39 protein-coding genes and 1 other annotated feature (1 of these 40 only partly in view) are annotated in these 44,708 nt (G+C 52.7%); of the genes, 10 read left to right on the top strand and 29 right to left on the bottom strand.

What is annotated here, in order from left to right; translation table 11 throughout:
- The 6 genes from BLT01_RS08520 to zapA form a co-directional block, all read right to left on the bottom strand.
- On the bottom strand, positions 1–733 hold the 5' end (the start) of the coding sequence (locus BLT01_RS08520) for a long-chain-fatty-acid--CoA ligase (RefSeq protein WP_092097098.1). 965 nt of this gene lie to the left of the window's left edge; the window shows 733 of its 1,698 coding nt (coding positions 1–733); its start codon is at positions 731–733; its stop codon lies beyond the left edge, outside the window.
- A gap of 289 nt (positions 734–1,022) precedes the next feature.
- Positions 1,023–1,436 (bottom strand): DUF350 domain-containing protein, encoded by a 414-nt coding sequence (locus BLT01_RS08525; protein WP_092097101.1) that lies wholly within the window; start codon positions 1,434–1,436, stop codon positions 1,023–1,025.
- A gap of 120 nt (positions 1,437–1,556) precedes the next feature.
- Positions 1,557–3,917: an endonuclease MutS2 gene (locus tag BLT01_RS08530; protein WP_092097104.1), complete on the bottom strand. Its 2,361-nt coding sequence runs from the start codon at positions 3,915–3,917 to the stop codon at positions 1,557–1,559.
- Positions 3,918–3,955: 38 nt separating this feature from the next.
- Positions 3,956–5,674: a DNA polymerase/3'-5' exonuclease PolX gene (gene polX, locus BLT01_RS08535; RefSeq protein ID WP_245696900.1), complete on the bottom strand. Its 1,719-nt coding sequence runs from the start codon at positions 5,672–5,674 to the stop codon at positions 3,956–3,958.
- Between the two features lie 43 nt (positions 5,675–5,717).
- Positions 5,718–6,257, bottom strand: coding sequence for a CvpA family protein (locus BLT01_RS08540; protein ID WP_092097107.1), 540 nt, complete (start codon positions 6,255–6,257; stop codon positions 5,718–5,720).
- Between the two features lie 7 nt (positions 6,258–6,264).
- A complete protein-coding gene (zapA, locus tag BLT01_RS08545) occupies positions 6,265–6,525 on the bottom strand; it encodes a cell division protein ZapA (protein WP_092097109.1) in 261 nt (86 codons plus the stop codon).
- A gap of 90 nt (positions 6,526–6,615) precedes the next feature.
- Here zapA and rnhC point away from each other — a divergent pair, with 90 nt between their 5' ends.
- On the top strand, positions 6,616–7,557 hold the full coding sequence (gene rnhC / locus BLT01_RS08550; protein ID WP_092097111.1) for a ribonuclease HIII: 942 nt from the start codon (positions 6,616–6,618) through the stop codon (positions 7,555–7,557).
- A 396-nt stretch (positions 7,558–7,953) separates the two neighbouring features.
- Here the strand turns inward: rnhC and pheT are convergent, their stop codons facing one another.
- From pheT to BLT01_RS08565, 3 genes are all read right to left on the bottom strand, one after another.
- Entirely contained in the window at positions 7,954–10,365 is a 2,412-nt protein-coding gene (gene pheT / locus BLT01_RS08555; RefSeq protein ID WP_092097114.1) for a phenylalanine--tRNA ligase subunit beta, read from the bottom strand.
- Positions 10,366–10,377: 12 nt separating this feature from the next.
- Entirely contained in the window at positions 10,378–11,415 is a 1,038-nt protein-coding gene (pheS, locus tag BLT01_RS08560; RefSeq protein ID WP_092097117.1) for a phenylalanine--tRNA ligase subunit alpha, read from the bottom strand.
- A gap of 74 nt (positions 11,416–11,489) precedes the next feature.
- Positions 11,490–11,717: a binding site (T-box leader), on the bottom strand.
- A 50-nt stretch (positions 11,718–11,767) separates the two neighbouring features.
- Complete coding sequence (locus tag BLT01_RS08565) at positions 11,768–12,529, bottom strand: TrmH family RNA methyltransferase (protein ID WP_092097119.1); 762 nt, start codon at positions 12,527–12,529, stop codon at positions 11,768–11,770.
- Positions 12,530–12,630: 101 nt separating this feature from the next.
- Here BLT01_RS08565 and sspI point away from each other — a divergent pair, with 101 nt between their 5' ends.
- Positions 12,631–12,849: a small acid-soluble spore protein SspI gene (gene sspI, locus BLT01_RS08570; protein ID WP_092097122.1), complete on the top strand. Its 219-nt coding sequence runs from the start codon at positions 12,631–12,633 to the stop codon at positions 12,847–12,849.
- A gap of 46 nt (positions 12,850–12,895) precedes the next feature.
- Here the strand turns inward: sspI and argF are convergent, their stop codons facing one another.
- From argF to wrbA, 4 genes are all read right to left on the bottom strand, one after another.
- On the bottom strand, positions 12,896–13,852 hold the full coding sequence (gene argF, locus BLT01_RS08575) for an ornithine carbamoyltransferase (RefSeq protein WP_092097201.1): 957 nt from the start codon (positions 13,850–13,852) through the stop codon (positions 12,896–12,898).
- Positions 13,853–14,014: 162 nt separating this feature from the next.
- Positions 14,015–15,103, bottom strand: coding sequence for a M42 family metallopeptidase (locus BLT01_RS08580; protein ID WP_092097124.1), 1,089 nt, complete (start codon positions 15,101–15,103; stop codon positions 14,015–14,017).
- A gap of 86 nt (positions 15,104–15,189) precedes the next feature.
- Positions 15,190–16,239 carry a beta-carotene 15,15'-monooxygenase gene (locus BLT01_RS08585; RefSeq protein ID WP_092097127.1) on the bottom strand — a complete coding sequence of 350 codons (1,050 nt, stop codon included), beginning with the start codon at positions 16,237–16,239 and terminating at the stop codon, positions 15,190–15,192.
- Between the two features lie 118 nt (positions 16,240–16,357).
- Positions 16,358–16,981: an NAD(P)H:quinone oxidoreductase gene (gene wrbA / locus BLT01_RS08590; RefSeq protein WP_092097130.1), complete on the bottom strand. Its 624-nt coding sequence runs from the start codon at positions 16,979–16,981 to the stop codon at positions 16,358–16,360.
- Between the two features lie 151 nt (positions 16,982–17,132).
- On the opposite strand from wrbA, the gene BLT01_RS08595 reads away from it, so the two are divergent.
- The gene (locus BLT01_RS08595) at positions 17,133–18,311 is read left to right on the top strand and encodes an MFS transporter (protein ID WP_092097133.1); all 1,179 of its coding nucleotides are present in this window, start codon (positions 17,133–17,135) and stop codon (positions 18,309–18,311) included.
- A 65-nt stretch (positions 18,312–18,376) separates the two neighbouring features.
- Here BLT01_RS08595 and BLT01_RS08600 read toward each other — a convergent pair whose 3' ends face one another.
- From BLT01_RS08600 to BLT01_RS08630, 7 genes are all read right to left on the bottom strand, one after another.
- Positions 18,377–19,153 carry a LysM peptidoglycan-binding and 3D domain-containing protein gene (locus BLT01_RS08600; RefSeq protein ID WP_092097136.1) on the bottom strand — a complete coding sequence of 259 codons (777 nt, stop codon included), beginning with the start codon at positions 19,151–19,153 and terminating at the stop codon, positions 18,377–18,379.
- A 115-nt stretch (positions 19,154–19,268) separates the two neighbouring features.
- Entirely contained in the window at positions 19,269–21,065 is a 1,797-nt protein-coding gene (locus BLT01_RS08605) for a PAS domain-containing sensor histidine kinase (protein ID WP_092097138.1), read from the bottom strand.
- Positions 21,066–21,230: 165 nt separating this feature from the next.
- The gene (locus BLT01_RS08610; protein WP_092097141.1) at positions 21,231–21,905 is read right to left on the bottom strand and encodes an SOS response-associated peptidase; all 675 of its coding nucleotides are present in this window, start codon (positions 21,903–21,905) and stop codon (positions 21,231–21,233) included.
- Between the two features lie 88 nt (positions 21,906–21,993).
- The gene (locus BLT01_RS08615; RefSeq protein ID WP_092097144.1) at positions 21,994–22,818 is read right to left on the bottom strand and encodes a DUF368 domain-containing protein; all 825 of its coding nucleotides are present in this window, start codon (positions 22,816–22,818) and stop codon (positions 21,994–21,996) included.
- A 125-nt stretch (positions 22,819–22,943) separates the two neighbouring features.
- Positions 22,944–23,903 (bottom strand): oxygen-dependent tRNA uridine(34) hydroxylase TrhO, encoded by a 960-nt coding sequence (gene trhO / locus BLT01_RS08620; protein WP_092097147.1) that lies wholly within the window; start codon positions 23,901–23,903, stop codon positions 22,944–22,946.
- Positions 23,904–24,266: 363 nt separating this feature from the next.
- Positions 24,267–24,539 (bottom strand): hypothetical protein, encoded by a 273-nt coding sequence (locus tag BLT01_RS08625; RefSeq protein ID WP_092097150.1) that lies wholly within the window; start codon positions 24,537–24,539, stop codon positions 24,267–24,269.
- A 17-nt stretch (positions 24,540–24,556) separates the two neighbouring features.
- Entirely contained in the window at positions 24,557–25,549 is a 993-nt protein-coding gene (locus BLT01_RS08630; RefSeq protein ID WP_092097153.1) for an NAD(P)/FAD-dependent oxidoreductase, read from the bottom strand.
- A 178-nt stretch (positions 25,550–25,727) separates the two neighbouring features.
- Here BLT01_RS08630 and BLT01_RS15500 point away from each other — a divergent pair, with 178 nt between their 5' ends.
- The 4 genes from BLT01_RS15500 (at position 25,728) to BLT01_RS08650 (ending at position 30,261) form a co-directional block, all read left to right on the top strand.
- A complete protein-coding gene (locus BLT01_RS15500) occupies positions 25,728–26,552 on the top strand; it encodes an STAS domain-containing protein (RefSeq protein WP_092097155.1) in 825 nt (274 codons plus the stop codon).
- 143 nt (positions 26,553–26,695) lie between these two features.
- Positions 26,696–28,393 carry a M3 family oligoendopeptidase gene (locus BLT01_RS08640; protein ID WP_092097204.1) on the top strand — a complete coding sequence of 566 codons (1,698 nt, stop codon included), beginning with the start codon at positions 26,696–26,698 and terminating at the stop codon, positions 28,391–28,393.
- Between the two features lie 231 nt (positions 28,394–28,624).
- The gene (locus BLT01_RS08645; protein ID WP_092097158.1) at positions 28,625–29,245 is read left to right on the top strand and encodes a DUF47 domain-containing protein; all 621 of its coding nucleotides are present in this window, start codon (positions 28,625–28,627) and stop codon (positions 29,243–29,245) included.
- 17 nt (positions 29,246–29,262) lie between these two features.
- Positions 29,263–30,261 (top strand): inorganic phosphate transporter, encoded by a 999-nt coding sequence (locus tag BLT01_RS08650; RefSeq protein ID WP_092097160.1) that lies wholly within the window; start codon positions 29,263–29,265, stop codon positions 30,259–30,261.
- A gap of 356 nt (positions 30,262–30,617) precedes the next feature.
- Here BLT01_RS08650 and BLT01_RS08655 read toward each other — a convergent pair whose 3' ends face one another.
- The 5 genes from BLT01_RS08655 to BLT01_RS08675 all read right to left on the bottom strand — a co-directional run bounded on the left by BLT01_RS08655 (position 30,618) and on the right by BLT01_RS08675 (position 36,986).
- Positions 30,618–32,570 (bottom strand): TRAP transporter permease, encoded by a 1,953-nt coding sequence (locus BLT01_RS08655; protein WP_092097162.1) that lies wholly within the window; start codon positions 32,568–32,570, stop codon positions 30,618–30,620.
- 68 nt (positions 32,571–32,638) lie between these two features.
- Positions 32,639–33,652: a TAXI family TRAP transporter solute-binding subunit gene (locus BLT01_RS08660; protein WP_092097165.1), complete on the bottom strand. Its 1,014-nt coding sequence runs from the start codon at positions 33,650–33,652 to the stop codon at positions 32,639–32,641.
- 168 nt (positions 33,653–33,820) lie between these two features.
- Positions 33,821–34,261, bottom strand: a complete 441-nt coding sequence (locus tag BLT01_RS08665) for a DUF2269 family protein (protein WP_092097168.1) — start codon at positions 34,259–34,261, stop codon at positions 33,821–33,823.
- 107 nt (positions 34,262–34,368) lie between these two features.
- Positions 34,369–35,640: an acetyl-CoA hydrolase/transferase family protein gene (locus tag BLT01_RS08670; RefSeq protein WP_092097171.1), complete on the bottom strand. Its 1,272-nt coding sequence runs from the start codon at positions 35,638–35,640 to the stop codon at positions 34,369–34,371.
- A 401-nt stretch (positions 35,641–36,041) separates the two neighbouring features.
- On the bottom strand, positions 36,042–36,986 hold the full coding sequence (locus tag BLT01_RS08675; protein WP_092097174.1) for a threonine ammonia-lyase: 945 nt from the start codon (positions 36,984–36,986) through the stop codon (positions 36,042–36,044).
- A 162-nt stretch (positions 36,987–37,148) separates the two neighbouring features.
- Here BLT01_RS08675 and BLT01_RS08680 point away from each other — a divergent pair, with 162 nt between their 5' ends.
- From BLT01_RS08680 to BLT01_RS08690, 3 genes are all read left to right on the top strand, one after another.
- On the top strand, positions 37,149–38,210 hold the full coding sequence (locus BLT01_RS08680) for a fatty acid desaturase (RefSeq protein ID WP_092097177.1): 1,062 nt from the start codon (positions 37,149–37,151) through the stop codon (positions 38,208–38,210).
- A gap of 74 nt (positions 38,211–38,284) precedes the next feature.
- Positions 38,285–39,442 carry a histidine kinase gene (locus BLT01_RS08685; RefSeq protein WP_446652251.1) on the top strand — a complete coding sequence of 386 codons (1,158 nt, stop codon included), beginning with the start codon at positions 38,285–38,287 and terminating at the stop codon, positions 39,440–39,442.
- Positions 39,439–40,044: a response regulator transcription factor gene (locus BLT01_RS08690; protein ID WP_092097180.1), complete on the top strand. Its 606-nt coding sequence runs from the start codon at positions 39,439–39,441 to the stop codon at positions 40,042–40,044. The genes BLT01_RS08685 and BLT01_RS08690 overlap by 4 nt, the downstream gene beginning before the upstream one ends.
- Before the next feature lie 92 nt (positions 40,045–40,136).
- Here BLT01_RS08690 and BLT01_RS08695 read toward each other — a convergent pair whose 3' ends face one another.
- From BLT01_RS08695 to BLT01_RS08710, 4 genes are read right to left on the bottom strand one after another with little or no spacing between them, the layout of a single operon-like run.
- The gene (locus BLT01_RS08695; RefSeq protein WP_092097183.1) at positions 40,137–41,120 is read right to left on the bottom strand and encodes a zinc-binding dehydrogenase; all 984 of its coding nucleotides are present in this window, start codon (positions 41,118–41,120) and stop codon (positions 40,137–40,139) included.
- Positions 41,101–42,057 carry an ArsA family ATPase gene (locus BLT01_RS08700; protein ID WP_092097186.1) on the bottom strand — a complete coding sequence of 319 codons (957 nt, stop codon included), beginning with the start codon at positions 42,055–42,057 and terminating at the stop codon, positions 41,101–41,103. The genes BLT01_RS08695 and BLT01_RS08700 overlap by 20 nt, the downstream gene beginning before the upstream one ends.
- A gap of 13 nt (positions 42,058–42,070) precedes the next feature.
- A complete protein-coding gene (locus BLT01_RS08705) occupies positions 42,071–42,334 on the bottom strand; it encodes a cory-CC-star protein (RefSeq protein WP_092097189.1) in 264 nt (87 codons plus the stop codon).
- Between the two features lie 54 nt (positions 42,335–42,388).
- A complete protein-coding gene (locus tag BLT01_RS08710) occupies positions 42,389–44,125 on the bottom strand; it encodes a carbon starvation CstA family protein (RefSeq protein WP_092097192.1) in 1,737 nt (578 codons plus the stop codon).
- Positions 44,126–44,708 lie beyond the last annotated feature (583 nt).

Genomic DNA, 44,708 nt, shown 5'->3' on the forward strand with positions numbered 1-44,708 from the left:
AGCGGTACATCCAGGCGGCACACATCTCCGTGTTCGCGATCAGGTTCCTGTGCGAGAGCATGACTCCCTTCGGCGCACCCGTCGTCCCCCCTGTGTACTGAAGAAGGGCGAGATCTTCCTGTTGAATGTCCAATGTCTCGATCGGCTCCGCCTGCTTACGCTTCATCACCTCTGTGAAAAGATGATTCCGGCCGCGATGTTCCACTTTGACGGTCATGCCATATTCTCTTTTCTGGACGAACGGATAAAGCACATTTTTCGGGAATGGAAGGTAGTCTTTGATCCCGGTGACGATCACATTCTCCAGAGCCGTTTCGCCAATGACTTTGGAGACCCTCGGGAACAGGATATCCAGTGTGAGAATCGCTCTGGCACCCGAATCGTTCATCTGGTAAGCAAGTTCTTTCTCCGTGTATAAGGGATTTGTCTGGACCACTACGCCGCCTGCGTAAAGGATGCCGTAGAATGCAATCACATTTTGAGGACAATTCGGCAGCATGATCGCCACCCGGTCACCCTTACTGATTCCGAGGCTCTTCAGATAATTTCCGAACTTAAGGGCAGATTCGTACAGTTCCAGGTAACTTACCTGTCTGCCGAGAAAATGAATGGCCGTTTTTTCCGGAAACTTGGATGCCGACCGGGTCAAGCCATCCTGAAGCGGTTCATCAGGATAGTCAATTGTTGCCGGAACACCTTCAGGATAGTTCTTGAGCCATGGTTTTTCCGTCATGATCAGACCCCTTCCCAATAATCGTTAGAATATTCCTATTACTATCTTACCTTATGATGTATACGCTTTCAACAGACAAAGTAAAAAGACGCAGGTGTCCCCGCGCCTTCGTAGGCCGCATTTTTCATTTGCAAGCGATGAACATCCGCAAAATTCCCATCCGCTCACACCTTCAGAAAAACAGCCACCAGATGCCGACGATGATGAAGCCGGCGCACAAAACCAGCAGCAGCTTGGCCAGTTTGATCATATCCATATTTTTTACCGCCTTTCAGGACGGATCCGGAAATCAGGTGATGCTTGCCGCGATGACATAGCTGAGCCCCACAGAGATGATGAGGGAGATGAGGCCCACTGCCCGGTTGCCGTTTCCGATTTCTTCGTCAACATTGAACCGTGGGGTCAAAAATTCGAAAAGCCAGTATGCCATGATGAGGAGGAAAAAACCGAACCCGCCCCACGCAAGCATCTCCGGCAGGGATGAATGCTGTTGGATGGAATGGCGGAAAATATTGGCCACTCCGTAAATCTTCCCGCCTGTTGCGAGCGCGACAGCCACGTTTCCGTTTTTGATCTCTTCCCAGTTCTTATATTTCGTCACGATTTCAAAAATCACCATTGATACGACCAGGCAGAGGACCGTGACACTGAAATAGCCGGCCGTCTCCACGAGTGGATGAGACCAGAAACTCGATAACAGCATTGAGTTTGCTCCTTTGCGGGTTTTAGTACCTTTACGGGTTACTTGCAGAGAAGTTTCATTTCTTCTCCATTCAGGTTCAGGAAATGGCAGCCGGGTGAAGCAGGACAGCATAACGCCGTCCTACTTCAGCTCGACAACCGTAACTCCGTAACCGCCTTCTCCCGCTTCGCCGAAACGGAAGCTTTTGACGCGCGGATGACGGCGAAGGTACTTCTGGATTCCCTCGCGGAGGGCACCCGTGCCTTTACCGTGGATGATCGATACACGCGGATAATTGGCAAGGAGTGCATCGTCAATGTATTTTTCTGTCCGTTGGATGGCATCCTCGTACCGCTCTCCGCGCAGGTCGAGTTCCAGTTTGACGCCGGAGCCCGAACGGCCACGGACCGCGTTGACGTTGACTGTCTGCTTTTCCTTCTCCGGCTTGACGTACTCCAGATCGGATTCATCAATCTTCATCTTCAGGATACCGAGCTGGACCATCCACTCCCCGCCGGACATTTTTTCAACCAGCGAGCCCTTCTGCCCGTAGCTGAGCACTTTGACTTCGTCACCGGCGCGGAATTCCCTTTTGGCAGGCTTGGCCTTCTGCTTCGGTTTCTTCGCCAGTTCCTCTTCAGGCATCGCGCCTTCCAACCGTTTTTTTGCGTCGATCAGTTCGTGCTCTTTGACCGAAGCGCCTGCATTCAGCCTGAGTGCCCGAAGTTCCGAAATGACGGATTCCGCTTCCCGGCGCGCATTCTCGACAATTTTCTTCGCCTTTTCACGCGCTTTCTGCTCGAGCAACTCCTTCTTCGATTCATACTCCGAGAGGCGTGCTTCAAGCTGTTCGCGGAGCGACTCCGTTTCCTCAAGGACCCTTGCCGTTTCTTCCGCGTCTTTTTCCGCCTGAACCCTGCTGGCCTCAAGCGAGGTGATCATCGTCTCGACCTCGTTCCGATCTTCTCCCGTAAAGGTCTCGGCATGCCGGATAATCTTGTCCGGCAAGCCGAGGCGGCTGGAGATTTCGAACGCGTTGCTCCGTCCCGGAACGCCGATCAGCAGCCGGTAAGTCGGACTGAGGGTTTCGATATCGAATTCGACGCTCGCATTAACCACTCCCGGACGGTTGTATCCATAGGCTTTCAGTTCAGGATAGTGCGTCGTCGCCATGACACGGGCTCCCCGTCCATGGACTTCGTCAAGAATGGCGATGGCCAGAGCCGCACCTTCCTGCGGATCGGTACCGGAACCGAGTTCATCGAACAGGACGAGTGATTCGGAATCGAATTTTTCAAGGATGTCGACAATGTTGACCATGTGCGAAGAAAACGTACTCAGGCTCTGTTCGATGGACTGCTCGTCGCCGATATCGGCAAACACATCATTGAACACGGCCATCTCCGAGCCATCAAGCGCAGGAATCGGAATCCCCGCCTGCGTCATGAGCGTGCACAGTCCGACCGTTTTCAGCGTGACGGTCTTTCCGCCCGTGTTCGGACCCGTAATCACAATCGCCGTCGTATCCCTGCCGAATTCAATCGTGTTTGGTACAGCTTCTTCTCTCGGCAAAAGCGGATGGCGGCCTTTCACGAGGCGGATATACCCCTCGTCATTGACCGTCGGCACGGTCGCCTTCTGGGTCATCCCATACTTTGCCTTAGCCAGGACAGCATCCATGTCCCCCAAGATCCGGACCAGGACAAACAGTTCGTGGGCGTGCTGCTGCACATGGCCGCTCAGCTCGCGGAGAATTCGTTCGACCTCTTCCTTTTCCCTCGACTTCAGCTGGCGGATTTCGTTGTTTGCCTGAACGACCACGTCCGGCTCGATGAACAGGGTCTGGCCGGAGGAGGACTGGTCGTGGACAATCCCGCCGAAGTGCGTCCGGTATTCCTGCTTGACCGGAATGACGTAGCGGTCGTTCCGGATGGTGACAATCGAGTCGGACAGCATTTTGGAGTTGTTCCGCGTATACTGCTCCAGCTTTTCTCGGACCCTTCCCTCCTGGGTCCGCAGCTGCTGCCGGATGGAACGGAGTGCCGGCGAAGCGCTGTCCAGCACTTTTCCGTTTTCATCGATGCAGGCATTGATCTCGTGTTCAAGTGCGGTCAGGACCGGCATCTTCTCTTTTTTCGCGATAAAGAGCGGGATGTCAATCTCCCCTTCTTCAGCGATTGCGTCCAAGAACTGCCGGAGGATGCGGCCGGCACGGATTGTGCTCGCCGTCTCCATCAGTTCGCCGGCGCCGAGTGTGCCGCCCGCCTGCGCCCGCCTGGCGTACATGCGTACGTCGAACAGGCCGCCCATCGGAACATTCCCGCGGATGCGGTAGATGGCCAGAGCTTCGTCCGTCTCTTCCAGGAGGGACCGTACCTTTTCTATTTCCTTGGAAGGGACAAGCTCCCCGATACGTGAACGTCCGAGTGCCGATGTGCAATGCCCGGTCACTTCGGAACGGATTTTATCAAATTCAAGTGTTTTCAGGACCCGGGCCTCCATGTGCCCCACTTCCTTTCAGATCTGGTCAGTCTATTGATTCATCGTTCCCTGCCCAAGTGCGACAGGAAACGTTCGAGTGTCCATGTATTGACGATCATATCCCGGTTCAGCCATGCACGCTGTGCGTATCGGACTCCGGTATTCATATAGGACAGTTGGCCGACGCTGTGCGCGTCGGTATTGATCGCGATCGGCACACCTTTGTCCGCAGCCAGTTCAAGCCATTCTTCGGCAAGGTCCAGCCTGTACGGATTGGCGTTGAGCTCAAGGATTTTTCCATAGTCCGCCGCCCAGCCGACCAGTTGCGCCACATCAGGCGAGTAGCCATCCCGGCGCCCGATGATCCGGCCTGTCGGATGGGCGATCATGTCCACATGCGGGTTGGAAATTGCCGCATGGAGGCGTTCCATAATCTTTTCTTGGGGCTGGCTGAAGTTGGAATGGATCGACGCGATGACGAAGTCGAGTTCCGACAGCAGCTCATCATCAAAGTCCAGTGTGGCATCCGGCAAAATGTCCATCTCGGACCCGCACAGTATCGTGATGCCGTCCATTTCCGAATCCACTTCCCGGATTTCCCGGATTTGTTCGCGCAAGCGCTCGGGTGTAAGACCGTTTGCGACGCGCAGATAGCGGGAGTGATCCGTGATGACCATATGGCTGTACCCGAGATCCCGGCAAGCTTCAGCCATCTCGCGGATCGACTCCGCTCCGTCAGACCAGACCGTGTGCATATGAAGGTCCGAACGGATGTCTTCCGGCCGGATCAGCGTTTCCAATTCATCTGCGCGGCCCAGCTCCGTCCCGTCTTTCCGTACTGCAGGCGGGAAGAACGGCAAGCCGAAGTGGGCAAAGAAATCCTTCTCGGAACTAAACGTAAGGACAGTGCCGTCCTCCTGCTCCACCCCGTATTCACTGATTTTCTCGCCGCGCTCCTTGGCAATCTGCCGCATCCGTACATTATGATCTTTTGACCCGGTAAAGTGATGGATCGCGCTTGCAAACTGTTCTTCCGTGACAAACCGGAAGTCCACATCCACCGGCTCCTCCGCATCAACGGTGACCGAGAGCTTGGCTTCTCCTGATGCGGCGGTTCCGTTGACGGGAAGTCCGGACGCCAAGGCTTCGTTGACCCGCTCCGGCTCCATAGTCACGACAATAAAGTCCAGGTCACTGCTCATCTCTGCAGTTCGCCGGTAGCTGCCGGTCACCTTGTAGCGGTCCACTTCGGGAATCGCGTTCAGGACATTCTCGATCATCCGCACGATCGGCTCCAGTTGCCAGTGCGGCAGCTTGTCCGGGCGCTGGCCGAACGTATCGAGCTCCGCAAGAATTTTCTCTTCCGTCTTTTTGCCGAACCCCGCCAACTTGCTGACTTCGCCCGCCTCACAGGCAGCACGAAGCGATTCAGCGGAATCGATGCCGAGCTCACCGTGCAACTTGGCGATTTTTTTGCCGCCGAGCCCCGGTATTTTCAGAAGCGGAATCAGTCCGCCCGGCACCTGTCCACGAAGTTCTTTAAGAAGATCGGATTCTCCTTTTTCGATCAGGTCGGTAATCACCGCGCCGGTGCCTTTCCCGATCCCTTTCAGAGACAGGATATCATCCATTTCGGACAGGCTGCGCGAATCCTGCTCGAGCACGCCGGCAGCTTTCCGGAAGGCACCGACCTTGAACGGGTTCTCGCCGAGCAGTTCCATATGAAGAGCAATTTCTTCAAGCGTCTTGATGATGATTTTCTTGTTCACCGTCACCATTCCCCTTTCGGATAAAAAGCTTCCCTCATCAGAAGGGAAGCTTTCATTTTGCATAGATGTACCACCAGTTTTTCACCATTTCGGAGATTATGGGTGTATGTTTCAGAATCGCTCCTGAGAAAAGCGAAGAATCAATCATGCTCTGGAATGCGGCCACCGGCACCATCGCCACGATGTAAAGGATGAAAAACAGAATCAAGTAAAATTCAAGGAAGCCGAGTGCCGCTCCCGCGAATGAATTGACCGACCCGAGCACCGGCAAGTATTTCAAAAAATCCAGCGCAGATGCAATCAGGTGGAGCACCAGCTTCACCGTCAGGAAGATAAAGACAAATGCCAGCAGCCGATAGAACGTCTCGTCGAAATCAATGCTGCCGAACGAGATCCGCAGCGAGTTCCCTGCCTCGACCGCGGGATACGGAATCCACAGCACAAACTTCTCGGCAAGCGGCTTATAGTACTTCCACGCGACAATCAGCGCGATGATGATGCTGGTCATATGTAGGAGCTGGACAATAAGGCCCCGTTTGTAGCCCGCTACGAGGCCTGCCAAAAGAACGATCAAAATGATTAAATCAAGCATACATGTGTCAGCCCTTCAATTGGTTCAGTTCGTTTTCAAGTTCTTCAACCCGCTCCTTGAGCTTGAGCGAGTCATTTACAGTATTCAGCGCGGTCAGCACTGCGATTTTCGTAGTATCGAGCGAGCGGTTCTTCGATGAGATCTCGCGCATCATGTCATCCACAAGCGAAGCGACGAGCCGCATATGTCCGACAGTCTCTTTCCCCATCATCTGGTATGTCTGACCATAGATGTCGACGGACACACGATTTTTTTCCGGTTCAGCCACTCCCGCCACCTCCTTGAAAAATCCCATACACCATATTACCATGAAAAGACTTGCCATGTGTAGGTACGAAACGGCGGAAGGATGAGAATCATGTCGAATGCGGTAATCCAGCTTGGCCCGGACAGAATCCGGGCACTTATGGCCCATTATGCGGGCTCCAGAATCGAACGGAATGCACCCGGTGTTGTTTTTGCCGCCAAGTCGGGAGGCGTATCCATCACCGCCTACAAATCCGGGAAAGTGCTGTTCCAGGGAGGTGGCGCAGATGCGGAGGCATCCAGATGGGGAGGCAATGCCTCCCCGTCTTCCCCGAAAGCTGCGGCCCCCAAGGGTGAAAAGCTGCCGTCCGGCCTTGCGCGAATGTCAATACTCGGTTCGGACGAAACCGGAACAGGCGACTTTTTCGGTCCCGTTACGGTTGCGGCGTGTTTTGTGCCTGCAGAAAAAATCGCACTGGCCAAGGAGCTCGGGGTGAAAGATTCAAAGATGCTGACAGATGCCCACATGCTGAAAATCGGGCCGGAAATCAAAGAGGCGTTCACGAACAGCGTGCTAGTCCTTCCGAACGAAAAATATAATGCCGTCCAGGCCAAGGGCTGGTCCCAAGGGAAAATCAAGGCGCTTCTCCACAACCAGGCACTCAAGCATGTGCTGCGTAAAATGGATGGCCTCAAGCCCGACCATATCCTGATCGACCAGTTTGCGGAACGCGGCATTTACTATCGCCATATCGCATCCGAACCGGAAATCATCCGGGAAAACGTCCTGTTCTCCACAAAAGCTGAAAACCTCCATGTGTCCGTGGCATGCGCGTCGATCCTTGCCAGAGTGGCTTTCCTTGAAGAAATGGACCGGCTTAGCGAAAAAGCCGGCACCCGGCTTCCGAAAGGCGCCGGAAAACCGGTCGATGAGGCAGCAGCCAAGATCTTGATAAAGAAAGGTGATGACTTCCTGGCTTCCATCACAAAGCGGCACTTCGCCAATACAAAGAAAGCTGCCATGCTTGCAGCCAAGCGATCCGGGAGATCGTGACAAGTTCCACCCGGCTGTCCGGCTGATGCCGGGCGGTTTTTTCGGAGCTTTTTAGGGCGCCTGCACTTTTCGTGCGTGATCCTTGGGGCGACGGCACTTTTCGGAAGCAAACTTGCCAGATTCGTATGCGAACTTGGGGAGCCCGCACTTTTCGTACGCGAACTTCACGGATTCGTACGCGAACCCGGAAGCACCCGCACTTTTCGTACGTGAACTCCCCCCGTTTCGTACGCGAACTTGGGGAGCCCGCACTTTTCGTACGCGAACTTCACGGATTCGTACGCGAACCTGGAAGCACCAGCACTTCTCATACGCGAACTCCTTATCGCCCCGGTCCATGCGCACCCCACATAGCACCGAAACCCCGCCGGTAACCCGGCGGGGTTTCGTTCATTTTCAGTTCCGGACCTGCGCCCCTTCTTCTTCAAGAGCTGCTACGATACGGCAGTGCGCTTCGGAAACTTCCTCGTCTGTAAGCGTACGCTCCGGATCGAGATAGGTCAGTGAAAACGCAATTGATTTCAAGCCTTCTTCCATCCGATCGCCTTCATACACGTCAAAGACGCGGATATCCTTCAGCATGTTTCCGGCATTGGCTCGGATGGTGGTTTGCAATGTCGCTGCCTGAATGGCTTTGGGCACGACCAGTGCGATGTCCCTGCTGATTGAAGGGAACTTCGGCACCGGCGTGTAAAGAAGCGGTTCCGTCTTTTCTTTGAGCAGGCGCTCCAGATTCAACTCAAAGACGATCGTATCCTTCAGATCACGGGCTTTCTGTTCGGACGGATGCAGCTGGCCGATGATGCCGACCCGCTCACCGTCCAATAGAACATCTGCGGTGCGGCCCGGGTGGAGACCGTCCATTGCCCCTTTGCGGAAGGTCAATTTGCCCGAGAGGCCGAGCTCGGCAGCCAGTCCTTCCACAATGCCTTTGACCGTATAGAAATCCACCGGCTTTTGTCCGCCCTGCCAGCCGCCTCCGGTCCATTCGCCTGTGACGGCTCCTGCTGCGTGCTCGACTTCTGCCGGCAGGCCATCCTCTCCTTTTCCGAGGAAGACAGATCCGACTTCATAAAGAGCGACCGAGCTTGTCTGGCGCGCAGTGTTATAGGTGACCGCCTCCAGCAGATGCGGCAGCAGGCTCTGACGGAGTGTGCTCCGCTCCTCGCTCATCGGCATGAGCAGACGCGTGACCGGTGCGGTTTCGAGCGCGAACTGCTGGGATTCCTGCTCGGATGTCAATGAGTAAGTGATTGCCTGATACAACCCGGCGCCTTCCAGGTAGCGGCGTACTGAGCGGCGTTTTTTCTGGTAAAGGGTGAGCCCGCCCGGAAGTGATTCCATCACCGGCAGCGTTGCAGGAATTTCATCATAGCCGTAAAGCCGTGCGATTTCCTCCACGATGTCTTCGGGGATGGAGATGTCCACACGCCGTGTCGGGGCATCGATGACGAACTGCCCGTTTACCGCTTCGTACGGGAACTGCAGGCGGTCCAGAATCTCTTCCATTTCCTCGAACGGGATTTTCATCCCCAGACGCTCATTGATGAAGTCCGGAGAAACGGTGACGCGCTTTGGTTCTTTGTCCAACGCGTCGAACAGGACGGTGCCGGAAAGCACTTCTCCTCCCGCAAGATCGGCCATGAGGGCGGCAGCCCGCTCGCCCGCCTCGATCACACGGTTCGTGTCGACTCCTTTTTCAAAGCGGGTACTGGCATCGCTTCTGAGGCCCAGTTCCCGTGAAGTTTTCCGGACAGACGCCGGATCGAAATAAGCCGCTTCAATGACGACAGTCGTCGTGCCGTCATGGACTTCTGAATTGGCACCGCCCATGACTCCTGCGATTGCGACCGGTTGACGGCCGTTTGTGATCAAGAGATGATGCGGCTCCAGCTTCCGCTCCGTGCCGTCAAGCGTTTGGATCACTTCACCTTCTGCTGCATGCCGGACGGCGATTTCGCCTGTGCCCAGGCGGTCATAGTCGAACGCGTGAAGCGGCTGTCCGTACTCCATCAGCACGTAGTTCGTGATGTCGACGATGTTGTTGAGCGGACGAACGCCGGCAGCCATGAGCCGGGCTTTGAGCCATTCCGGGGATTCCCCGACTTTGACATTCCGGACGATTTTCGCCGCGTAAAGCGGGTTGGCTTCCGGGGCATCAATGCGAAGGCTCAGATGTCCGGATGCCGGCTCTGCAGCTTCCTCATGCGCAGTTTCCGGAAGCTTCACATCTCTTGATAGGATTGCAGCGGTCTCGTAGGCCACCCCCAGCATACTGAGTGCATCCGACCGGTTTGGCGTCAGGTCCAGTTCAAGAACCGTATCATCCAGACCGAGCAACGCGAGTGCATCCTCACCCGGACGTGCATCTGCAGGAAGCACGTAGATTCCGGATGCATAGGCTTTTGGAACGACTTTCCCGTCGAACCCGAGTTCCTGGAGCGAGCAGATCATACCGTGGGATTCTTCCCCGCGCAATTTCGCCTTCTTGATCTTTACACCGCCGGGAAGCCGGGCACCCGGACGCGCAACGACGACTTTCTGCCCGGCAGCTACGTTTGGTGCACCACAGATAATCTGGCTCGGCTCTTCCTCGCCTACATCAACGCGGCAAATATTCAGCTTGTCCGCCTGCGGATGCCTATTGCACTCCAACACATGGCCGACGACAATGTTTTTCAGCCCCTTGGAGCGGTCGTCAACGGCGTCCACCTCGATGCCGGATCTCGTAATTTTCTCCGCCAGCTCAGCCGGCTCCACACCTTCAATATCGACGTAATCGCTTAACCAGTTCAATGAAATTTTCACGAGTCGCCCTCCTCAGCCTTCCGTCCTGCGGAATTGTCCGATAAACCGGAGATCATCCGTGTAGAAATGGCGGATGTCTTCGATTCCGTATTTCAGCATCGCAATTCGCTCCGGTCCCATGCCGAAAGCAAATCCGGAATGCACATCCGGGTCATAACCGCCCATCCGAAGCACATTCGGGTGAACCATGCCTGCGCCCAAAATTTCGATCCAGCCTGTCTTTTTGCAGACATTGCAACCAGATCCGCCGCACTTAAAGCAAGAAATATCCATTTCGACGGACGGTTCCGTAAACGGGAAGTAGCTCGGGCGGAGACGGATTTCCCGCTCTTCTCCGAACATCTTCTTCGCGAAGCGATCCAGCGTGCCTTTCAGATCGCTCATCCGGATATCCTCCCCGACAACAAGCCCTTCAATCTGTGTGAACTGATGGGAATGGGTCGCGTCGTCGTTGTCCCGGCGGTACACTTTGCCCGGGCAAATGATTTTGAACGGCTTGCCCTTTTTGATTTCCATCGTGCGTGCCTGCACCGGCGACGTATGTGTCCTGAGGAGGATGTCCTCGGTAATGTAGAACGAATCCTGCATATCACGGGCCGGGTGGCCTTTCGGCAAGTTCAGCGCTTCAAAGTTATAGTAGTCCTTCTCCACTTCCGGCCCTTCCGCGACTTCGTAACCCATCGAGATAAAGAAGTCTTCGATCTCCTCGATGATGCGGGTAAGCGGATGATGGTTCCCGGTTTTCACAGGAGTGCCCGGAAGTGTCACGTCGATCGACTCGGCATCCAATTTCCTTGCGACCGCTTCTTCCTCAAGCGCTGCCATCCGGCTTTCCAGCTCCGCGGTCACCTCGCCGCGCACTTCATTGACAAGTGCTCCCATTTTCGGCCGTTCCTCTGCAGGAAGCTTACCCATTCCCTTTAAAAGGTCCGTGATCGGCCCTTTCTTGCCCAAGTACTTGACCCGGACGCCATTCAGCGACTTTACATCGGCTGCTGATGCGATGGCCTCTAGCGCTTCTTCCTTCAACTGCTGCAGCTGCTGCTCCATTCGGATTCTCCTTTCGTTAACCAGACTGCCGCCTGTCCTTGCGTTTCCGGGTATACAAAAAGCCCCGCCCCCAACAAAGGGACGAGGCTGAACTCGCGGTACCACCCTGATTACCGCACGCGGGTGCGGTCACTCTGGACAGGATAACGGCTGTGTGCCGGCTCGCCTTTACAGCTGATGCTGGTCCCGGCGGCAACTCGCGGGGTGAACTTCAGCGTATCCGATCACCGGCGCTTCCAGTCTCTGGCGCCGGCTCCCTGTCATCCGATGGGCCGCCTACTCTTCCCGCTCAATGTCTTTGGTCAATTACTTCTCCAGTATATCGGAACATTCTTCCGGGGGTCAAGCCGGTTCAGTCACGAAGCGCATAAAGAAGGATGCCTGTCGCAACCGCCACGTTCAGCGATTCGGCAAGTCCACGAAGCGGGATCATGAGCCTTTTTTCCGTTTCCGCCAGCAGCTCCGGATCGACGCCGTTCCCTTCGTTGCCGACGATCAGCGCGAAAGTGTCGCTTTTGCAAGGCTCATCGTAAGCGACGGCTCCTTCAAACGCCGTCCCGTAAACGGGGATTCCCCTATTTTTCAGCTCATGGACCGTTTCCTGGAGATCCCTCCGCATGACGGGAAGATGAAAATGCGAACCTTGAGCGGACCGCACGGTTTTCGGTGCGTAGGGGTCCGCGCTGCCTTTCCCGAGAATCACTGCATCGATCCCTGCCGCATCGGCCGTACGGATCATTGTGCCGATATTGCCCGGATCCTGGACGGCATCGATCAGCAGAAGGGACTTCCAGCCCTCCTGCTCTTCCGCGGTCACTTCCGGAATCCGGCATTGCGCATAAATCCCCTGTGGGTGCTCGGTATCCGTGATTTCCCGTTCGACCTGGGGAGTGATCTCAATCAGCTGGATCTCATCAATCTCCCAGTAATCGGGGATCGTGACACCTTCCCTGACAATCAGCGCAAGGACCGTTCCTTCTTTTTTCAGAGCCTCTTCCGCCAGGTGCTCCCCTTCGACCAGGAACTCTCCGGTTTTGTCCCGTTCCTTCCGGGTGTTGACCAGCTTCTTCCAATGCTTGACTAGCGAGTTCTGTGTGGATTCAATCCGCTTCAATCTGTGACACCTTCCGTCATCCGTTATTTGCTTAAGTGTAGCAAAACAAAGGTATAAGCGGCGAGCAAAACGGAAAACCTTTCCGCAGGAGGGTGATGAACATGAACTTCCAGATCCGTGATGCCATCACGGCCAACATGCAGGGAAACTCGGCGGAAGATATTCGCGGCGTCATCGATGACGCCATCGCACGCGGCGAAGAGCATCTCCTGCCCGGTCTCGGCGTGATCTTCGAGAAATTCTGGCAGCAGGCCGATGCGGCCGAAAAGCAGAACGTCCTGGCCGACCTGGAAAGCGCATTCGGCAAAAAGGTACAGTAACCCAATTGGAAAAGCCGCCGGGTCCGGCGGCTTTTTGCCTATTCATTTAAAGGATCGATGCAAGAACCGCTTTTTGTGCATGAAGGCGGTTTTCAGCCTGCTGGAAGATGTAGGAGTTCGGGCCGTCTATGACGGATGCCGATACTTCTTCGCCGCGGTGTGCCGGCAGGCAGTGAAGGAACATGTAATCTTCTTTTGCATGCTTGACGAGGGCTTCATCGACCATAAATCCCTTGAACGCCTCGAGCCTTGCCGCCGCTTCCTCTTCCTGTCCCATGCTGGTCCATGTATCCGTATAGACAGCATCTGCTCCGCTGACCGCCTTGACAGGGTCTGATGTCCAGCTTACGTGTCCACCAGTTTTGCCGGCAATGGCGACTGCTGTTTCCATCACATCAGGCGACGGCTCATAGCCTTCGGGGGTCGCAACCGCGATTTCCATCCCGGTATGGGCAGCGGCCATGATGAGTGAGTGGGCCACATTGTTTCCGTCGCCGACATAGGCAATCTTGAGGCCCTCCAGTCCGCCTTTCACCTCACGCACAGTCAGAAGATCTGCTAGTGCCTGGCATGGATGATAAAGATCCGTCAGGCCGTTGATGACCGGGATGCTTGCTTCACCCGCCAGCTCCTGCACCATCGTGTGCTTATTTGCGCGGATCATGATGGCGTCCAGATACCCTGACAGCACATGGGCGGTGTCATAGACCGATTCGCCACGGCCGATCTGAAGGTCTCGGGAATTCATGTACATCGCATGTCCCCCGAGTTGGATCATTCCGGACTCAAACGAAATTCGGGTACGTGTCGAATGTTTCTCGAAAATCATTCCGAGGATTTTACCGGCGAGCAGTTTCGGATACCGGCCCTCCGAACCAAGTTTTTTCAGTACAACCCCGAGCTCCACAAGCCCATTTACTTCATCACCTGTAAGCTGGTCCAGCGCCAGCAAATCTTTCCCCTTAAGACTTTCAACCAATACCATTTCCTGCATCCCCGTCATGAACACTCCAATCACCCTTTCATTTATTCACCTTGTTGCATCATTATACAATTGCATAAATATTAAATCAAGCGGTTCTTTATAACTATTTTCCATTTTATGAGGAAACAATTAAACGGAAAATCCCCGCCAACCTTTGAAGGATGGCGGGGAAGCATCTGGTTATTCAAATGTAAGGCGATCGACCGTTTCACGGTCCAACTTCTTGATGACCTCTACGATCAGCTGAACAGCGTGCTCATAATCCTTTTTATGCAGGATCGCCGCATGGCTGTGAATGTAGCGGGTTGGGATGCAGATGGCAAGGGACGGGACGCCTTCATTGGCCAGGTGGATGGAGCCTGCATCTGTACCGCCCCCCGGAATCGTTTCAAACTGGTACGGGATGCCTTTTTCTTCGGCTGTATCCACGACCAGTTCGCGAAGGCCTTTGTGGGAGACCATCGAGGCATCATACAGGACGATTTGCGGGCCGTCTCCCATTTTGCCGGATGCTTCTTTGGAAGAGACGCCCGGCGTATCGCCTGCGATGCCGACATCGACCGCAAATCCGATGTCCGGTTTTACCTTGGCGGCGACAGTCCGGGCACCACGCAGGCCGATCTCTTCCTGAACGGCCCCGGCAGAGAAGACGGTGTTCGGATGCTGTTCGTCTTTCAGCTTGCGCAGAACGTCAATGGCAATGGCGCAGCCGATCCGGTTGTCCCAGGCTTTTGCCATTAAATAATCCGGGTTGTTCATGACCGTGAATTCAAAATACGGGGCAACCATGTCTCCAGGACGCACGCCCCACTCCATCGCTTCTTCTTTGGAGGAAGCGCCGATGTCAATGAACATATCCTTGATATCGACCGGCTTTTTGCGGGCATCGGCAGAAAGGATGTGCGGCGGCTTTGAGCCGACCACTCCGGTGAGTTCACGGCCGTCACGCGTTACGATTGTCACGCGCTGGGCGAGCATGACCTGCGACCACCAGCCCCCTACGGTCTGGAAACTGAGAAATCCTTTGTCGTCGATTTTTGAAACCATGAAGCCGACTTCATCCAGGTGTCCCGCCACCAGCACACGCGGGCCTTCCGAGTCGCCTTTTTTTTCGGCGATCAACGAACCGAGGCCATCATAGTCGATCGAATCGGCAAACGGTTCAATATAGCGCTTCATCACTTCGCGGGGTTCCCTTTCGTTGCCCGGAATCCCTTTTGCATCTGTCAGGTCTTTTAACATTTGGAGCTGTTCGTCAAGCTGGACCATTACTTCGACCTCCTAAATATGTGTCATTCAAATTATAGTGGATGAAGCATGTGTTTTCAAAACATTGAAGAAAGATCGGCTGGGTTTTAGTCGCAATCCAGCTCTGTTTTCAGACGCCTGAAAAACGCTTCTTTTTCATCTACCTTGACTGCAACTGCCCGATAAGGCTTTCTGATGCCCATGAACAATATGGCGGCAACCGGCTGCTTCAGCTTGATGAGGATATCCGGACTGGCCGCATCGAAGTCCCTCGAGATAAACTCGGCGGTATCCTTGGAAAGTTTGCCGGACAACTCTTCACCGTCTGTAACCAATTCCGCGATGTCCGAATAGCGGATTTCCATCCGCTTGGCCATGCCGAGGGACAGGTATAGGCGGTCACGGCCGAAAACCGCCGGGGACAGCCTCACCGCTTGCATGTCCGCAATCAAATAGATCACAGAATAGACGTTCAGAAAAAGGAGGATGATCGAAAGCACAAGTGATTTTTCATGGAGCCACCAGTGGATGCCGATTGTTTCGATGATAATGCCATGAATGATCATTATTTGCATGGCCATATGACCTGTTTTCCGATGGAGGGTGAATGTATCCTCAGTAAGCGGCAGCTTCTTTTTCCACGATCCGAATGCATAATGGAACATCAGCATTTCCGAACAGAATGCGTGAACGATCGGGTGGCTTCGGATGTGACTGTCTACGGCTGCAGGGAATGCGAAAAGAAGCGGTTTTGAGTCCTCCCTTGTTGTGCGGAGGATTTTTGGCAGGTAGACAAACAGAGAAACGACGAGCACCAGTTCAAGCAGGATAAATGCTCCTTCTGCAGCAAAGCCGAGATAAGTGATCGGTGCATAGCTGCCCAGCCACTCTGCTGGGATGAGGAACCTCGCCGCGATCAGGCCTGCCGCAGCCCCTAACAGGAACCCCTTCAGCGTAATCGATCTTCTCCAAGCCAGGAACAAAAGCGGCGCCACGATCGCCAGGTCGATCAGCGAGCCGAGCACGACCGACTCTGATGCCCCAGAAAGCAAATCGCCGCCGAATTCGGTCCTGTAGAGGAGCAGGTTGGATCCGAGAACAAGCAACAGCAGGATCAGCCAGATTGGATTTGCGGATTTCCGGACAACAGCGTCCATAAGATCATCCTCCACCTTCTTTTATCTCTATATGTTATACGTTGGCCCCGATCCCTTCTCCTGCTTCAGCAGAAGGAAACCGCCCCGATACGGAGGCGGTTTCACACAAAGTTCAAACTCATGCTTTGGAACCCTGCTTGACCCACTTGGCGACTTCAACGGTACGACGGGCCTGGTGCCGGACAGCCGCTTTGATCTTTTCTTCCCCTTCGACCATATTGCCGTCCTGGTCGACTGTGACACTCGTGCCGTACGGGTTTCCGCCAGCTGCGAATACCGACTGATCCGTGTAGCCTGGGGCGGCGATGATGGCCCCCCAATGGAACAACGATGTGTAGAGGGAGAGAATGGTCGCTTCCTGTCCGCCGTGAGGATTTTGTGCGGATGACATGGCGCTGCATACTTTGTTGATGAGCTTGCCCTGTGCCCAAAGACCACCGGTCAAGTCAAAGAACTGCTGCATCTGGACAGACTTGCTGCCGAAACGGGTCGGTGCACTGAAGATGATGGCATCCGCCCACTCAAGGTCTTCCGGCTTGGCTTCCGGCTCATTCTTCACCGATTCATAATGCAGTTTCCAGGCGGGGTTTGAGGCAATCGCCGCCTCGGGAGCGGTTTCTGCAACCTTCAGGACTTTGACTTCCGCCCCTGCTTCCCGCCCCGTTTCACCCGCCCAATGAGCCAATTTGTGATTGGTACCGGTCGAACTGTAGTGAATGACCGCCAGTCTGATTGGATCCATTCAGACAACTCCCTTGAATTCTTGGTATTTTTCCGAACATTACTACTATTCCCTCCATCCCGAACAGCTAAACAACCGGTTTGCAAATGGATGACGTCTGACCGCCCTCGTGATAAAGTGAATTTACCATGTATCCGAAAGAGGCCAAGCCATGCGTGTCTTCATCTATTTCATCATTTTCTTTTCGTTTTTCGACCTGTTCAGCCAACTGCCGATAATGAGCCCTCATGCCGTACTGCTCGGTGCCACGCCTTTTGTTACAGGGCTTGTCGTCGGTATCTATTCGTTCGCCAATACGATCGGCAACGTGTTCTCCGGGTTTTCGACTGACCGTCTTGGTCCATTTCCGATTTTGATAGCCGGACTGCTTCTGTCGTCCGCCGCCCTCTTCCTCTACACGCCCGCGGACACGCCGAACGCCCTCCTGGCCGTGCGTGTGGTCCACGGCTTCATGGAGGGACTGATCGTTCCTGCTGCATTCACGTTCATCGCCAACCGTTCGGATGAATCAAAGCGCGGGAAGAATGCTGCTTTGTCAGGTGCTTTTGTCGGGCTGGCCGCGATTGCAGGGCCTGCTCTGAGCGGAATCATCGCCTCGAAAAAAGGCGCACCATTCATCATGATGATGAACGGCACATTTCTCTTGGCACTTGCCATTCTTGCCGTGTTCATCCTGGGCAACATCAAAAAACAACGAGAGGCAGAAGGAAAAGGCAAAGATAAGGCCGACCGCTCTTCCGGACACGTCCCTGTAAGGGTGCTGTTCCGGCATCCCGGCGTGGTCCGGGCATTTGCGGGCGCTTTTTTTCTGATGTTCTCACAGGGTGTGCTCGCCCTCGTACTTCCGCTCCGCGTCGAGGCAATCGGATTCGACACGAAGACGAGCGGCCTTTTGCTCAGCATCTTCGGAATCGTCGCCATCCTAATTTTCGTCTTGCCGACCAACCGGCTCTTTGACCGGATCAGGCCCGAGGCGACCCTGGCATTCGGCATCGCGCTCATGGGCGCAAGCATGCTGTTCCTGTCCGTTGCCGGACAGTTGCCGCTGCTCTATGCGGCCATGTCCTTGTATGGAATCGGGTTTGCTTTCCTGTTCCCTTCAGTCAATTCTTTGCTGATCGATTCGACGGACGCTCATTACAGAGGGAAAGCTTATGGGTACTTCTATGCGTTTTTCTCGATGGGCGTTGTTGCAGGGTCCGGATTGATCGGGCTTTTGGACTTGGATGCGCATGGCGCTTTCCTGCTCACCGGAGCGGTCCTCCTAGCCGTAGCCGCCTATTCGCTATCGGGAATGAGACGCACGAAAGCAGATCAAACCAGCCTTTGACACACAAAACAGCCATCCGGCCGCCTGAAATCAGGTGGAACGGATGGCTGTTTTACAATTCTATATCAGTTCAGGATCTTCACTTTAACGGTTTTGGATCCCCACTGAAGCGCACGGCTTTTGTTAGGGATGAAGACATCGATGCGGTTGCCTTTAATAGCTCCGCCAGTGTCTCCGGCAATGGCTTCTCCATAACCTTCAACCCAGACTTTCGTTCCGAGCGGAATGACTTTAGGGTCGACCGCAATGACTTTCTGGTTCGGGTTGGCCTTCAGGTTGATGCCGGTTGCCGTGATTCCGGAGCAGCCGTTGCAGTAAGCTGTGTACGCAGTTGCGCGGACAGACAGTTGACGTGATGCAGAAGGCGCCGGCTTGGACGCAGAAGCATTATTGGACGCAGAAGCATTATTTGGCGCGCTCGCTTGCACGGCTTTGCCGGATACTTTCAGGACTTGCCCCGGATAGATGAGCGAGCCGCTGAGGCCATTCAGCCCCATGAGCGTGTTGACGCCGATGCCATGTTTGGTTGCGATGCGATAAAGCGTATCGCCGCTTTTAACGGTATATGTGGAAGCATTAGCTGCTGGCTTCGAAGCAGCCGGCGCTTTCTGTTGGGTCTGAGTTGCGTTGCTGCCAGAGGAGGTGGTCAGGACCTCTCCCGGACGGATTAAATCAGAGGAAAGGGAGTTCCACTGTTTCAGCTGTGCGACTGTGACAGAATTGGCCTGAGAGATGGACCAGAGTGTATCCCCTTTAGAGACCGTATGCTCCGCAGCCGAAGCGGTTCCTGCACCTGCACCCAGGGTCAGCGCTGCCGTCAGCGCAATCAAGCTTTTTTTCATAATGGTAAATGTCTCCTTTCTTCAACGACACCAACTCTACCACGCTTATGTTACAGTGGCGTAACAAATCGATGAAGAAACGAAAACATATTATTACACTCTATTAATAGATCAGTCATAAAGGAGTAGATTCCTTCACGCGCGGCAGCCGGATTCTTGCCGTCGTGCCTTTTCCTTCCTCGCTTTCAAACTCAATTGTGCCTCCATGCCGCTCAATGATTTTGAAGCTTTTCATGAGTCCCATGCCGGTGCCTTTCTCTTTATTTGAATAGAAGGGCTCACCCAGACGCGGCAACCGTTCCTCAGGAATGCCGATCCCTTCATCACTGACTTCGACGACTGGACCCTCTCCGCTATTCCAGGCCGCAAGATGGATTGTCCCTCCATCAGGCATCGCTTCAATCGAGTTTTTCACCAAATTGATGATGACATGCTTGATTTCATCCATTTTGCAGATGGCTGGAAGCTCCGTGTCCGGCACCCTGAAACGGATCTCGCAATTGTGCATTCGCGCTTCAGCCCTGAGGACACGGCTGACTTCCAGAAGGACCCGCTTCAGATCGGCCGCTCTCATTTCGTCACCCTGATGGGGTTCAGCGAGCATCAGCAGTTCATCGACAATCTGTTCGATACGATCCAACTGGTCCATGACGATGTCGATGTATGTTCCCGCTGAATCTGTCTCGTCCATCAGCTGCATGAACCCTTTTACCGATGTCAGGGGGTTTCTCACTTCGTGTGCAATGCCGGCGGCCAAGTGGCCGACCATCCCAAGTTTTTCCCATTTTAAGTTGACTTCTTCCGAGAATTTCTGCTTGGTGATGTCCTGCGTGAACCCTATGAGCCGAAGAATACGTCCTTCACTATTGCAAATCGGAACCGACTTCGTACGCAACCATTTGAGTCCCTTGCCGGGTACCATGATCCGATATTCCATTTCACCCGAACCGGGATTGCAGAGCGCTTCCACCATATTTCCCTTGTCATCTGGATGAATATGTTTTTGAAAAGCCATGCAATCGGCATAAATCTCGTTCAGTTCAACCTCGAACAAACTTTTTATTGCCGGGCTCAAATAAACAAAGCGATGATGGATAAAATCGTACTGGCCGACACCCAGGTCAGTATTTTCCATAATATCGACAATGAGCTGGTCCCGGTCCTTGATGATCCGCTCCTGCAGTTGAATCAGTGATTGTGTGTTTGCTGCCGATTCTTTGGAGACGATCATGGCGGCTGCGGCAGCCAGATGGCCTTCACTATCATAAACAGGGTACGCCCGGATACTGACCGGCACACGGGTTCCGTTTTTTTTCAGGCGCACGGTCTCAAGAACGATTTTCCTCTCCCCTGCCAACAGCCGGTTCCGCGTCACCTCGAACTCTTCCTGTAAATCCTTCGGCACATACGGCAGGATGCCTCCTACAAGGTCATCCTCTGTCCAACCATATTCCTTCGTGAACGATAAGTTAATTTTCATCACTTCGCCATTGGTTCTCAAAAGAACCGCCGCTTCATCCATAAATTCAAAAAAAGGGCTGCTCCAGGTTGTTGATGGACTGTCCGGCCCGATCTCAATAGGTTCTTTCCTTATTGGGATCGCCCTCAATAACACATGTTGTTCATCAATCCGTTCAAAGTTCTCCACATACATCGGGCACTTGGAATCGTCTCTTCCCCTCACAGAAAAGGGAACAAATTCTTCGCCGCCATGTGCGTTGCGGACCCTCTCAATGAAAAGCGGAATATCCTTAAAATGCGCGCTGTCATAGACAGAGTCATCCAATGATGAAGGGAATCTGAGGGATTCCTTTTCATCGCTTGCAACCATGCAATAATGGCCGCTATCGATATGGAGCACCATATAGAGGTATCCGCCTTTGTTTGCCTGGAACAGCTCTTTATTCTTCATTCCACATCCCGCTCTCGTTATGAATATCTCGTATTGAGGCCGCTGGAACCGACCGAAAGACTCATTATTCTGTTTTTATTGAGTCTATTATACTAATATTTATTTGATTTTGACAGTGGAAACTCGATGTATTATTTAGCGAGTGCTAAAACGTTTAATTGGAGTTCAGCAAAACGGCACGATCAATTCAGGCCCGTTGTTTTTAGGCGAGTTCACCTCGGGCGAAACTTCATAGGCTTCCATTTTATCTGCATCATAAGGAACGAGCATGCGGCTCAGTGACCCTGTATCCCGGTTATCCGGTGCCAGCCATTCTGCTTCGTGTGCCGGATTCAGAATTACGGGCATCCGGTCATGAATCCTTTCCATTAGACGGTTCGGCTTTGTGGTGATGGCTGTACAGGTATGGACTTTCTCGCCGGCCGGGGATACCCAGGTGTCCCATAGTCCCGCCATGCCAAACACAGGTTCATCCTTGAGCCTGATCCTCATCGGCCTGCGGATCTCCCCCTCCCGTTGCCACTCATAAAACGAGTCGGCCGGAATGATGCAGCGGCGCCGCTCGAACGCCTGCCGGAAAATCGGCTTTTCTTCCAAGGTTTCTGCACGCGCATTGGTTATCCGGCTGCCGATTTTCATCTCTTTCGACCATCTTGGAATAAGTCCCCAGCGCAGTTTGCCCATCCGGTTCTCCCGGCCGTTATTGATTACGGCAACCACCTTCTGGGTCGGGGCAATATTGTAGCTCGGCAAATATTCTCCCTCTTCGAATGTACGGCCGATCCCGAATCTCGCAATCAGCTCTTCGTAAGGGATGTATAGCGTAAACCTTCCGCACAACGCAATTCCCTCCCCCTTCTCATACTTTTAACTGTTATACATAAAAAGAACAGCCCGTGCAAGTGCACGAACCGTTCTCCGTCAGAATTCACCGAATATCCAAACTCTTTCCTTCCCTGCCGATTACCGCTGTCAACGCCAGTCCCGCAAGGAATGTGATCAGGCTGATGAGTCCTGTGAGGAAATCTCCAGGAAGCCCCGGAAAAATGACGAACACCGAACCCGCAATCAGACCGATGATGATTGCATACATCACGGTCGGTATCCTGCTGAGCAAATAGTGAATGACCTTGCTGCTGATAATAAAGCCGACACCGACTCCTGCTCCGATCACCGCAATGATCGGAAGGTTCAGATCGGACAGTGCCGCAATTGCCGTTGAATAAGCACCTAGCAACAACAAGACGAAGGATCCGCTGATTCCGGGCAACAGCATCGCCATGCTGCCTAGCCAGCCGGCGAAGAACAGGCCGGGTGCGTTGGTTGCATTCAACTCACGGATCGGTTCGGATTCGGCCGGGCTCAGGAAAGCAGTGGCGGCAAGCGAAATTCCGACTGCGGCAAGAAGCACATAGTGAAGAGGCCCAAAATTCCGTGCCATCCCCGCTTCCCTTGACAAAAAAGGCAACACTCCGAGAACCAGGCCAATAAAGAAGAATTGAGTCGGAACGATATGATAAGTAAGCAAGTAATCAATCAGCCGGCTGAAAAGAAGCAAGGCGGTTCCGATTCCCACACCGAGAGGGATCAGGAACAAGAGTTGCTTTTTCCATTCCCTACTGAAAAATCCGCTGATGGCAGACAGTAACCGATCATAAATCCCAAGAATCAGCGCGATTGTCCCTCCGCTCACTCCTGGAATCAGGTCACTGATGCCCATCAGAAGACCGCGGTATATATTTCTCCATTCCATAAGCCATTTCCATCCTTCCAGATTTGAATCAACTTCTCCAGTATAGCATGGAAAGAAACAACAGTTGCCGATTTTCCAAGGTAAAGCAGACACCAAAAAACCCGCGCCAAAGCGCGGGTCCTACGTCATGCCTTCTGGGCTTGGAGTTCGTCGACTTTCTCCTGCCATTCTGCTTCCGTCATGCCGGTTTCGAGGAAGTAACGGTTGCGGGGGTGTTCACGGCACTCATCAGAGCAGCTGCGGCGATAGAGAAGTTCGTTCTCTTCGGAAACGAGCATCTTTTTGTTGCATTCGGGATTTGCGCAGTTGACATACCGCTCACAAGGCGTCCCGTCAAAGTGGTCACGGCCGACGACCACATGCTCCACTTGGTTGACCGGCACGGCGATACGGTTGTCGAATACATAGCACTGTCCATCCCAGAGCTGTCCCTTCGCAACAGGGTCTTTTCCGTAAGTAACAATACCTCCATGAAGGTGCGCCACATCTTCGAAGCCCTCACGCTTCAGCCAGCCCGTAAACTTTTCACAGCGGATTCCGCCTGTGCAGTAGGCCAGAATCTTCTTGCCTTCAAACTTCTCACGGTTTTCACGGACCCAGTCGGGTAATTCGCGGAATGTCTCAACTTCAGGGCGGATTGCGCCGCGGAAGTGGCCGAGGTCATATTCGTAATCATTACGTGCATCGAGAACAACGACGTCATCACGCTGCATCTGCTCAAGAAACTCTTCCGGCTCCAAGTATTCACCGGTCAGTTCGTTTGGGTCGACATCTTCCTCAAGGCTGAGGTTAACGATCTCCTTGCGGTGGCGGACATGCATCTTTTTGAATGCATGGCCTTCCGCCTCATCCACTTTGAACACCATATCGCTGAACCGTTCATCCGCATGCATGGCATCCATGTATTTCTGTGTTTGCTCAATCGTGCCTGAGCACGTTCCGTTGATGCCTTCACTGCCCACAAGGATACGGCCTTTTAGCCCAAGTTCCCTGCAAAATGCAAGATGTTCCTGTGCAAAAGTTTCCGGATCCTCCATCGGCACGTATTTATAATACAAGAGGACTCTGTGTGTGAATTTTCCCATAATCCGACACCATTCCCTTTCTCCTTTAAAATTAAAAATGCCACTCCCCAATATAACAAAAATAGAAGCGGATGTGTAGCGGGAATATGCGGCAAGGAACTCAAGTTGTTTTTAGAATTGGTCAATGCGGATGAAAATGATCTGATGGACAGCCTCGCTACCGTCATCTTGCGCCCATAACAGCCCAACCACTCCAGGGAATCACTGACACCTGAAATCGTCTATGCAACTCTTCCGAATCCCGGGAGCGTCCCCCGGCAATCATCCTGTGCGAAAACTTAACGGCAAACATGAAAAACGCTTCGCAGGGAATATGCGAAGCGTTTTCGAGGAGTTTCCCCATATGATAAGCCGAAACCGCCTTTACTTTTTCATGCTTTTGTAAATGCCGATGAATCCTTCGGGCTGTTCCTCTGTCCTGAAGGCGAACACCCCTTCATCCGTATGAAGGTACAGGAACCAGCAGCGGCTTGTCGCTGCACGTGAACTCATATCCCAGACTTTCGCCAGTGGAAATTCACGCTCCGAAGAAATGACCGCATTCTCCGTCAGGATCAATTCACATTCCACGTCTTCTGCCCGCTGTTGCAATCGCCGGATCGAGCGCTCGGTCCGAATGTAACGGATGATCGCCATTGCCTGTTCCCAGCCCGTCATTTGAATACAGAAGTGCTGTGAAGCGGCTGCACACGGGACTTCGGATCCAGATAGGCCTTCGCGTTATTGATGGCGATCGGGGCCTCTCCGAGACCGACGGCAATGAGTTTGACTTTGCCCTCGTAGGTGGTTACGTCGCCTGCTGCATAAATCCCTTCAATATTCGTCTCCATCTTGGTATTGACGACAATCGAGTTTTTGTCCATTTCCAGCCCCCACTCTTTGAGCGGTCCAAGGGAAGAGACGTTACCGTAGTTGACGATGACATGATCCGCATGGAGATTCGTTTCAACGCCTTCCTTGCTGACCAGCACGACTTCATCCAGCCGTCCTTCTTCCCCCTGCAGAATTTTGACATTATGGGAGGTCTTGACACGGACGGTCGATTCATGCAGCTTTGTGACACTTGTTTCATGGGCCGTGAAGCGTTCGCGGCGGTGAACAAGTGTCACTTTGTCCGCAACTCCTTCAAGCATGAGCGCCCAGTCCACTGCGGAGTCGCCTCCTCCGCATACAAGAACTTCCGTCCCTTTGAATCCGGACAGATCCTTGACGCCGTAGTGCAATGTTTTTCCTTCGAATCTTTCAGCGCCTTCGACATTCAGTTTGCGCGGCTGAAACGCCCCTACACCGGCAGTGATGAGAACCGTGCGTGAATAATGGACACCCCTGTCCGTCTCGATGACAAACAGATCTCCGTCCCGGTTTGCTGCCAACACTGTTTCACCGAGGCAGATCTCAGGTTTGCCGTATTGCGCCTGCTCGGAAAGGTTGGCAACAAGATCTTTCGCCAGAATCTTCGGAAAGCCCCCGACATCGTAAATATATTTATCCGGGTAAAGTTCCGAAAGCTGGCCGCCCAGTTGCGGAAGGCTGTCCAGGATCTTGACCTTCATTTCCCGCATGCCCGCGTAAAAGGAAGCGAAAAGTCCGGTTGGACCCGCGCCTACGATTGTTATATCAAACACTTCTTGTTCGTTTTCCAACATAGTTCACTCCTATTTGAAATCCGGCTGAGAATTCTTTTCAGTTAACATTATAACGGTAACCCGCCCTTTGGAAAAGACATTACTCCTACCTTTTCCCGTGCATCGCCGTCTCCCTTCCTTTAAAATAAGAAACGGATATAGGACGATCGGTAAATACAATACGAAAGGTTGTTATAGTGTGGGTAAGCGGGAGGACATCTACGAGTATATCATCGGCAGGAAGGATGAATTGGCAAAAGAATGGATTGATCAAAGTGCAGGCGGCGGAGCGGATTCTGTCTTTGACAAAGGCGACAAAGGTAAACTGCATTTGCAGCATGATAAGCTGATTGAAAAGGTCAGCCGTATTTTCATCGAAAAGGATGAAGATTTTAAATTACATATCGATGAATGGTCGGAATCAGTCGCTACGGACTGGGTGAAAAGCGGCGTGACGATGCATGAGACGATTTCGCAGTTCCGGGTAATCCGGACGGATTATTGGAATTGTGTTAAAAGATATATCATGTCTGAAAAGCAGAGCTTCACGATTGAAGACGCGTTCTATTGGAGCAACCTCGTCAATGATGCCTTCGATTTCATCATGGAAAACTTCGCCCGGCATTTTGAAGAAGCACATAAGAACATTCTTACATCCCAGCAGCAAATGATTACTGAGTTGAGCAGCCCGGTCATTCCGGTCAAGCGCGGCATCGGGATTTTGCCGCTGGTCGGCGACATTGATACATACCGCGCTCGCGTCATTCTGGAAACCAGCCTTGCACAGGCGGCCGAGCAAAAGCTCGATATGCTTTTCATCGACCTGTCGGCCGTTCCGATTGTCGATACCATGGTAGCTCATCAGCTGTTCCAGCTGATCGATGCACTCCGGCTGATCGGAGTGGAAGCCATTCTTTCCGGCATCCGCCCGGAAATCGCCCAAACAGCCGTGCAACTTGGTATCGAGTTCCGCGGCATCAAAACACAGGCTACTCTTATGAATGCATTGGCACTTTATAGCTGAACGGCTTGAGCCTCCCTTCCGTCTCTGCGGAGGGGATTTTTTTGGACGTATTTTTCGGAATCGCTCGCCAATTTGGCGTTGCAATTTCTCTCCCTTTCATCAAAAATGGAAAAGAAGACATTTATCAAGAGGGAGTGGTTGTGTTGACCACATTCAAAGACTATGAATACAAACGTCCTGACATGGAGTTGCTCAGAACAGAGTGGAACAAACATCTTGCCCGATTCCGGCAAGCCGATTCGGCTAATGTCCAAGACGTTGAAATCCGGGAACTCAACAGGCTGGCCAATAACTTCACCACCGCATCCAATCTGGTGTATATCCGCTCCTCCATCGACACCAGCGATGCCTATTACGAAAAGCAACGGGATTACTTCAATGAAATCGGGCCTGAATTTGATGAGCTGAATACAGCCTTCTATAAAGAACTCGTCAAAAGCCCGTTCCGGGAAGAGCTTGAAAAACGCTGGGGGACCCAGCTATTCACCATTGCCGACCAGAAGATCCGCTCATTCTCGGCGGAAGCGATTCCCCTTCTCCAACAAGAAAACAAGCTGGCCTCCGAGTATGCAAAGCTGATCGCCTCGGCTCAAATTGAATTCGACGGTAAAACGCTCACGCTTGCCCAACTCGGCCCCTACACACAATCAAAAGACCGGAAAACACGGAAAGCCGCCAATGAAGCGAGGTTCGGCTTTTTCGCAGAACACAAAAACGACTTTGACGAAATTTACCAGAAACTGGTGGAAGTCCGTCACCAGATTGCCCGTATTCTCGGCTACCAGGACTTCGTCGAGGTCGGCTACCTGAGAATGAACCGGATCGGTTATGATCGGGAGATGGTGAAAAACTTCCGGGAACAGGTAAAGACACACATCGTGCCGCTTGCCACCCGTCTGTACGAGCGGCAGGCGTCACGTATCGGTGTGGACCGCCTCACCTTCCATGACGAAGGGCTCAACTTTATCACCGGCAATGCGATTCCCAAAGGCGATGCGGATTGGGTTATTGAAAACGGGAAAAAGATGTACGATGAGCTTTCACCCGAAACTTCTGAGTTCTTCGGGTTCATGCTCGAACGGCACCTAATGGATCTGATTGCGAAAAAAGGCAAAGAAGGCGGCGGCTACTGCACGTATATCGATAATTACGCTTCCCCGTTCATCTTCTCGAATTTCAATGGGACTTCCGATGACATCGATGTACTGACCCACGAGGCGGGCCACGCGTTTCAGGTTTATTCCAGCAGGAACATCGGGGTGCCCGAGTATATTTGGCCGACCAGCGAGGCTGCAGAGATCCATTCGATGAGCATGGAATTCTTCGCCTGGCCATGGATGGATCAATTCTTCGAAGATGACACAGAAAAGTATAAGTTCAGCCACCTCAGCTCCGCCCTGTTATTCCTGCCATACGGAGTGGCTGTCGATGAATTCCAGCACATGATCTACGAAAATCCAGGAATGACCCCTGCCGACAGGAAAGCCGCCTGGAAAAAACTCGAATCCGAATATCTGCCGCACCGTGACTATGAGGGGCTCGAGTATCTTGAGGAAGGCGGCTTCTGGCAGCGCCAAGCTCATATTTATGAGATCCCGTTTTACTACATCGATTACTGCCTGGCCCAGATTTGCGCATTGCAATTCTGGAAGCGGTCCCGGGAAGAACGGGAGGCGGCATGGGCGGATTATCTGCACCTTTGCCGGCTCGGCGGTTCCCTGCCGTTTACTGAACTCATAAAGGAAGCCAATTTGCTGTCACCGTTCGAAGACGGCTGCATTGAATCTGTCATGGGTCCGATCATCGAATGGCTCGACGCGGTAGACGACAGATCCCTCTGATATTCATGCACATGGACGACCAACCGGATAACGTACGATCAGCGAGGAACAGGACTCTGAACGCGGCAAGCGGCAGATCTCCGTTGCTCGCATTTTTATGCATATTCCCACAACATACGGAGTCATGGCTGCTCCATCATTTCCCGATTTTACATCTGAATCCGATACAGAACGGGTATAACTCTTTTGTATGGCAAATGAAGGCTTCTTTAACAACCTAGGAGGGATCGAATGTTCGGGCGGAAAAAGAACGATCCGTTTTTCGATTTGTTGGCCAGGATATCGCTGAATGTCCAGCAAGCCACTCATTATGCAGATGAATTCCGGATCAGATCGTTGAACGATCTGCCGGAAATCAGTACAACGATGAAGAAGTATGAAACAGATGGCGACGAACTCATTCATGAACTGATTGTCATGCTGAACAAATCATTTATAACTCCGATTGAACGGGAAGACATCCTGGCTCTGGCAAACAGCATGGACAATGTTCTCGATGGAATCGAGGAATGCATCGCCCACTTTGATATGTTCGCTCTCGCCGAGATTGATGAGGCGATGAACACGTTCCTCCGTTATATCCGGCAAAGTGCAGACGAAATCGTGAAAGCGATGGAGAAACTGAAGCACAAAAAATTGACGGAGATGCACGAACACGCTGTGCTGATCAAAGATTTCGAAAGTAAATGCGATGACGTGCTCCGCTCTTCCATCAAAGATTTGTTTAAAAAAGAAAAAGATCCGATCCGAATCATTCAATTCAAAGATATTTACGAACAACTTGAAGATATTGCTGACGAGTGCCAGAACGTCGCCAATACGATAGAAACCATTATTATGCGCAACGCATAGGGACTGGAGGCCGGCAAATGGATTTACTGGTTGTTCTCACCATATTGATTGTCATCTTTGCTTTGGCCTTTGATTTCATCAATGGATTCCACGATACGGCCAATGCAATTGCCACCTCTGTCTCGACCAGAGCTCTTCCTCCCAGGACCGCCGTAATGATGGCTGCAGGTATGAACTTTATCGGAGCCATCACGTTTACAGGAGTTGCCAAGGCGATCACAAAGGATATCGTCGATCCGTTCGCCTTATCCAACGGGGCTGTTGTCATCTTGGCTGCACTTATTGCAGCGATTGCGTGGAACCTGATCACTTGGTACTTTGGAATTCCGTCAAGCTCATCCCATGCCATTATCGGCGCTATTGCAGGGGCCGCCATTGCAGCGGCCGGCTTTAACAGTCTGAACTATAGCGGTTTCGTCAAAATTCTTCAGGCTCTGATTTTTTCGCCGCTGATCGCACTCTCGATGGGCTTTCTCGTCATGTCCCTGTTTAAAGTTATCCTCAAGCGAGCCACATTGATGACGACAAATCAACGAATCCGGAGGTTACAGGTCGGCACCGCTGCCTTGCAGGCATTTACCCACGGAACGAACGATGCCCAGAAAACGATGGGAATCATTACCTTGGCATTGATTGCTGTCGGCTGGCAGACCACCGATGACATCCAGATGTGGGTTCGTGTATCTGCGGCAACCGCTATGGGATTGGGCACATCGATCGGAGGTTATCGGATTATTAAAACGGTGGGAGGAAAAATCATGAAAATCCGACCGGTCAACGGGGCGGCAGCCGACCTCGCCTCCGCTTCGGTTATCTTCGGTGCGACACTTATCCACTTGCCGGTCAGTACCACCCATGTCATTTCCTCTGCCATCATGGGTGTCGGTTCCGCGCAGAGGGTAAAGGGGGTCAAATGGGGTGTAGCCCGAAAAATCGTGCTTACCTGGATCATCACCATGCCGAGCGTTGGTCTGCTCGCAGCCATTTGCTACCTGATCTTAAATCTGTTCTTTTAAATCTTCCCAGTGCTGATGTTGATTCTGATCGGAATTGCCTGACCTTTAACACTAAATCGATCCTCCCTTCACCGGCCGACAGTGGTGCACAACCGGCTCTTGCAGACCTGTAGGAGCCTGCTCTCCATTTCACCCCGGACTTTGCAGAATTCAAGGGGAGCTTTGGAAATCGGATAAAAGCCGGGAACAAGCAAAATATTGCCCAGGAAATGGTTTCATCCTTTTGCCGGGTGAGGAATCTTATCTGACCCAACAGAATAAACTCTCCTCGGTAGCGGGACAGGAATACCCTGTCTTTTCGAGGAGAGCTTTTTTGCTTGTCAACTGGTGCGTCTCTATTCTATTGCAAGATTAATTCATATCAATCGCGGCGGCCGATTCTCTGATTCTTTTTTTCGCTGAATCGCCCAAACTGCTGCAATCAGGAGAACGCCAACAATATTCGTGATCATGGTCGGATCAATGAGGCACAGTCCGCCAACGATCAGGGTCACTCTCTCCAGCCAATTGGAATGGCTGACGAAATATCCGACCAGCCCACTGCTTACCCCCGCCATACCGATGAGCGCCGTCAGAATCGCAATAGATATGCCGACGAAGGTTGCGTCAACACCGACCAAGATCGGGTTATATACAAAAATATACGGTATGATAAATGCCGCGATGGCAAGCTTCACTGCGGTCACGCCTGTCTTGAACGGATTGGCCCTCGCAATGCCGGCCCCTGCGTAGGCTGCGAGGCAGACAGGCGGTGTGATATCTGCCACAATCCCAAAGTAAAAAACGAACATATGGGCCGCAATCGGAGCTACTCCAAAATCATTGATCAGCGCGGGAGCGGCAATCGTTGCGGTGACCACGTAATTGGCGGTCGTTGGAAGGCCCATTCCGAGAACGATGCAGGCGATCATCGTGAAAATCAGTGCCAAGATCAAATATCCGTTTGCCAAGGCAATGATTCCTGCCGCGAACTTGGATCCGAGACCGGTCATACTGACTACTCCGGCGATGATGCCAGCAGTTGCCACGGCAGCAATGACAGGTAGAGCCACGCGGGCGCCCTCCTCCAGAACACGGATTGTGCCTTGGAGGGACATCCGGGTGTCTTTTCTGATCAGGCTTACCAAGAATGCAGAAAGGATGCCATACAGCGCTGCGCGCTGCGGTGTAAATCCAATGAGGATCGTGCCGATGATGACGACTAGGGGCAGGAGCATGTAGCCGTCTTTGATCATAAGGCGTTTAAGGATCGGCAGCTGCTCTTTCGGCATCCCGCTTATGCCGAGCCGTTTCGCTTCAAAGTGTGTGCCGATAAAAATCCCCGAAAAATAAAGCATTGCCGGAATGACTGCAGCAGCCATGATATCCGTATAAGGGACTCCGAGGTATTCCATCATGATAAAAGCGGCGGCTCCCATAAGCGGCGGCATGATTTGCCCGCCGGTTGAGGCGGACGCTTCCGTGGCAGCAGCAAATTCCGGCTTAAAACCTGATTTCTTCATCATCGGGATGGTGAACGAACCGGAAGCGACCGTGTTGCCGACAGAACTTCCCGAAATCATCCCTTGAAGTGCACTTGCCGTCACTGCGGCTTTTGCCGTCCCTCCTGTAAACCTGCCCGTCAAAGAATAAGCTACATCATTGAAGAATTGACCGATTTTCGTATGGACAAGCATGACTCCGAAGAACAAAAACAGAAAAATGAACTTCGCGGAAATCTGGATCGGCGTTCCGAATACGCCGCTCTCCCTGTACCACAAGTTTGTCGATGTGCGTTCGAATGAGAAACCCGCATGGGAAAGGATCTGGGTCGGGACGTATTTTCCAAACACCGCATACACAATCATCAGTGAAGCCACAACGACAATAGGCAGCCCGACGGTACGCCTCGTCGCCTCCAAAACGAGAAGGATGCCGACTACTGATATAATCACATCAGGTGTACTGTAACCTGAAATCCTGCTCTGCAGAATCGAATCGAAAAAGAAAATTTTATGGTATGTGACATACATGGCCGTAAAGGCCAGAAACACATCGTACCACGGAACCCCGTTTTGCTTTTTCTGAATGCCGGCTTTAGCCGGAAACAGCAGAAAGATGATTCCCAACGCAGTACCCAAATGGACAGCGCCCTGCTTCTGGGACGGCAAAATCCCGAAATAAGCTGTATAGAGATGGAAAACGGTCAGTGCAACCCCCAAAAAAGTGACAATCCATGCCCATATCCCGAGATTGGTCCTTACATGGCTTTCCCGATCGTACTTTTCGAGCACTTCACGGGCGTCCACTTGTTGCCCTTTGATTCCCATCCCTTCTTCCTCCTTTCAAGAAAGAAGACAAAGAGGGCTATCAACCTCCTCTTTGTCTTCCCCTTTACTTAGTTCAGATCCTCAAATCCAGAGATTCCGCTTGCTTCCCGCGTAACAATCTGAACGACTTCGGGATAGATATGGCCGATAAACGCCGCATTCGGAACACTATTGTCTTCAAAGTCCTGTTCTCCATTTACCGCGAACAGAGCAGTCTCATGCACGGTCATACCGAGGTCCATATTGCCGTCCCGGATTGTCGCCATGTTTTCAATGGATGCCCCTGTTTCCGTATTGGTGATGTTGATCCCGTCGACGGACCGATTCCAAATGGTGGCCATTTCTCCTCCGAGCGGATAATAAGTACCGCCCTGGCTTCCTGTGCCCAGAACCAGCTCTTTCTTGGAACCGTCGGCCTTTACTTCTGCAACGGGATTTTCCACGGTCAGCCCTTGTTCTTCGTAATAGCGCTTGGCACCCGGATGGATGGGCAATCCTTCCGAACCTTTAAGGGCATTTTCCAGTGTCATTTCTTTCGCCTGGGCATGAGTATTTTCACTTGCCTTCTCAATCATCGTTTTGGTGAGCTGATACCCGGTCTCTTCATCAATCGTATCTGTATTAGCCATAAGAATGGCATAAGCCGTTACGGTCTGTATCTCTTCTTTTTGGAAATCATAGGTGCCCGCCGGAATGGTCATTGCTTTGTATTGCGTATTTTTTTCAATGTGGGCAACAGCTTCATCCGATAAGCTGATCAGTTTTACATCACCTGTTGCAGATTGCAGGTTTTCGATACTTGCAGCCGGCAGGCCGAGAATTCCGATCGAAATATCAATGTTTCCATCTTGTACGCCATCAGCAGCATCCCCGAAACCTTCCTGGAATTCCTTATAATCTCCATCCTCCAGGCCGTACGCTTCGAAAATAATCTTGGAAAGGCCATTTGTCGCGCTGGCCGGCGGGCCGATTGCGATATTCGCCCCGCTCTCACCACCGCCGCTGCCTTCTTCACCGCCGCACGCGGAAAGAACCAGCATGATGACAGACAGTACGGCCAGCCGCCAAAACTTCTTCTTCATTGGTCATCCCCCTTTATGTGATGATTTCGCACCCCACAGGTGTCTGCGCAAAGAAGTCCTTCTGCTTCAATTATATGGAGGTTTTAGGGTACTTGCAATAATTTTCTGAAAACATTTCATTCAACACAAAAAGGGGACGGCGAGGTCAACTATCCCCGCCGTCCCCTTTTACCAAAAATCGGGCTTAACGACCATAAAGTAAAGCATCAGCAACAACAGCAAAATATAAGTCCAAAGCTTTCTGTTCAAAACGTCTAAAAGCTGGCCACGGTCAGCCTCGTTCCGCCTGATTTTCCGGATAACCGGTTTGAAGGCACTTGCAAGAAAAACAACAGATGCCAACATCACCAGAATTGTCATGGCCACCCAGGAAGTCGTCCAACGGTATCCGGATGAAATGATCAGAAACACGCCCGACAGGACAAGCAGGTGCCCGGCGTGCTTGACAAGCCGTACCGCAGATTGGAAAACCGCCAATTGAACATCCAGGGCGCTTTCATCCGCAGATTTCATCCTTCCGATCAGTGGGACAAGGACGAAGAACGGGCCGATGGAAAGTGTTGCGCTGAACACATGCAGATACAGAATCAATTGATAGTAAACGCTCATTCCCCTTTACCGCCCGCTCCATCTCGCCATTTTGCGGGCGCCCCTTCCCCTGCAATCATCCTGCAGGGCTGCAGACCACTCTTTCCCATGTTCTTCTCTCCCTGATGTCAGATAAAGAAACCGGCTCTTTTTGCTTCAAACTCCAGTTCCTCCCTGAATTTCGGATGTGCGATGGAGATGAGCCGCCGCGCCCTTTCCGAAAATGGCTGACCGTACAGGTCGGCAACCCCATATTCGGTAACGATGGAGCCAACCGAGTTTTTGGAGGTGGTCACAACCGATCCCGGAGTAAGTGCCACTTTGATTCGAGATATCGTATCATCTTTTGCTGTGGAATGAAGGCAGATGAAACCTTTTCCGTATTTGGAGAAACGGACGCCGTTGGCAAAGTCCGCCTGGCCTCCGCTAAGCGAGTAGTACTTCCCGGCAACTGTTTCAGAAGCCGCCTGGCCATACAGGTCGATTTCCGTGGAGGCGTTGATCGAGACCATATGGTCCTCGAGTGCGATCCTCGCCGGATTGTTCACAATATGGACCGGCTGGAATTCAACCCCCGGATTATCATGGAGGAAATCATACAATTTCTGATCACCCAGCGCAAACGTGCAGATGATTTTCCCCCGGTTTGTCGCTTTCCTTGTGCCATCGATCGCACCGGAATTGTACAGATCGACCACACTGCTTGTCAGCATCTCCGTATGGATGCCCAGATGGCGACGGTCTTTAAGCATCGACATGGCCGCATTCGGTATCGCGCCGATTCCCACCTGGATGGTATCCCCATCCTCGATGCGCTCCGCAACTTCTTCGGCAATGGCGATATCCTTCTCACTGACCGGAGGGGCTCCCGCTTGAACGAGAGGTTCGTCATGCCGGATAAAACCCTTGATCTGGCTAATGTGGATCTGGTTCTGACCAAACGTCCTCGGCATGTTTTCATTGACCTCAAGAACAAACGGCACATTGCCGATGAACTCGGCCACATAGTCCGCGTTTGTCCCGAGCGAAAAATATCCATGCTCGTCCATCGGAGACGCTTTTGCCAGCACCATCGACAGCTTGGTTGTCCGCCTCAGCAAATAAGGGACATCGGAGAAGTTATTCGGCACAAGTTCGATGGTGCCGTTATGGTAAGCTTTCCGGGTCGCGCCGCTCAGGAAATAAGAAATGTGATTCAGGTGCCCGTCAAACTCACCATTGATGTAGCGACGTTCCCGGAGCGCATGCATCTGATGAATCCTCACACCATTGAAACTTTCTGCGTGTGCTTCTAGGATATCCAGAAGACGGAACGGCTCCCCATTGGCAATCGGAACGACCAGGTCATCACCAGGCCGGATCAGAGATAGAAACTCCTGCTCTGTCATTTCCTTCGTCATGATTTGTACCACTGCTCCTTAAAGCATAGTCAAATGTAAAAAGGCATTTATCTATGCAAGATGATTCATGCTTTAGTGAACCCTCTTCGATTGCTGTCATTGTCACAAAAGTTGGAATAACTCATATTCAGTTTGACTGTGACCGCATCTGAATGTTCATACCAATCCGCTGTTGTGGAGACAACCGGTTGAAACAGTCTTTGTAAACGGAAAATTCCGTATGCATATCTTCTTCCTATTGATACTTCCATTTACTCGCAAACTGCATTTTCTCCTAAACGCGTTGCTGTTTTCTCTCCATGATCGTACCATAGCCGGGCCGTCTCCATGTACAGAGACCGCATGCTGTCACGGAAATGTCGGAGACTGAAGTTGCCGGTGCCTACACGATCATTCCAGGCTTAAAGCATTTCCGCAAATGCCTCGACCGAAACATTTCCTCCCGAAAGAACAGCTGCCACTTTCTTGCCGTGCAGACCCGACTTGCCGGAAAGAAGCGCCGCTACCGATACCGCACCGGACGGCTCTACGACCTGCTTGGCATACCGGAACAAAAACCTGCATGCTTCTTTGATCTCCTCTTCAGACACCGTGACAAGACAGTCAAGATGGTCCCGCAGGATCGGAAAAGTCACTTCCCCCGGGATCGATGTTCTCAGTCCATCCGCAACCGTCCGGGTCGGCCCGATTGCAATCCTCCTTCCGGCTGCCAGGGACTGCCTGGTGTCGTCGGCGGTCTCAGGCTCAACACCGATTACGAGGACTTCCGGATTCATCTGTTTGACAGCACAAAGGATTCCGGCTGCAAGTCCTCCTCCTCCGACCGGGACGACAACTGCTTCACAACCGGAAACCTGCGCCAGAATTTCCATGCCTGCTGTCCCCTGCCCGGCGATAATGTCGGGATCATCGTATGGCGGGACAAAAACCCCGCCGGTTTCACCGGCAATCCTGAGTGCTTCCGGTATCCGCTCCGCCGATGTGAGGCCGCATCTGACCACGTGTCCCCCGTATGATTCGATTGCTGCCACTTTAGCCGGAGATGCGTCTTCAGGCACCACGATGGTCGCCCTGATTCCCGATTGACCGGCAATGTAAGCGACCGCCTGGCCATGATTGCCTGAAGATGCGGCCACCATATGGCGCCCGCCTTCGCGTACGGCTTTCAGAACTTTGTTGGATGCGCCACGGATTTTGAACGAACCTGTTTTCTGCAAATGTTCTCCCTTGAGGAATATGTCATTTCCTGTCTGTTCATTGAGTCCTGAAGAAGTCATTACCGGCGTCCGGTGGATCACATCGCTGATTTGGACTGCCGCTTCCCGGATTTTATCCAGCCCGATCATTCCCATCCCCCCTGTATTCTTCCTATTTATAGTTTACGTTCCCCGGATCGGGCAGGGCAACCATGACAGTTGTCATGTGCAACTGTTTACACCTATGTCTGTTTTCTTAAATCCCGGCCAGTTAAGATGGAAACATCATCAACACGATCCGGGAGGCAAACAATGAGCAGAGAAAAAACCATCCAGCTCCGAAAAAGCGTCAAGCCATTTGAGACCACAGACAAAAAGGCTAGCGTCATCCAGATCTTAAATACCATTCCGCCTTTTTTCATTTTGTGGACACTGGCCTATATGAGCCTGTCGGTCTCCATCTGGCTGACAGTCGGTCTGTCAATCATCGCAGCAGGGTTCCTCGTCAGGACTTTCATCATTTTCCACGATTGCACCCATGGCTCGTTTTTCAAGAACAAAAAGGCGAATGACACACTTGGGACCATCACAGGAATCATGACGCTCTTCCCTTATGAAAAGTGGAAGCGCGAGCACTCGATCCACCATGCCACCAGCGGCAACCTCGACAAGCGAGGCACCGGCGACATCTGGGTCATGACTGTTGAGGAGTATCGTGCGGCGACGCCGCTTCAGAAACTTGGTTACCGCCTCTACCGCAACCCGATCGTCATGTTCGGCTTCGGACCGCTTTACCTGTTCCTCGTATCCGGCCGGTTTAACCGCAAGGACGCGAAACCGAAAGAACGCCGGAACACCTGGTTCATCAATATCGCGGTCATCGTCCTCTACACGGCAACCGCGCTGCTCGTCGGCTGGCAGGCATTCCTCCTGATCCAGGGCATCATCATGTTCGTTGGAGGCATGCTCGGAATCTGGCTGTTCTACGTCCAGCACCAGTTCGAAGATTCGTACTTCGAAGACGAGTCCGAATGGGATTATGTGAAGGCTGCAGTCGATGGCAGTTCCTACTATAAACTACCGCTCGTTCTTCAGTGGGTCACAGGAAATATCGGCTACCATCACGTTCACCACCTGGCGCCTCGCGTGCCGAACTATAAGCTCGAAGAAGCACATGAATCTGTCGAGCCCTTGCAGAAAGCGACGACCATCACACTGAAAACCAGCCTCGAGTCTCTACGCTTCAAACTATTTGACGAAGCGAACAAGCGCTTCATCACATTCCGTGAACTGAAGACGGCTGCACCTGCACGCACACGTGCGGCTCTCGGCGACGCGATGCGCCGGCATAAGCCGGATGCGACGAAATCCTAATGAACAGCCGCCCGGAACAAACCGGTGCGGCTGTCCGCTTTTCCGGAGTCTGGTATAATGCAGAAAACAGACTGATGGGACTGAAGGCATCCGTGCAGAAATGGTATCATTTGTATCCCAAAAATCGCTGGTTCAATATTTACGCATGGGTCCTCTTTTTGATTATGCCTTTCTTTTTCATTTTCAGGACCATGTCCTTGAAGGAAATCGGCACCGGACTCGTTTTATTCGCCCTATTCTTTTTGGCGTATAAGTTTTCATACAGCCAACATACGGCGATCCGTTATGCCTGCCTGATCACCGAGATTCTGATCAGTTTCACCATGACCGTCGCTTTCGGGTTCATCTACTTTTTCCTGTTCCTTGCTTTGTTCATTGGGGAGATCAGAAGTCGGACACCGTTTTTCCTGTTTTACTCGTTCAATATAGCGGCGTCAGTTGCTGCGCTTGTCCTTGTCATCTTCTCGGAACCTGAAATTTTCAGATTCCAGTATCCATTTCTGATCATGTCGGTAATCGGCGTCATCCTCATCCCTTTCCATCAGTACAACCGGCACCGCCAGGAAGTGCTGGAAGAAAAGCTGGAGGATGCCAACCGCCTCATCGGTGAACTTCTCGTCCATGAGGAACGCCAGCGCATTGCAAGGGACCTTCACGACACACTCGGGCAGAAACTCTCGCTGATCGGCATGAAAAGCGATCTTGCTTCGAAGCTCGCCGGCAGAGATGCAGAGCGCGCCGAAAAGGAAATGATAGATGTACGGCAAACCGCCAGGACCGCGTTAAAGGAAGTACGCGATCTCGTTTCCGGCATGCGGGGGACCACTCTTGAAGTCGAGCTTGCCAGAGCGATACAGATTTTGGAGGCTGCCGAAATAGACGCCTCCATCGGCAAAGGTCCGGATGGATACAAACCCGGCCCGCTGATCGATGATGTTCTCGGAATGTGCCTGATGGAAGCCGTCACGAATATTGTCCGCCACAGCGGGGCCTCCTCCTGCGCGATCAGGCTTTCGGAAACCGCTTCTGGCATCCGTTTGGAAGTATGCGATGACGGAGTCGGAATCAGCGGGCAGCCTTCCCGGGGCAACGGGCTCCGGGGGATGAGGGAACGTCTGGACTTTGTCAACGGGACGCTTCATGTGGAAGGCAACAGGCCTGCCGGCGGCACCCGCTTGCGGATCGATGTGCCGCATGCCATCCAGGAAGGGAGAAAGGAAGGAATCGGATGATCAAAATCGTGATTGCGGAAGATCAGCGCCTTCTTCTGGGCGCACTCGCTTCCCTGCTTGATCTTGAAGAGGATATGACCGTCGTCGGCCAGGCTTCTGATGGATCGGAGGCCGTCCGGCTCGTCAGGGCACATAACCCTGACGTCTGCATCATGGATATCGAGATGCCCCTCATGACCGGTCTGGATGCAGCGGATGAGCTAAGGGACCACCCGTGCAAGATCATCATCCTCACAACATTCGCAAGGTCCGGTTACTTTGAGCGGGCCCGCCATGCACATGTTGACGGCTACCTACTCAAGGATAGTCCGAGCGAAGATCTTGCCGACTCGATCCGGTCGATCGTGGACGGCCGAAAAATCTATGCACCTGAACTCGTCGATATGGCTTTCAGTAATCCGAACCCTTTGACCGCCAGGGAAACCGAAGTGATGGAACTGATTGCAAAAGGCAAAGAAACCAAGGAGATTGCCGAGGAGCTGTTTCTTACCACAGGGACCGTGCGGAATTACATCTCCACCATCCTCGACAAGCTGAATGTCGGCAACCGGATTGAAGCCGTTGGCAGGTTCCGTGAAAACGGATGGCTCCGGGGAAAGTAACTGACACGAATTGCCATCGAGCATCCGACAGATGCGAACGGCATCGAAAAGACGCCGGCCCGGTAATGGGCTTGGCGTCTTTTGCGATTCCTTTATTCCATGATGCGGATGGCCACCTTGCCGAACTGTGTGCTGTTCTCCAGTTTATCCATGGCTGTCAGAATGTCCCCCAGGGGATAAACCGAATCGACGATCGGGTGGATATCCTTTTCTTCCATCAGCTTCAGCAGGGCACGCAATTCTTCCCGGTTCCCCATCGTCGAACCGAGCAGATCATATTGTCCGTAGAAAAAAGAGCGAAGATCGAAATGGATATGGTCATTTGTCGTTGCCCCGAATGTGACGATACGGCCGCCTTTTTTCAGTACTTCCAGCGACCGGTTGAACGTTGCCTCCCCCACGCTGTCGATGACGAGATCGATGGTTTCATCTTTCAGTTCCTCCTTCCAGTCCGCATTCGTGTCGATGGCGCGATCCGCACCGATTCCGACTGCCCTGTTGCGCTTATCCGCGCTTCTGGAAGACACCAGGACCCTTGCGCCTAGTGCTTTGGCAAACTGGATCAGGTAAGTCGCCACCCCGCTTCCCGCACCCGGGATAAACACTGTCTGACCGTCTTCGATCTGTCCCCGGGTCACCAGAGCCCGGTATCCGGTCATGGCTGCAAGCGACAGGACGCCGGCCTCTTCCCACGACAGGCTCGCAGGCTTTGGCTCCAGTTGATCTGCCGGCAACACAATTTTTTCAGCCATCGTCCCATTGTCCGGCATTCCAAGAATTTCGAAGCTTGCGGGAGGGGCAGCGGACTGCTCCATCCATCCGAGGGCGGGATTGATGATGACTTCATCACCTTCCTTGAATCGGCTCACCCCCTCCCCGACCCGGCTGACCACACCCGCGCCATCCGAACCGATAACAACCGCTTCCTTGTCCGGTCCGATGCGGCCGGGTATGTACAGGTCGCGGCGATTCAGACCGGATACTTTGAGCGAGACGACCGCCTCGCCCGGTCCCGGGACCGGATCTTCCATCTCTTTCAGTTTCCATTCTCCCACTTCATAAACGAATGCCTTCAATTTGCCCACCTGCCTTAAAATGTTGACTGAATGCCTCCAGATCCTCCATCGAAGTGATATCCCTCGGGAATAGGGGCACACGGATCAGTTCCTGTTCTTCAAACGTTTCTTCGATCAATTTCAAATACCCTCGCTCATGTACCCTGCGTTCCCGCAGAAATTCCCCGTCCGCTTCTTCCGGCAATACCTTATTGACAATGAGTGTCCGGACATGGAGATGATGCCGGCCAAGAAGCGACACCGCCTTCTCCGTCTCCAGGATAGGAAGCCGTTCAGGATTAAGGACGAAGATGAACCCGGTTTTTTCGGGATCCAAAAGGATCCCCCTCACCCTCGTAAAGCGGTCCTGCCTTTCCCTCAGGACATCGTAGATGGGGTCTTCCACAGGATCCCCGTCATTCAGAAGCGCTGAATAGTTTTCATTGGTCTTCTTTCTTCTCTCCAGCAGACCCCGGATCCAAACCCCCATCAGCTCGGGCAGCGTCAGCAATCGGATCGTGTGGCCTGTCGGGGCTGTGTCGAAAATAATCCGATCGAATCGGCCACTTTCCTCAAGGAGGATGGTCACCAGCCGGTCAAACAGCGCTGCTTCATCGGCACCGGGAGATGCCTTGGCGGTGTCCAGCTGACGGTTGACTTCGTCTGCCATGGCGGAGTGGACAACGTCCTTCAAATTCTTCTTCACCGTGCCGATATAGACCTCGGTCTCCTTGTCCGGATCGATTTCCAGCGCGGACAGGCGCTCTGCCACTTTTGTGATCTCCCCGTCCAGTTTCCTCCCAAAAATATCTCCTGTGTTATGTGCCGGGTCGGTGGAGACGAGAAGGGTCCTGTGTCCGCCAGCGGCTGACCTTAGTGCAATCGCAGCTGCTGATGTGGATTTCCCAACCCCCCCCTTTCCACCGACGAAGATCACTTCCTTGTTCAGAACATCCATTCTGATCCTCCCTTCAGCAGCACCGGATTCCGGTTAGCGGAGATTTCTCCATCCCCATCCGGAGATGCCAATCATGGAACTTCTCGATCATGTACGGGTACAGCTCCAGTGTATAGTAATAGACCGGATTCGGGATGCCGATCATTTCGGAATAAAGGAGAAGCAGGAACAGATCATCCTCATCACGGAGTTCTGCCGCGATTTCCCGCTTGTGGGGAAGGCTGATCACTTCCTCATAATACCGGATCAGCTTCTTTAATTTCTCTGTCAGCTCCATCAGTTTCACCTCCATTAAAGAAAGGGACCGTACGCACGGCCCCTGTTCCACACTTTAATCTTCCACCGGCAATTGCCGGTCGACGCCCCTCGTCAGAACATTAAATGCAGTCAGGATGATCCAGACCGCAAACACGAAGATGATGGAACCGAAGACAAACAGCAGCATATTCGAGTTGGAGCCCCACATCGCCCATTCGAAGAACACCTGCTGGAACATGGCGATGAGTGTCATGAATAAGAGGAAGATCATCGGGATCAGCGCGACCATGTAGTTTCTGCCCAGTTTCTTTAGCCAGACGGCAATCAGCATCAGGCTGATGCCGGCAAGCAGCTGATTCGCCGTACCGAACAGCGGCCAAAGCAGATAGCCGCCGGACCCGAAGCCGTTCGGCCCTTTCGGGATCAGGACGAGTGCCGCACTGGCCAGGACGGCCACTGATGTCGCAACATGCGCTTTGGCAAGCACAGGCATCTTGTACTCCATGCCGATCTCGGCAATGATATAGCGCATCAGGCGGACGGAAGAGTCGAGTGTCGTTGCAGCAAAGCTGATGATGATAATGGAAACGATTGTTGTGGCCACACTGGCCGGGATGCCGAGTCCTCCCGCAAGGCCGGAAGCACCTTCCACGAAGTTTCCGAGTCCTCCGGCATTGGCTGCACCAAAACTGCTGTAAGCTTCCGTGAATGCTGCAGTGCTCGGGAATAGTGTCACAACAGCCAGGATGGAAATCAGCGCCAGGACCCCTTCGCCGACCGCCCCGAGGTAGCCGACAAAGCGGGCATCGGTTTCTTTATCGAGCTGCTTGGAGGATGTGCCGGAAGACACAAGACCATGGAATCCGGAAATTGCTCCGCAAGCGACGGTGATAAACAGGAGCGGGAACCAGGAAACATCATTCGCGGCATGCACAGCCGGAGCGGTGATTTCCGGATTCGTGAAAATAAGGCCCAGGTACAAAATGCCAAGCCCGACGACGAGCTGGTGGGAGTTGATGAAGTCACGAGGCTGAAGAAGTTTCCAAACCGGCAGCGTCGAGGCAATATACACATAGATCATCAGGATCACGATCCAGATAAAGAAGGCAGACGACACCGCACCGAGCCCGAACAGCCCTGCCCCTTCCTGCCCGCCCATCATGGAGACCAGGTCCACCTGAAGCCAGCTTACCTGGCTTGCGACAACCGCGGCAATGTACATGATCGCAAGCGCAATCAGGGACGGGATGAGCATTTTCTTTTGCCGCTTATAGACTGCATATCCGATCCAGACCGCCAGCGGTATCTGGATAAACACCGGCAGTACACTTGCCGGGTACTTGATGAACAGATTAGAGATCACCCAGGCAAATACCGCGTTGACCATCAGGACAAGTATCAAGATGATGAATAAAAACAGCATTTTGGCCCGCTGGCCGATCAGCCGGTCCGCAATGGTCCCGACAGATTGCCCCTTGTTCCGGACAGACAGCGCCAAAGTCCCGAAATCATGGACACCGGCAGCAAACACCGTTCCGAGGATGACCCATAGGAACGCCGGCAACCATCCCCAGTAAACGGCAATCGCCGGCCCGAGGATCGGAGCCGCTCCGGCAACCGACGTGAAGTGATGCCCCCATAAGACAAACCTATTTGTCGGGACAAAGTCGACGCCGTCTTTGTACTTGTGTGCCGGAGTGATGTAGTTCGGATCAAGACGAAAAATGCGTTCCGCGACAAACTTGGAATAATAACGGTAACCCAGTGCGAAAACAACCAGCCCGATCACGGCAACCAGAATTGCATTCATAATGATTAACCCCCTTTTTTGTTTATATGGAACCCGCTGACGGCAATTTGCCGCAGAGGCGGAAACCCCAAGTATCCGTTCAACACTCATATTCTATATATATGCGTTCATTATAATTGAAATTTCGATTAATTCAAAGCTCTCCAACAACTTTTGTTTTTGGACATGAAAAATGACGGGACCTATGGTCCCGTCACAGACTGTAGACAAAGTGAGTATATTACTCCTTTGTCTGCAGTTTTTTCTTTTCCATAAAATCCTCCGGTTTTCCGCTGCGGGCCCTTGTTGGCCAACGCTGTCGCTTTTGGCCACAGACGCCGTTCTTCGTGACGGCGTCCGCTAGTCCGCGGGCGTTGCCTTAGCCGGCGCCAGTACGTAGACTGGCGTCTGTGCGCATCGCAAAGCGTTGCGCAACATCTGCGGGGGTCTTCGGCTAACGCTTTTCCCGCAGGTGTCTCGGGCCCTCCGCTTCAATCCGCCATATGGCTTATTGAGGCAAACCGTACCTGTTTATATAATCGAATGAACAGACTACAAAACGGGTGATGAATATGCTGTCGAAATCGATTTGAACAGATATTCT

The organism is Bhargavaea beijingensis (assembly GCF_900101985.1).
In the GTDB taxonomy this organism is placed as follows: Bacteria; Bacillota; Bacilli; order Bacillales_A; family Planococcaceae; genus Bhargavaea; species Bhargavaea beijingensis.

Bases quoted from the DNA above. Each gene is read 5' to 3' on its own strand.
- BLT01_RS08670 (WP_092097171.1), bottom strand. From the start codon at position 35,640: ATGACGAAGGAAATGACAGAGCAGGAGTTTCTATCTCTGATCCGGCCT.
- BLT01_RS08660 (WP_092097165.1), bottom strand. From the start codon at position 33,652: ATGAAGAAGAAGTTTTGGCGGCTGGCCGTACTGTCTGTCATCATGCTG.
- BLT01_RS08710 (WP_092097192.1), bottom strand. From the start codon at position 44,125: ATGAATGCAATTCTGGTTGCCGTGATCGGGCTGGTTGTTTTCGCACTG.
- BLT01_RS08675 (WP_092097174.1), bottom strand. From the start codon at position 36,986: ATGATCGGGCTGGATAAAATCCGGGAAGCGGCAGTCCAAATCAGCGAT.
- polX (WP_245696900.1), bottom strand. From the start codon at position 5,674: ATGGTGACGGTGAACAAGAAAATCATCATCAAGACGCTTGAAGAAATT.
- BLT01_RS08690 (WP_092097180.1), top strand. From the start codon at position 39,439: ATGATCAAAATCGTGATTGCGGAAGATCAGCGCCTTCTTCTGGGCGCA.
- BLT01_RS08630 (WP_092097153.1), bottom strand. From the start codon at position 25,549: ATGTTGGAAAACGAACAAGAAGTGTTTGATATAACAATCGTAGGCGCG.
- BLT01_RS08685 (WP_446652251.1), top strand. From the start codon at position 38,285: ATGGGACTGAAGGCATCCGTGCAGAAATGGTATCATTTGTATCCCAAA.
- BLT01_RS08700 (WP_092097186.1), bottom strand. From the start codon at position 42,057: ATGGATGTTCTGAACAAGGAAGTGATCTTCGTCGGTGGAAAGGGGGGG.
- rnhC (WP_092097111.1), top strand. From the start codon at position 6,616: ATGTCGAATGCGGTAATCCAGCTTGGCCCGGACAGAATCCGGGCACTT.
- BLT01_RS08680 (WP_092097177.1), top strand. From the start codon at position 37,149: ATGAGCAGAGAAAAAACCATCCAGCTCCGAAAAAGCGTCAAGCCATTT.
- trhO (WP_092097147.1), bottom strand. From the start codon at position 23,903: ATGGGAAAATTCACACACAGAGTCCTCTTGTATTATAAATACGTGCCG.
- BLT01_RS08615 (WP_092097144.1), bottom strand. From the start codon at position 22,818: ATGGAATGGAGAAATATATACCGCGGTCTTCTGATGGGCATCAGTGAC.
- pheS (WP_092097117.1), bottom strand. From the start codon at position 11,415: ATGGAGCAGCAGCTGCAGCAGTTGAAGGAAGAAGCGCTAGAGGCCATC.
- argF (WP_092097201.1), bottom strand. From the start codon at position 13,852: ATGACGGGGATGCAGGAAATGGTATTGGTTGAAAGTCTTAAGGGGAAA.
- wrbA (WP_092097130.1), bottom strand. From the start codon at position 16,981: ATGGATCCAATCAGACTGGCGGTCATTCACTACAGTTCGACCGGTACC.
- BLT01_RS08705 (WP_092097189.1), bottom strand. From the start codon at position 42,334: ATGGAGCTGACAGAGAAATTAAAGAAGCTGATCCGGTATTATGAGGAA.
- sspI (WP_092097122.1), top strand. From the start codon at position 12,631: ATGAACTTCCAGATCCGTGATGCCATCACGGCCAACATGCAGGGAAAC.
- BLT01_RS08595 (WP_092097133.1), top strand. From the start codon at position 17,133: ATGCGTGTCTTCATCTATTTCATCATTTTCTTTTCGTTTTTCGACCTG.
- BLT01_RS08525 (WP_092097101.1), bottom strand. From the start codon at position 1,436: ATGCTGTTATCGAGTTTCTGGTCTCATCCACTCGTGGAGACGGCCGGC.
- BLT01_RS08585 (WP_092097127.1), bottom strand. From the start codon at position 16,239: ATGGACGCTGTTGTCCGGAAATCCGCAAATCCAATCTGGCTGATCCTG.
- BLT01_RS08540 (WP_092097107.1), bottom strand. From the start codon at position 6,257: ATGCTTGATTTAATCATTTTGATCGTTCTTTTGGCAGGCCTCGTAGCG.
- BLT01_RS08625 (WP_092097150.1), bottom strand. From the start codon at position 24,539: ATGGCGATCATCCGTTACATTCGGACCGAGCGCTCGATCCGGCGATTG.
- BLT01_RS08645 (WP_092097158.1), top strand. From the start codon at position 28,625: ATGTTCGGGCGGAAAAAGAACGATCCGTTTTTCGATTTGTTGGCCAGG.
- BLT01_RS08600 (WP_092097136.1), bottom strand. From the start codon at position 19,153: ATGAAAAAAAGCTTGATTGCGCTGACGGCAGCGCTGACCCTGGGTGCA.
- BLT01_RS08530 (WP_092097104.1), bottom strand. From the start codon at position 3,917: ATGGAGGCCCGGGTCCTGAAAACACTTGAATTTGATAAAATCCGTTCC.
- BLT01_RS08655 (WP_092097162.1), bottom strand. From the start codon at position 32,570: ATGGGAATCAAAGGGCAACAAGTGGACGCCCGTGAAGTGCTCGAAAAG.
- BLT01_RS08650 (WP_092097160.1), top strand. From the start codon at position 29,263: ATGGATTTACTGGTTGTTCTCACCATATTGATTGTCATCTTTGCTTTG.
- BLT01_RS08580 (WP_092097124.1), bottom strand. From the start codon at position 15,103: ATGGTCCAGCTTGACGAACAGCTCCAAATGTTAAAAGACCTGACAGAT.
- BLT01_RS08665 (WP_092097168.1), bottom strand. From the start codon at position 34,261: ATGAGCGTTTACTATCAATTGATTCTGTATCTGCATGTGTTCAGCGCA.
- BLT01_RS08605 (WP_092097138.1), bottom strand. From the start codon at position 21,065: ATGAAGAATAAAGAGCTGTTCCAGGCAAACAAAGGCGGATACCTCTAT.